Origin of the sequence: Sphingomonas echinoides (assembly GCF_029623395.1) — a bacterium.
GTDB lineage: Bacteria > Pseudomonadota > Alphaproteobacteria > Sphingomonadales > Sphingomonadaceae > Sphingomonas > Sphingomonas echinoides_A.
Genome location: NZ_JAPYKK010000027.1, coordinates 1 through 54,481, shown reverse-complemented (window position 1 = coordinate 54,481; position 54,481 = coordinate 1). Strand labels below are relative to the sequence as shown.

The 54,481-nt window shown below is 66.9% G+C and carries 60 protein-coding genes, 1 tRNA gene and 1 riboswitch (1 of these 62 cut by a window edge); of the genes, 22 read left to right on the top strand and 39 right to left on the bottom strand.

Annotated elements, in window-relative coordinates; genetic code table 11:
• Positions 1–428, top strand: the 3' portion of a protein-coding gene (locus QBJ92_RS14915; RefSeq protein ID WP_277970492.1) for a hypothetical protein. It extends 61 nt beyond the left edge of the window; only the last 428 of its 489 coding nucleotides appear in the window; its start codon lies beyond the left edge, outside the window; it ends in the stop codon at positions 426–428.
• A gap of 19 nt (positions 429–447) precedes the next feature.
• Here the strand turns inward: QBJ92_RS14915 and QBJ92_RS14910 are convergent, their stop codons facing one another.
• Both QBJ92_RS14910 and QBJ92_RS14905 read right to left on the bottom strand, forming a co-directional pair.
• On the bottom strand, positions 448–2,151 hold the full coding sequence (locus tag QBJ92_RS14910) for a cation acetate symporter (protein WP_277970491.1): 1,704 nt from the start codon (positions 2,149–2,151) through the stop codon (positions 448–450).
• Positions 2,148–2,474 (bottom strand): DUF485 domain-containing protein, encoded by a 327-nt coding sequence (locus tag QBJ92_RS14905; RefSeq protein WP_277970490.1) that lies wholly within the window; start codon positions 2,472–2,474, stop codon positions 2,148–2,150. The genes QBJ92_RS14910 and QBJ92_RS14905 overlap by 4 nt, the downstream gene beginning before the upstream one ends.
• Positions 2,475–2,645: 171 nt before the next feature.
• Between QBJ92_RS14905 and QBJ92_RS14900 the strand changes: the two genes are divergently transcribed.
• The gene (locus QBJ92_RS14900; protein WP_277970489.1) at positions 2,646–3,944 is read left to right on the top strand and encodes a metal-dependent hydrolase family protein; all 1,299 of its coding nucleotides are present in this window, start codon (positions 2,646–2,648) and stop codon (positions 3,942–3,944) included.
• Between the two features lie 32 nt (positions 3,945–3,976).
• On the opposite strand, the gene QBJ92_RS14895 is transcribed toward QBJ92_RS14900, so the two are convergent.
• The 11 genes from QBJ92_RS14895 to QBJ92_RS14845 are packed head-to-tail and all read right to left on the bottom strand — an operon-like array spanning position 3,977 to position 14,823.
• Positions 3,977–4,534, bottom strand: a complete 558-nt coding sequence (locus QBJ92_RS14895) for a histidine phosphatase family protein (protein WP_277970488.1) — start codon at positions 4,532–4,534, stop codon at positions 3,977–3,979.
• A complete protein-coding gene (gene cobS, locus QBJ92_RS14890) occupies positions 4,531–5,295 on the bottom strand; it encodes an adenosylcobinamide-GDP ribazoletransferase (protein WP_277970487.1) in 765 nt (254 codons plus the stop codon). Before cobS ends, QBJ92_RS14895 begins: the two co-directional genes overlap by 4 nt.
• 1 nt (position 5,296) lies before the next feature.
• A complete protein-coding gene (gene cobT, locus QBJ92_RS14885) occupies positions 5,297–6,316 on the bottom strand; it encodes a nicotinate-nucleotide--dimethylbenzimidazole phosphoribosyltransferase (protein ID WP_277970486.1) in 1,020 nt (339 codons plus the stop codon).
• On the bottom strand, positions 6,313–7,773 hold the full coding sequence (locus tag QBJ92_RS14880) for a cobyric acid synthase (RefSeq protein ID WP_277970485.1): 1,461 nt from the start codon (positions 7,771–7,773) through the stop codon (positions 6,313–6,315). Before QBJ92_RS14880 ends, cobT begins: the two co-directional genes overlap by 4 nt.
• On the bottom strand, positions 7,761–8,672 hold the full coding sequence (gene cbiB / locus QBJ92_RS14875; protein WP_277970484.1) for an adenosylcobinamide-phosphate synthase CbiB: 912 nt from the start codon (positions 8,670–8,672) through the stop codon (positions 7,761–7,763). Before cbiB ends, QBJ92_RS14880 begins: the two co-directional genes overlap by 13 nt.
• On the bottom strand, positions 8,669–9,439 hold the full coding sequence (locus QBJ92_RS14870; RefSeq protein WP_277970483.1) for an ABC transporter ATP-binding protein: 771 nt from the start codon (positions 9,437–9,439) through the stop codon (positions 8,669–8,671). The genes cbiB and QBJ92_RS14870 overlap by 4 nt, the downstream gene beginning before the upstream one ends.
• A complete protein-coding gene (locus QBJ92_RS14865; protein WP_277970482.1) occupies positions 9,436–10,398 on the bottom strand; it encodes a FecCD family ABC transporter permease in 963 nt (320 codons plus the stop codon). The genes QBJ92_RS14870 and QBJ92_RS14865 overlap by 4 nt, the downstream gene beginning before the upstream one ends.
• The gene (locus QBJ92_RS14860; protein ID WP_277970481.1) at positions 10,395–11,204 is read right to left on the bottom strand and encodes an ABC transporter substrate-binding protein; all 810 of its coding nucleotides are present in this window, start codon (positions 11,202–11,204) and stop codon (positions 10,395–10,397) included. The genes QBJ92_RS14865 and QBJ92_RS14860 overlap by 4 nt, the downstream gene beginning before the upstream one ends.
• Entirely contained in the window at positions 11,201–11,815 is a 615-nt protein-coding gene (gene cobO, locus QBJ92_RS14855) for a cob(I)yrinic acid a,c-diamide adenosyltransferase (RefSeq protein ID WP_131530122.1), read from the bottom strand. Before cobO ends, QBJ92_RS14860 begins: the two co-directional genes overlap by 4 nt.
• Positions 11,812–12,885: an aminotransferase class I/II-fold pyridoxal phosphate-dependent enzyme gene (locus QBJ92_RS14850; protein WP_277970480.1), complete on the bottom strand. Its 1,074-nt coding sequence runs from the start codon at positions 12,883–12,885 to the stop codon at positions 11,812–11,814. Before QBJ92_RS14850 ends, cobO begins: the two co-directional genes overlap by 4 nt.
• Before the next feature lie 3 nt (positions 12,886–12,888).
• Entirely contained in the window at positions 12,889–14,823 is a 1,935-nt protein-coding gene (locus QBJ92_RS14845; protein WP_277970479.1) for a TonB-dependent receptor plug domain-containing protein, read from the bottom strand.
• Between the two features lie 134 nt (positions 14,824–14,957).
• A riboswitch (cobalamin riboswitch) is annotated at positions 14,958–15,162 on the bottom strand.
• Between the two features lie 27 nt (positions 15,163–15,189).
• On the opposite strand from QBJ92_RS14845, the gene cobU reads away from it, so the two are divergent.
• A complete protein-coding gene (cobU, locus tag QBJ92_RS14840) occupies positions 15,190–15,705 on the top strand; it encodes a bifunctional adenosylcobinamide kinase/adenosylcobinamide-phosphate guanylyltransferase (RefSeq protein ID WP_277970478.1) in 516 nt (171 codons plus the stop codon).
• 67 nt (positions 15,706–15,772) lie between these two features.
• The gene (locus QBJ92_RS14835) at positions 15,773–16,600 is read left to right on the top strand and encodes an amidohydrolase family protein (RefSeq protein WP_277970477.1); all 828 of its coding nucleotides are present in this window, start codon (positions 15,773–15,775) and stop codon (positions 16,598–16,600) included.
• Positions 16,601–16,719: 119 nt separating this feature from the next.
• Here the strand turns inward: QBJ92_RS14835 and rlmN are convergent, their stop codons facing one another.
• Complete coding sequence (gene rlmN, locus QBJ92_RS14830; protein ID WP_277970476.1) at positions 16,720–17,928, bottom strand: 23S rRNA (adenine(2503)-C(2))-methyltransferase RlmN; 1,209 nt, start codon at positions 17,926–17,928, stop codon at positions 16,720–16,722.
• A gap of 263 nt (positions 17,929–18,191) precedes the next feature.
• Between rlmN and QBJ92_RS14825 the strand changes: the two genes are divergently transcribed.
• On the top strand, positions 18,192–18,557 hold the full coding sequence (locus QBJ92_RS14825; RefSeq protein ID WP_277970475.1) for a cupin domain-containing protein: 366 nt from the start codon (positions 18,192–18,194) through the stop codon (positions 18,555–18,557).
• A gap of 65 nt (positions 18,558–18,622) precedes the next feature.
• Here the strand turns inward: QBJ92_RS14825 and QBJ92_RS14820 are convergent, their stop codons facing one another.
• Positions 18,623–19,120 (bottom strand): hypothetical protein, encoded by a 498-nt coding sequence (locus tag QBJ92_RS14820; protein WP_277970474.1) that lies wholly within the window; start codon positions 19,118–19,120, stop codon positions 18,623–18,625.
• Complete coding sequence (locus QBJ92_RS14815) at positions 19,117–19,791, bottom strand: histidine phosphatase family protein (RefSeq protein ID WP_277970473.1); 675 nt, start codon at positions 19,789–19,791, stop codon at positions 19,117–19,119. The genes QBJ92_RS14820 and QBJ92_RS14815 overlap by 4 nt, the downstream gene beginning before the upstream one ends.
• Before the next feature lie 148 nt (positions 19,792–19,939).
• Between QBJ92_RS14815 and QBJ92_RS14810 the strand changes: the two genes are divergently transcribed.
• From QBJ92_RS14810 to QBJ92_RS14800, 3 genes are all read left to right on the top strand, one after another.
• Complete coding sequence (locus QBJ92_RS14810) at positions 19,940–20,620, top strand: outer membrane protein (protein ID WP_277970472.1); 681 nt, start codon at positions 19,940–19,942, stop codon at positions 20,618–20,620.
• A gap of 172 nt (positions 20,621–20,792) precedes the next feature.
• Complete coding sequence (gene dnaN / locus QBJ92_RS14805; protein WP_277970471.1) at positions 20,793–21,905, top strand: DNA polymerase III subunit beta; 1,113 nt, start codon at positions 20,793–20,795, stop codon at positions 21,903–21,905.
• Between the two features lie 28 nt (positions 21,906–21,933).
• A complete protein-coding gene (locus tag QBJ92_RS14800; protein WP_277970470.1) occupies positions 21,934–22,668 on the top strand; it encodes a sulfite exporter TauE/SafE family protein in 735 nt (244 codons plus the stop codon).
• Here the strand turns inward: QBJ92_RS14800 and QBJ92_RS14795 are convergent.
• Genes QBJ92_RS14795 through QBJ92_RS14785 form a run of 3 tightly spaced genes read right to left on the bottom strand, consistent with a single transcriptional unit; the run spans position 22,659 to position 24,770 of the window.
• Entirely contained in the window at positions 22,659–22,991 is a 333-nt protein-coding gene (locus QBJ92_RS14795; protein WP_277970469.1) for a cytochrome C nitrite reductase, read from the bottom strand. The two genes, QBJ92_RS14800 and QBJ92_RS14795, sit on opposite strands and share 10 nt — an antisense overlap.
• Positions 22,988–24,187 (bottom strand): molybdopterin-dependent oxidoreductase, encoded by a 1,200-nt coding sequence (locus QBJ92_RS14790; RefSeq protein ID WP_277970468.1) that lies wholly within the window; start codon positions 24,185–24,187, stop codon positions 22,988–22,990. Before QBJ92_RS14790 ends, QBJ92_RS14795 begins: the two co-directional genes overlap by 4 nt.
• Complete coding sequence (locus QBJ92_RS14785) at positions 24,180–24,770, bottom strand: NADPH-dependent FMN reductase (protein ID WP_277970467.1); 591 nt, start codon at positions 24,768–24,770, stop codon at positions 24,180–24,182. Before QBJ92_RS14785 ends, QBJ92_RS14790 begins: the two co-directional genes overlap by 8 nt.
• A 226-nt stretch (positions 24,771–24,996) precedes the next feature.
• On the opposite strand from QBJ92_RS14785, the gene QBJ92_RS14780 reads away from it, so the two are divergent.
• On the top strand, positions 24,997–27,114 hold the full coding sequence (locus tag QBJ92_RS14780) for a transglycosylase domain-containing protein (protein WP_277970466.1): 2,118 nt from the start codon (positions 24,997–24,999) through the stop codon (positions 27,112–27,114).
• Between the two features lie 228 nt (positions 27,115–27,342).
• Positions 27,343–28,239 (top strand): GTPase Era, encoded by an 897-nt coding sequence (gene era / locus QBJ92_RS14775; protein ID WP_010161764.1) that lies wholly within the window; start codon positions 27,343–27,345, stop codon positions 28,237–28,239.
• A gap of 28 nt (positions 28,240–28,267) precedes the next feature.
• Here the strand turns inward: era and QBJ92_RS14770 are convergent, their stop codons facing one another.
• Positions 28,268–28,966, bottom strand: coding sequence for an NAD-dependent deacylase (locus tag QBJ92_RS14770; protein WP_277970465.1), 699 nt, complete (start codon positions 28,964–28,966; stop codon positions 28,268–28,270).
• Between the two features lie 318 nt (positions 28,967–29,284).
• Between QBJ92_RS14770 and dapB the strand changes: the two genes are divergently transcribed.
• The 4 genes from dapB (at position 29,285) to QBJ92_RS14750 (ending at position 31,183) form a co-directional block, all read left to right on the top strand.
• The gene (gene dapB / locus QBJ92_RS14765; protein WP_277970464.1) at positions 29,285–30,013 is read left to right on the top strand and encodes a 4-hydroxy-tetrahydrodipicolinate reductase; all 729 of its coding nucleotides are present in this window, start codon (positions 29,285–29,287) and stop codon (positions 30,011–30,013) included.
• Positions 30,010–30,681 (top strand): endonuclease III, encoded by a 672-nt coding sequence (gene nth / locus QBJ92_RS14760; RefSeq protein WP_277970463.1) that lies wholly within the window; start codon positions 30,010–30,012, stop codon positions 30,679–30,681. The genes dapB and nth overlap by 4 nt, the downstream gene beginning before the upstream one ends.
• Before the next feature lie 3 nt (positions 30,682–30,684).
• Entirely contained in the window at positions 30,685–31,053 is a 369-nt protein-coding gene (locus QBJ92_RS14755) for a hypothetical protein (protein ID WP_277970462.1), read from the top strand.
• Positions 31,054–31,106: 53 nt separating this feature from the next.
• A tRNA-Arg gene (locus tag QBJ92_RS14750) sits at positions 31,107–31,183 on the top strand.
• 10 nt (positions 31,184–31,193) lie between these two features.
• Here the strand turns inward: QBJ92_RS14750 and QBJ92_RS14745 are convergent.
• The 10 genes from QBJ92_RS14745 to QBJ92_RS14700 form a co-directional block, all read right to left on the bottom strand.
• Positions 31,194–32,294 carry a tyrosine-type recombinase/integrase gene (locus tag QBJ92_RS14745; protein ID WP_277970461.1) on the bottom strand — a complete coding sequence of 367 codons (1,101 nt, stop codon included), beginning with the start codon at positions 32,292–32,294 and terminating at the stop codon, positions 31,194–31,196.
• The gene (locus QBJ92_RS14740; protein WP_277970460.1) at positions 32,291–32,461 is read right to left on the bottom strand and encodes a hypothetical protein; all 171 of its coding nucleotides are present in this window, start codon (positions 32,459–32,461) and stop codon (positions 32,291–32,293) included. Before QBJ92_RS14740 ends, QBJ92_RS14745 begins: the two co-directional genes overlap by 4 nt.
• Positions 32,461–32,811, bottom strand: coding sequence for a head-tail connector protein (locus tag QBJ92_RS14735; RefSeq protein ID WP_277970459.1), 351 nt, complete (start codon positions 32,809–32,811; stop codon positions 32,461–32,463). Before QBJ92_RS14735 ends, QBJ92_RS14740 begins: the two co-directional genes overlap by 1 nt.
• Before the next feature lie 17 nt (positions 32,812–32,828).
• Positions 32,829–33,986, bottom strand: coding sequence for a phage portal protein (locus QBJ92_RS14730; RefSeq protein WP_277970458.1), 1,158 nt, complete (start codon positions 33,984–33,986; stop codon positions 32,829–32,831).
• Positions 33,977–34,519 (bottom strand): HK97 family phage prohead protease, encoded by a 543-nt coding sequence (locus QBJ92_RS14725; protein ID WP_277970457.1) that lies wholly within the window; start codon positions 34,517–34,519, stop codon positions 33,977–33,979. Before QBJ92_RS14725 ends, QBJ92_RS14730 begins: the two co-directional genes overlap by 10 nt.
• Positions 34,519–35,724, bottom strand: a complete 1,206-nt coding sequence (locus QBJ92_RS14720) for a phage major capsid protein (protein ID WP_277970456.1) — start codon at positions 35,722–35,724, stop codon at positions 34,519–34,521. The genes QBJ92_RS14725 and QBJ92_RS14720 overlap by 1 nt, the downstream gene beginning before the upstream one ends.
• A 154-nt stretch (positions 35,725–35,878) precedes the next feature.
• On the bottom strand, positions 35,879–36,448 hold the full coding sequence (locus QBJ92_RS14715; RefSeq protein ID WP_277970455.1) for a hypothetical protein: 570 nt from the start codon (positions 36,446–36,448) through the stop codon (positions 35,879–35,881).
• 56 nt (positions 36,449–36,504) lie between these two features.
• Positions 36,505–36,693 carry a hypothetical protein gene (locus QBJ92_RS14710; protein ID WP_277970454.1) on the bottom strand — a complete coding sequence of 63 codons (189 nt, stop codon included), beginning with the start codon at positions 36,691–36,693 and terminating at the stop codon, positions 36,505–36,507.
• A complete protein-coding gene (locus QBJ92_RS14705) occupies positions 36,690–36,977 on the bottom strand; it encodes a hypothetical protein (RefSeq protein ID WP_277970453.1) in 288 nt (95 codons plus the stop codon). Before QBJ92_RS14705 ends, QBJ92_RS14710 begins: the two co-directional genes overlap by 4 nt.
• The gene (locus QBJ92_RS14700; RefSeq protein WP_277970452.1) at positions 36,970–37,236 is read right to left on the bottom strand and encodes a hypothetical protein; all 267 of its coding nucleotides are present in this window, start codon (positions 37,234–37,236) and stop codon (positions 36,970–36,972) included. Before QBJ92_RS14700 ends, QBJ92_RS14705 begins: the two co-directional genes overlap by 8 nt.
• A 271-nt stretch (positions 37,237–37,507) precedes the next feature.
• On the opposite strand from QBJ92_RS14700, the gene QBJ92_RS14695 reads away from it, so the two are divergent.
• On the top strand, positions 37,508–38,053 hold the full coding sequence (locus tag QBJ92_RS14695; protein ID WP_277970451.1) for a hypothetical protein: 546 nt from the start codon (positions 37,508–37,510) through the stop codon (positions 38,051–38,053).
• Here QBJ92_RS14695 and QBJ92_RS14690 read toward each other — a convergent pair.
• Together QBJ92_RS14690 and QBJ92_RS20665 are read right to left on the bottom strand one after the other, a co-directional pair.
• Positions 38,050–39,543 (bottom strand): terminase large subunit, encoded by a 1,494-nt coding sequence (locus QBJ92_RS14690; RefSeq protein ID WP_277970450.1) that lies wholly within the window; start codon positions 39,541–39,543, stop codon positions 38,050–38,052. The genes QBJ92_RS14695 and QBJ92_RS14690 overlap by 4 nt on opposite strands.
• Before the next feature lie 89 nt (positions 39,544–39,632).
• The gene (locus QBJ92_RS20665) at positions 39,633–39,959 is read right to left on the bottom strand and encodes an HNH endonuclease (RefSeq protein WP_431358415.1); all 327 of its coding nucleotides are present in this window, start codon (positions 39,957–39,959) and stop codon (positions 39,633–39,635) included.
• 173 nt (positions 39,960–40,132) lie between these two features.
• On the opposite strand from QBJ92_RS20665, the gene QBJ92_RS14685 reads away from it, so the two are divergent.
• Positions 40,133–40,345, top strand: coding sequence for a hypothetical protein (locus tag QBJ92_RS14685; protein WP_277970449.1), 213 nt, complete (start codon positions 40,133–40,135; stop codon positions 40,343–40,345).
• On the opposite strand, the gene QBJ92_RS14680 is transcribed toward QBJ92_RS14685, so the two are convergent.
• From QBJ92_RS14680 to QBJ92_RS14670, 3 genes are read right to left on the bottom strand one after another with little or no spacing between them, the layout of a single operon-like run.
• Positions 40,339–40,485: a hypothetical protein gene (locus tag QBJ92_RS14680; RefSeq protein WP_277970448.1), complete on the bottom strand. Its 147-nt coding sequence runs from the start codon at positions 40,483–40,485 to the stop codon at positions 40,339–40,341. The genes QBJ92_RS14685 and QBJ92_RS14680 overlap by 7 nt on opposite strands.
• On the bottom strand, positions 40,482–41,831 hold the full coding sequence (locus tag QBJ92_RS14675; RefSeq protein WP_277970447.1) for an AAA family ATPase: 1,350 nt from the start codon (positions 41,829–41,831) through the stop codon (positions 40,482–40,484). Before QBJ92_RS14675 ends, QBJ92_RS14680 begins: the two co-directional genes overlap by 4 nt.
• Complete coding sequence (locus QBJ92_RS14670; protein ID WP_277970446.1) at positions 41,821–42,132, bottom strand: hypothetical protein; 312 nt, start codon at positions 42,130–42,132, stop codon at positions 41,821–41,823. The genes QBJ92_RS14675 and QBJ92_RS14670 overlap by 11 nt, the downstream gene beginning before the upstream one ends.
• Before the next feature lie 415 nt (positions 42,133–42,547).
• On the opposite strand from QBJ92_RS14670, the gene recF reads away from it, so the two are divergent.
• Both recF and gyrB read left to right on the top strand, forming a co-directional pair.
• Positions 42,548–43,606, top strand: coding sequence for a DNA replication/repair protein RecF (gene recF, locus QBJ92_RS14665; protein ID WP_277970445.1), 1,059 nt, complete (start codon positions 42,548–42,550; stop codon positions 43,604–43,606).
• Between the two features lie 277 nt (positions 43,607–43,883).
• On the top strand, positions 43,884–46,403 hold the full coding sequence (gyrB, locus tag QBJ92_RS14660; protein WP_277970444.1) for a DNA topoisomerase (ATP-hydrolyzing) subunit B: 2,520 nt from the start codon (positions 43,884–43,886) through the stop codon (positions 46,401–46,403).
• Between the two features lie 54 nt (positions 46,404–46,457).
• Here gyrB and QBJ92_RS14655 read toward each other — a convergent pair whose 3' ends face one another.
• Genes QBJ92_RS14655 through QBJ92_RS14645 form a run of 3 tightly spaced genes read right to left on the bottom strand, consistent with a single transcriptional unit; the run spans position 46,458 to position 49,893 of the window.
• On the bottom strand, positions 46,458–47,492 hold the full coding sequence (locus tag QBJ92_RS14655; RefSeq protein ID WP_277970443.1) for a glycoside hydrolase family 43 protein: 1,035 nt from the start codon (positions 47,490–47,492) through the stop codon (positions 46,458–46,460).
• Positions 47,474–48,955, bottom strand: a complete 1,482-nt coding sequence (locus tag QBJ92_RS14650) for a glycoside hydrolase (protein ID WP_277970442.1) — start codon at positions 48,953–48,955, stop codon at positions 47,474–47,476. The genes QBJ92_RS14655 and QBJ92_RS14650 overlap by 19 nt, the downstream gene beginning before the upstream one ends.
• Positions 48,952–49,893 carry a Gfo/Idh/MocA family protein gene (locus QBJ92_RS14645; RefSeq protein ID WP_277970441.1) on the bottom strand — a complete coding sequence of 314 codons (942 nt, stop codon included), beginning with the start codon at positions 49,891–49,893 and terminating at the stop codon, positions 48,952–48,954. The genes QBJ92_RS14650 and QBJ92_RS14645 overlap by 4 nt, the downstream gene beginning before the upstream one ends.
• 412 nt (positions 49,894–50,305) lie before the next feature.
• Between QBJ92_RS14645 and QBJ92_RS14640 the strand changes: the two genes are divergently transcribed.
• The 3 genes from QBJ92_RS14640 to QBJ92_RS14630 are packed head-to-tail and all read left to right on the top strand — an operon-like array spanning position 50,306 to position 53,541.
• Positions 50,306–51,481, top strand: coding sequence for a glycoside hydrolase family 43 protein (locus tag QBJ92_RS14640; RefSeq protein ID WP_277970440.1), 1,176 nt, complete (start codon positions 50,306–50,308; stop codon positions 51,479–51,481).
• A complete protein-coding gene (locus QBJ92_RS14635) occupies positions 51,478–52,497 on the top strand; it encodes an arabinan endo-1,5-alpha-L-arabinosidase (protein ID WP_431358413.1) in 1,020 nt (339 codons plus the stop codon). The genes QBJ92_RS14640 and QBJ92_RS14635 overlap by 4 nt, the downstream gene beginning before the upstream one ends.
• Positions 52,498–52,509: 12 nt before the next feature.
• Positions 52,510–53,541 carry a glycoside hydrolase family 43 protein gene (locus QBJ92_RS14630; protein WP_347342798.1) on the top strand — a complete coding sequence of 344 codons (1,032 nt, stop codon included), beginning with the start codon at positions 52,510–52,512 and terminating at the stop codon, positions 53,539–53,541.
• Here the strand turns inward: QBJ92_RS14630 and QBJ92_RS14625 are convergent.
• Positions 53,530–54,057, bottom strand: a complete 528-nt coding sequence (locus QBJ92_RS14625; protein WP_277970439.1) for a hypothetical protein — start codon at positions 54,055–54,057, stop codon at positions 53,530–53,532. The two genes, QBJ92_RS14630 and QBJ92_RS14625, sit on opposite strands and share 12 nt — an antisense overlap.
• Before the next feature lie 230 nt (positions 54,058–54,287).
• Here QBJ92_RS14625 and QBJ92_RS14620 point away from each other — a divergent pair.
• The coding region (locus tag QBJ92_RS14620; RefSeq protein WP_277970438.1) for a hypothetical protein at positions 54,288–54,481 on the top strand (194 nt) is incomplete at its 3' end.

Here is a 54,481-nt window from a genome sequence, read left to right as displayed (position 1 = left end):
CGCCGCCGGCCAAGCTGACGTTCGGCGGCCTGCCGGTGCGCGGGAGCCTTGCGGACGCGCGCGCGGCGGGGTTTACCGACTGCGTCCGACCGGACTGGGACACAATGCGCTGCCGCCGGCACACGGTGATGTTCGCGGGTGCCGGACCGTATGAAGCCGCGGTCGACCTTGTCGGTCACGATGGCAGCGGGGGCTTCGACCAGGTGATCCTGTGGCACACGCAGGATCAATATGCGGTCTACAAGATCACCGACGTGCTCGACCGGACGGGCTGGACCAATTGCAGCACCGGCGATGGCGAGCGCGGCGACCAGATCGTCTATTCGCGCGCCGGGGCGCCCGTGCGGATCTCGATGGACCTGAGCTATTGGGGCAAGCGCCGTCTCAGGCTGCTCCCGATCGGGAACACGCGCGAACGGCGCTGCTGAGCCCGGTCTCTCAGGGGCGCTAGTGATCGGCTGCGGCGTGGACGCCGATCCCCGTCTCCGAGCGCAACCGTTGCTCGGGATAGGCCGCGCGGTCGATCGCCGAGCGCGGTGAGCGGTCGAGCGTCGAGATCAGCCAGATCGCAAGGAATGCGGCGGGGACCGAGAACAACGCGGGCGAGCTGTACGGGAAGATCGCAGCCTCGAAGTGGAACACTGCGACCCAGATCACCGGCGACAGCACGGTCAGCACGAACGCGCTGAGCAGCCCGATCGCGCCGCCCCACGCCGCGCCCTTGGTGGTGCAGCCCTTCCACAGCAGCGACATCACCAGCACCGGGAAATTGCCCGAAGCCGCCAACGCGAAGGCGAGGCTGACCATGAACGCGACATTCTGCTTCTGAAACACGATGCCGAGGATGATCGCGGCGATCCCGAGCAGGATCGTCGTGATCCGCGACACGCGCAGTTCCTTGACCGGATCGGCGTTCCCCTTGCGGATGACGCTTGCGTAGACGTCATGCGAAATCGCCGACGCCGCCGACAGCGTCAGCCCCGCGACCACCGCGAGGATCGTCGCGAAGGCGACCGCCGAGATGAAGCCGAGGAACAGGTTTCCGCCGATCGCGTGCGCCAGATGCATCACCGCCATGTTGTTGCCGCCGCGCAAGGCACCCGCCGCATCGACATACTCGGGGTTGAACGAGATCATCACGATCGCGCCGAAGCCGAGGATGAAGGTCAGCGCGTAGAAATAGCCGATCCACACCGTCGCCCACAGGATCGACTTGCGCGCCTCGCGCGCGTCGGGGACGGTGAAGAAGCGCATCAGGATATGCGGCAGGCCGGCCGTCCCGAGCATCAGCGCGAAGCCGAACGACAAGGCCGAGATCGGATCCTTGATGAACCCGCCCGGCCCCATGATCGCGCGGCCCTTGGCGGCGGCGTCGGCAGGGGAAAGCCCGCTTTCGAGCGCGAGCTTCGTCTTGACCGCGACGGCTCGCGCGAACAGCGCCTCGAGCGAGAAGCCGACGCTGGACATCACCCCGAGCACCAGGAAGGTCGCGCCGCAGAGCAGCATCACCGCCTTGATGATCTGCACCCAGGAGGTCGCGCGCATGCCGCCGAACAGGACATAGACCATCATCAACCCGCCGACGACGATGATCGCGATGAGATAGGGCAGGCCGAACAGCAACTGGATCAACTGCCCCGCGCCGACCATCTGCGCGATCAGGTAGAAGGACACGACGAGCAACGTGCTGACCGCCGAGAAGCTGCGCACCGGCCCCTGCATGAAGCGGTACGACGCGACGTCGGCGAAGGTGAAGCGCCCGAGGTTGCGGAGCTTTTCCGCGACGAGGAACAGCACGATCGGCCAGCCGACGAGGAAGCCGATCGCGTAGATCAGCCCGTCATAGCCATCGTTGAAGATCTGCGAGGTGATGCCGAGGAACGACGCCGCCGAACAATAATCGCCCGCCATCGCGAGGCCGTTCTGGAAGCCGGTGATCCCGCCGCCGGTGTAGAAATCCGACACGGTCCGCGTCCGCCGCGCCGCCGCGCCGGTGATCCACAAGGTGATCGCGACGAACCCGCCGAACATCAGGATCGCGGTCCAGTTGGTCGGTTGGCGCGCGACCGCACCCGCGATCGCGGCATTCGCGCCGGTCGCCCAGCCGAGCAGCGCGAGCAATCCGGCGCAGCGGAACAGGCTGGGCGTCATGCGCCTGCGTCCGCGAGCAGTTCGGCAAGGCGGGCGTCGTAGCTCCCGTTCGCGCGCCACACGTAGACCGCGCAGATCGCGACCGTGCCGACCAGCATCGCCGCGCCGAGCACCACCGCCAGGCTGATCGTCCCGCCGCCGACCGGCTGCGCCATCGACGGCTTGTCGAACGCGATCAGCGAAATGAAGCTGCTGTAGACGATCACGGTGATCGCGGTGAGGATCCACGAGAACCGCTGCCGGTCGCGCACCAACGCGACGTAGCGGGGGTCCGCGGCGATCCGCGCTTCGAGCGCGCTGGCGGTTTGGTTCGGGGCTGGCATGGCGGTATCATCGGGGAGGATGCCGCGGATGGCAACGTCCTGCGCAACGCTTTGATCGGCAGGCCTCTTGATCGTCGCGGCGGGTCATGGTCTGTGATGCCCCAGGCGGGGTTCTCCACCCGAAAGCATCCGCCGATCCATAACCGTCTTCCGTCTGCACAAGGATGCCCGATGCGTTCAAAATCCTGCCTGTTCGTCTTGCTCGCTTCGGTAGCCACGGTCGCGGCGGTCCCTGCGTCGGCCAAGACGGTCGTCGTCACCGCGGCCCACATGCTCGACGTGCTCGGCGGCAAGCGCGTCGACGATGCGCAGATCACGGTGGTCGACGGGCGGATCACTGCCGTGGGCAAGCGCGGCGATGCGATTCCGGCGGGCGCGGAGCGGATCGATCTCGGCAACCGCACCGTGCTCCCCGGGCTGATCGACATGCATGTCCACCTGACCAGCGATCCTACGCTCAGCGGCTATCGCGGGCTCGAATTCACCGACAGTTACTGGACCGTGCTCGGCGTCGCCAATGCGCGTAAGACGCTGGACGCCGGCTTCACCACGGTGCGCAACGTCGGCTCCAGCGATTATGCCGACGTCGGGTTGAAGCAGGGGATCGAGCGCGGTGAGATCCCCGGCCCGCGGATCGTACCTGCGACCTATGCGCTCGGCGTGACCGGCGGGCATTGCGATGCGACCGAATTCCCGCCGTCGATCACCACCGCCGCCCCGCAGATCGCCAACTCGCCCGAGGGCTTCCGCGCGGCGGTCCGCACGATCCGCAAATATGGCGCGCAGGTGGTCAAGGTCTGCATGACCGGGGGCGTGCTTTCCAAGGGCGATTCGGTCGGCGCGCAGCAACTGAGCTATGAGGAGATCAAGGCGATCGTCGACGAGGCAAAAATGCTGGGGATGCGCGTCGCGGTCCACGCGCATGGGACCGAGGGCATCAACGTGGCCCTGCGCGCCGGGGTCGACACGATCGAACATGCCAGCCTTGCCGACGCCACCTCGTTCAAGCTCGCCAAGGAGCATGGCGCGTGGTTCGACATGGATATCTATGACGACGACTATATCCTCGCCGAAGGGGCGAAGAACGGGGTGTTCCAGGAGAGCCTCGACAAGGAACGCGCGGTCGGGCTCAAGCAGCGCCAGACCTTCCGCGCGGCGCATGCCGCGGGGGTGAAGATGCTGTTCGGGACCGATGCGGGGGTCTATCCCAACGGCAACAACGCGCTGCAATTCGCCAAGATGGTCGAATGGGGCATGAGCCCGATGGAAGCGATCCAGTCCGCCACCAGCAGCGCCGCGCAAGCGCTCGACCGCACCGCCGACGTCGGCGCGATCGCGGTGGGGCGCTACGGCGATCTGGTCGCGGTGGATGGCGATCCGCTGGCGGATATCCGGACGCTGGAGCGGGTGGCGTTCGTGATGAAGGGCGGCGTCGTCGTGCGCGGGGGGAGTGTGTCAACGAAGGGCTGATCTTCTCAAGCCCCTCCCCTTCAGGGGAGGGGCTAAGCTGCGTCTCGCGACACCGCGACGACCTCCCCGCACGCCGGAATAAACCGCACCATCGCCTCCAGCGGCTCCCCCGCCTGCCACGCCCGCAGCGCCGCGATCGGGCCGCCGTGCGCGATCACCAGCGTCGTACCCGACGTCGGCAACCGCCCCCATGCCGCTTGCGCGCGCTCGGACAAGTCTTGCCCGGTCTCCCCGCCACCGGGGCGAAACCCCGTCGGATCGGTGACCATCCGGTCCATAAGATCCCCGGTTTCGCGCCAGATCGCGTGCCAAGTCCGCCCCTCCCACGTACCGAAGTCGCGTTCGAGCCATCCGGCATCTGCGCAAACCGTAACCGCCCGCGCGCGCGCGATCATCTCAGCCAGCCGCTGCGTGCGCAGCGCGCCCGAATGGATGATCGCGTCGATCGGATGCCCCGCCAGTTCCCCGGCTAGCGTGCCCGCCATCGCGGTGCCCGCGCGGCTCCACCCCATGTTGGATCGGCCATAGCAGCGCTTGCGCCACGCGAGCGCGACGGGCGGGTGCCGCAGCAGCAGCACCGATGCACTCACGCCGCCATCGCAAGCAGGACGACGAGCTGCCCCATATAGGCCGCGAACCCGAGGCAATCCCCGGTGCTCCCGCCGATCCGCCGCCGCAGGAACCGCGCCAGCCACCACAGGAATATCGCGCCGACGACCAGGCTCGCCGTGACCGGAACGAGGTGCGACACCGCCAGCGGCACGATCCCCGGCACCGCCATCATCAACGCGAGCAACACGCGGTGCGGGGGCACCAGCCCGGCGCGCACCGCCATGCCGTCGCTGCGCACCGGCGCGACGACTCCTGCGAGCAGCACCGCCCACAGCCGCCCCATTGTCGCCGCAGCCACGATCGCCGCAACCGCGACCGGCGCGGGCAATGCCACCATCGCCGCCAGCCGCAACCCCACCGACAGCCCGAGCCCGAGCGTGCCGTACGTGCCGATCCGACTGTCCTTCATGATCCTGAGCGCAGTCTCACCCTGCGCGGTGCCGCCGAACGCATCGCAGAAATCGGCGACCGCATCCTCATGGAACGCGCCGGTCAGCAGTCCCTCGACCATCAGTGCGAGGATCGCCGCGACCAGCGGCGGCCACACCGCCCCCGCGCCCACGAACACCCCCGCCGTCACCAGACCGATCAGCGTCCCCACGATCGGCAACCACGCCATCGCGCGCGCGAGCCCATCCGCCGCCTGCTCCGCCGAAATCCGCGCCAGCACCGGCACCGGCAGCCGCGTCAGGAACTGCAGCGCGAGCAACGGCGGGGCCCAAAGAGGTGCGCGCGTCATGTCAGTCCGCCCGGTCCGCGCCGATCGCGTCGAGCCGCGCGACGTCGGTGAGCAGCGCGGCGGCGGCATCGAGCAACGGCAGCGCGACCAGCGCGCCGCTCGCTTCCCCCAGCCGCATTTCCCATTCGAGGATCGGCGCCAGCCCGAGTGCTGCAAGCGCGGCGGCGTGCCCCGGTTCGGCCGAGCGATGCCCCGCGATCATGCTGCGGACCGTGCTCGGCGCAAGTCGCTCGGCGATCAGCGCGGCAGCGGTCGCGACATAGCCGTCGAGCAGAAGCGTGCACCCGCTTGCCGCGCCCTGCGCGAAGAACCCCGCCATCGCCGCGATCTCATACCCGCAGACCGACGCGATCGCAGCGGTCGCCTCTTCGGCAAGCAGCGGGGCCGCCCGCGCGACCGCCGCCGCGACGACCCGCACCTTGGTCGCGCGCGTCGCGTCATCCGCCCCCGCGCCACGCCCGACCACCGCATCGCCGTCGAGCCCGGTCAGCAGCGCCGTCAGACACGCGGCGGGGGTGGTGTTGCCGATCCCCATCTCGCCAGCGATCAGCAGCGCGGCCCCTTCCGCAACCGCGTGGCCCGCTTCGTCCGCACCGACCTGCCACGCAGCATCGAACTGCGCGCGCGTCAGGGCGGGGCCGTGCGCGAGGCTCGCGCTGCCGTCGCCGATCCGGGCATCGCGGAAGAAGGCGGGCGGATCGACCGGGCGCGGCCCCGCGACGCCGACATCGACCAATCGCAGCGGGCAATCGTTCGCAGCGGCCAGCGCGCTGCTCGTCGCCGCGCCCGCGAGGATCGTGCCGACCATCATCCCCGTCACCGCCGAAGGCCAGGCCGACACGCCGTCCGCGACGCAGCCGTGGTCGCCCGCGAACAGCACGACGCGGCGGGGCCGGGTGCGGGGATCGATCCGCCCCTGCGTCAGCGCGAGCGCAACCGCGATCTCCTCGAGCCGCCCGAGGCTGCGGCGCGGTTTGGCGAGCGCGTCGAGATGCGCCCAGACGGTGTGTTCGTCGATCATCCGGCGTCCTTTGCGATGGTAAGCAGCGCGTCCACGTCGACCACGCGTTCGAGCTCCAAGGCGATCGCGTCGAGCGCGGCGTCGATCGTCTCGCGCCGGTCGAGCCCGTCCGACACTGCGCCGAGGCTCGCGACGAGCCACGCGCGGGCTTCCGGCTGATCGAACAGGCCGTGGACGTAGCAGCCGCCGATCTGCCCGTCGCGCGCAGTCGTCCCGTCATGTGCCCCGTCGTCGAAGCGCAGCAGCGGCGGTGCCGACGGATCCACGGTCGTGACGCCTGCGTGAATTTCGTACCCGGTGAAGCGCGCATCCGCGTCCGCGAACCGCCCGCTGATCGGGCGGGTGCGCTTGTCGGCATGGATCACCGTGTCGATCGGCAGCAGGCCCAATCCCGCCACCGAACCGGCTTCGCCCTCGATCCCGTCGGGGTCGGCGATCGTGTTCCCCAACATCTGATACCCCCCGCAAATCCCGAGCACCCGACCGCCGCGGCGGACATGCGCGGCGAGATCCATGTCCCACCCCTGCGCGCGTAGGAAGGCGAGGTCGGGAATCGTCGCCTTGGTCCCGGGCAGAATGACCAGCGCTGCGTCGCCGGGCAGCGGTTGCCCCGGGGGGATCATCGCGAGCCGGACGCCGGGTTCGTGCGCGAGCGCGTCGAAATCGTCGAAATTGGCGATCCGCGACAGCATCGGCACCGCGATCAGCGGACCCGCGCCGTCGCCGGTATCGCGCCCGAGCGCGACCGCATCCTCCGCCGGAAGCCGCGCCGCGTCCGCCAGCCACGGCACGACGCCGAGGCTGCGCCAGCCAGTGCGCTCCACGATCGCGGCGAGGCCGTCGTCGAACAGCGTCACGTCGCCGCGGAACTTGTTGATCAGGAACCCGCGGATCATCGCGGCATCAGCGGGGTCGATCACCGCCTGCGTGCCGACCAGCGCCGCGATCACGCCGCCGCGGTCGATATCGCCGACCAGCACGACCGGCACGTTTGCCGCGCGCGCGAACCCCATGTTGGCGATGTCGCCGTGGCGCAGGTTGATCTCGGCGGGAGAGCCCGCGCCCTCGACCACGACGATATCGGCGTCTGCGTTGAGCCGGTGATAGGCGGCAAGCACCTCTGGCAATAGCTCGGGTTTGCGCCGCCAGTAATCGCCTGCGCGCATCGTCCCCTGCGCCTTGCCGCGCACGACCAGTTGCGAGGTCCGATCGCTTTGCGGCTTGAGCAGGACCGGGTTCATGTCGACGCTCGCCGGAATCCGTGCGGCAATCGCCTGCAACGCCTGTGCGCGGCCGATCTCGCCGCCATCGGCGGTGACGGCGGCGTTGTTCGACATGTTCTGCGGCTTGAACGGCGCGACCCGCAGCCCGCGATTGGCGAATACGCGGCACAGCCCCGCGACCAGCACCGACTTGCCGACGTCGGACCCGGTCCCCTGCAACATCACGCCAGCCATGCGATTCCCCCGACGATCACCCATAGCAGCACGCACGCGACCCGGTAGATCCGCAACGCGCGCGCCAGATCGCGCGCACCGGGCCGGGGGCCTTGGCCGAGGATCGCACGCATCGCGGGTTGGCGATCATAGCTGACCGGGCCGCCCAGCGTGCACGATAGCGCGCCCGCCATCGCGGCTTCGGGCCAGCCGCCATTGGGCGAGGCATGGTGCCGCGCGTCGCGCAGCATCGTCCGCCAGCCGCCGCGCCCCGCGAGACAGAGCAGCACGCCCGACAAACGTGCCGGGAGCCAGTTGACGCCATCGTCCGCGCGCGCCGCCGCCCAGCCGAACCAGATGTAGCGCGGCGTACGGTGGCCGATCATCGAATCGGCGGTGTTGATCGCCTTCGCCGCGAACAGGCCCGGCAAGCCCAGGAGCAGGAACCAGAAGGCGGGCGCGACGACGCCGTCGCAGAAACTCTCGGCGAGGCTTTCGATCGCGGCGGTGGCGACGCCCGCTTCGTCGAGCGTATCGGTGTCGCGGCCCACGATCATCGCGACCGCATTCCGCGCCCCCGGCAGATCCCCCGCGGCTAGCGGTCGCAGCACGGCACGGACGTGATCGTCGAGACTGCGCTGCGCGAGGCCTGTCGTGCCGACGAGCACGACGATCGCCAGCCCCCAGCCATGACCAGCGACCCGCTCGATCGCGCCGCCGAGGATCGGCGACGCTCCGATCAATACGCCAAGCAACGCGACTCCGCCGACCCGCTGCCGCACCGCGTCGCCGCGGTTCCAGCGCCGCTCGACCGTGTCGATCAGCGCCCCCGCCGCCATCACCGGATGCCACCAGCCTCTCGGATAGCCGAGCGCGGCTTCCGCGATCAGCATCGGGAGCAGCAGCGCGGCATGGTTCACCGCGCGATCGGCAGGATGAAGCGGTGGCCCGCGGGCGTCAGCCCGATCTCGACGTCGACGCCATACGCCTCGGCGATCAGCGGCGCGGTCAGCACGTCCTCGGCAGGCCCCGCGGCGACGACCCTGCCGCCCCGCAGCAGCACCGCATCGTCGGCGACACGCGCGGCGAGATGCAGGTCGTGCAGCACCAGCACGACCCCGCTCCCCGCATCGGCAATGCTGCGCAGCCGGGCGAGCACGTCGAGCTGGTGCCCGGGATCGAGGCTCGCGAGCGGTTCGTCGGCGAGCAGCCATTCCGGCTCCCCCGCCAGCACGCGGGCGAGCAACGCACGACCGCGTTCGCCGCCCGAGAGATGCTCGACGCCCTGGTCGGCGAGCCCGGTCATGTCGGTCGCCGCCAGCGCGCGTGCGACCGCGTCGCGGTCCGTGGCGGTCTCGCCCCAGCGCCCGCGATGCGGCAGGCGTCCAAGCCCCACCAGCGTCGCGACGTCGATGTTCCAGTGCACGTCGGCGGCCTGCGGCAACAGCCCGATCGCGCGCGCGCGGACATGCCGGTCGATCCGCTGGACGTCCTGCCCGTCGAGCGTCGCCGCGCCGTCCTCGGGCTTGCGCAACGCGGCAAGGCAATCGAGCAGCGTGCTCTTGCCCGCGCCGTTCGGCCCGAGCAGCGCGGTCACCCGCCCGCGGCGGAACACGTGGCTGACGGAATCGAGGATGCGCTTGCCGTCCAGCGACAGGCCGATCCCCTCGGCGGCGAGCACGCTCATGCAAGCCTCCTGCGCATGCGGATCAGCAGATACAGGAAGAACGGCCCGCCCAGCATCGACATCGCGATTCCCAGCCGCAATTCGCTCACCGTCGGCGCGAGCCGGACGAGGCTGTCCGCGACCGTCAGCAGCACCGCCCCGCCGAGCGCGGAGGGGAGCAGGATCGCGGACGGCCGGTTCCCCGCGAACGGGCGCACCATATGCGGGACGATCAGCCCGACGAACCCGATGATCCCCGCCGACGCCACCGCCGCGCCGACGCACAACGCAGTCCCCGCGATTACGACAAGCTGCAGTCGCCCCGGATCGACCCCGACCGAACGCGCCGCCTGCTCGCCGAGCGTCAGCGCATCGAGCGACCGCGCGGTGGTCGCGAGCAGGGCCGCGCCTACCACGATCAGCGGCAGCGCGACCTTGATGTCGTCCCAGCTGCGATCGGTCAGCGCGCCCATCAGCCACGTCACGATCTGCGACGAGACGAACGGCGTCGGCGCAAGGCTGATCGCGAGCGCGGTGAGCGATCCGGTGATGCTCGTCAGGATCATGCCTGCGAGCGTGAACAGGATCAGGCTTCCCGATCGCCCCGCGATCAAGGCGAGCAGCGCCATCGTCACCCCGGCCCCCGCGAGCGCGAAGGCGGGCAGCAACCACAATTGCACCGCATAACCGAAATAGAGCGACACGACCGCGCCGAACGCCGCGCCCGACGACACCCCGAACAGTCCGGGATCGGCGAGCGGATTGCGCAGATAGCCCTGCATTACGGCCCCCGACAGGCCGAGCGCACCACCGACGAGCAGCGCCAGCAACGTTCGGGGGAGCCGCAATTCGACGATGATGATCGAACGCGGATCGGCGGCAGTCCACGCATCGAGCGGGACCCAGATCTTGCCCGAGGCGACCGACAGGGCCGCCGCCAGCAGCAGCGCGAGCACCAGCCAGAGCGTGAGCCGGGTCATGCCGCGAACCCGCTGCGCACTTGCCGCAAGCGCGCCATCGCATCGATGATCGTCGGCCCACCACAGTTCATCAGCCGGATCGGGTAGGGCGCGACCGCGATATGCTGCGCCAGCCGCCGCACCGCTGGATGCGACGTCACCCGATCCTCGCCCGTTTCGGCGGCGGCGGTCGACAGCAGCACGCGCGGCGGTTTGGCGATGAGATATTCGAGCGGCAGCACGTCCCATTTCTTGAGGCCATAGGCAGCACTCATGTTGCGGAACCCGCCGCGCCGGAGCAGTTCGTCGGGAAGCGTGCCGCTGCCGGGGACGAGGCCGCCCGACTGCCAGATCAACGCCGATACCGGCGTGGCGCGCGATGGCGTTGCCGCCGCCGCGATCCGCGCGGCCAGCGCCGCGCTGCGCTCGGGATGCCGCACGGCGGCGGCGATGTCGCGCACCTGCGTGATGCTCTCCGCGACGCTCTCGGGCACCTTATACTGCACCAGCGTAATGTGCAGCCGCTTGAGCGCCGCGACGGTCGCGGGTTCGGTATGCGGGCCGGTCAGCACCATGTCGGGGCGCAGCGCGACGACCTCTTCCGCGGTCCCCGAGGTTGCATGGAAGCGATTGGCGATGCCGAGCGGGATCGACGTCGCGCGCGGGTCCTGCGAATAATGGCTGATCCCCGCGATTTGCGCCGGGTCCGCGACGCGCACCAGTACCGCGTCGATACACGGGTTGATCGACACGATCCGCGGCGGGCGCACCGGCGCGGCGGAGGTCAGCAGCGCCGCCGCAAGAGACAGAGCGAGCAATCGGATCAAAACTCGACGCCCTTCTGCGCCTTGAACCCGGCATTGTACGGGTGCTTCACTTCGGTGAAATCGGTGACGAGGTCCGCGATCTCGAGCAATTCGGGCTTCGCGCCGCGCCCGGTGATGCAGATGTGCTTGGTCAGCGGGCGATCCTTCAGAAACGCGACGATCTCGGCGATCGGCAGCGTGTCGTCGCGCAGCACGATGTTGAGTTCGTCGAGGATCACGAATTCGATTGCGGGATCGAGGATCATCGCCTTGGACCGCTCCCAAGCGGCGCGCGCTGCGGCGATGTCGAGTTCGCGGTCCTGCGTGTCCCAGGTGAAGCCTTCGCCCATCACCTCGAACGTCGCGAGATCGGGATAGGCCTCGAAGAAGTTGCGCTCGCCCGTCTCCCACTTGCCCTTCACATATTGCAGGATCGCGACCTTCATCCCCCAGCCGATGCTGCGGATCGCCATCCCGAACGCGGAGGAGGACTTGCCCTTGCCGTTGCCGGTGTGGACGATCAGCAGCCCGCGTTCGAGCGTGCGGCGTGCCTGCATCCGCTCGCGCGCGGCGGCGATGCGTTTGCTGCGCGCGTTGTGGCGGGCGAAATCTTCGGGGGTTTCGGTCGTCATCGGGGGAACTCCTCGAGCGCGGTGGCGAGACGGACGAGACCTGCCGCACCGCGCGGCAGGCCGATGCGCAGCCGGTCGGGCTGGTCGGCGAAGGGACGAGTCAGGATGGCATGATGCGCGAGCGTTTCGAACAGCTTTGTCGCACCGTCGCATGCAATCAGCCGGAACAGCGGCGCGTGGCCGACGACGTCGAGGTTTGCATCGCGCAAGACTTCGTCGAGCAAGCCGCCCGTTTCGGTGATGCGCGCCTGTTGCGCGCGGTGCCAGTGCTGGTCGCGATACGCCGCGGTGCCGATCGCGACCGCCGCGGACGACACCGGCCAGTCGCCGAGTAACGCGCGCAGTCGCGGGGCAAGATCGGTTCCGGCGATGACGAACCCCAGACGCAGACCGGGGAGCCCGTAGAATTTTCCGAACGAACGCAACACGACGAGGCGGTCGTCGGCGTCCGGGCAGAGTCCGGGCGCGGGGTCGGCATAGGCTTCGTCGACCACCACAGTCATCCGTTGCGCCAGCGTGCGCAAAAGCGTGGGATCGGTCACACGCCCGTCCGGGTTGGCCGGGCTGGCGAGGACGAGCAGGTCGGCGTCTCTGACGCCGCGGTGGTCCTGCGCAGGCAGGAGCCCAGAGTTACGCGCGTTCGGTGCGGTACCCTCGGCACCCGCCTGCGCGGGGGAACCGCTCGTTTGTAGGGCCGTGACAGCTTCCGGTGCCACGGCAACCGCGTCAGGCCATGCCGCGAGATGCCCGGCATAGCCCGGCCGCACCACGCACGGTCGCCGCGCAGCGATCACCGGCGCGAGCAGCCGCATCGCAAGGTCGCTGCCCGGAACCGCGACGACCCGCGCCGGATCCGCCACGCCGAACGCCTCCGCCGCGGCGGCCTCGAGCCCTGAGATCGCGTCCGGTTCGGGGAGCTGCTCCCACCCGAGCGGCAAGCCTGCGACCGGCCATGCCCAGGGCGCGATCCCGGTCGACAGGTCGATCCAGTCGTCTCCGCCGAACATCGCACGCGCGGCGTCCACGCGCCCGCCGTGCGCGTGGAACAGGGCAAGATCGCGCGAGCGCAACGCTCAATACGTCAGGCGGACGCCGCCGAAGGCAGCGCGGCCCGGTTGGCCATATTGGTAGATCGTCTGGTATTTCGTATCGAACACGTTCTCGATCCGCCCGAACACTTCGACCTTCTTCGTGACCGGGAAGGACGCGCGCACGTCGCCGAGCACATAACCGTCGAGCCGCCGCGCGTTCGACGCATTGTCGAAACTATCCCCGACCGAGGTCAGCGTCGCCCCCGTCGTCAGGCCGAACGCCCAGCGATAATCGGCGTTGACCGTGATGCTGCTGTCGGGCCGCCGCGCGAGCTTGCGCCCGAAATTGCGGCTGCCGGCGGAGCGGTCGGTCGCGTCGAGATAGGTGTAGCTCGCGCTCACCGTCAGCGCCTCGACCGGACGCAGCAAAAGCGTCAGCTCCACCCCTTGCGCACGAGTCCGTGCGATATTGTCATAGGTGCCGAACGGGCGATCGGCGCAAATCCCCGTGAGCGGCGCGTCGCACGACACGAAGGTGATGAGATCGGTCGAATTGCGATGGAAGTAGGTCGCGCTCGCCTCGACCGCGCCGTTCAGCGCCTTTTGCGTGACCCCGGCGTCCCAGCCGTGCGAGCGTTCCGGGTTCAGCGCCGTGTTCCCGTATTCGCTTTGCAACTGGTAGAGCGTCGGCGCCTTGAAGCCTTCCGAATAGCTCGCGCGCAGCGTGGTCGCGCCGCCATTGGGCGAATAGACGCCGCTGCCCGAAAAGGTCGTCGCGCCGCCGAACACATTGTGGTCGTCATGCCGCACGCCGCCGGTCGCGGTCAGCCCGGTGATCGGGGTGACGGCGAGCTGGCCATAGACGCTGAACAGCCGCGCCCGGCCCCGCGTGACCGGCCCGCCGAAGCTCGATGACGAAAAGCGCGACACTTCCCGCTCCGCGCCAAAGGTCGCGAACACCGCCGAGGTGACGTTCGCGGTGCCCTGATATTCCAGCCGGTCGTTGCGGCCGATCCCGCGGAACGTCTCGGTCGGGTCGCCATCGGGGTCGATGTTGCGGCGGTCGGTGTCGGTATGCGCATAACCGAAGCGATTGTGCAGACGCCCGTCGAACAGCGCGGCGTTGAGCCCGGCATAGCCGACCCATTGTTCGACATCGCCATATTCGCGCGTGTCGCCGAAGGTGAAGTTGGGGGGCGGGAACCCGTCGATGTCGGTCCGGCTGTTGGTATAGAAGCCGCGCAGGTCGACCGAGACGTCGCGGGCCAGCGCGATCCCCAGGCTGCCGTTCGCGGCATAATTGCGGTACCCGTCGCGCTCGGTGCCGGGGGCATAGGCCGAGATCCCGTCGGTGCCGTAATAGCCGCCGCCGAGGCTCGCGGACACCGGCCCGACCTTGCCCGAGACGTTGGCGAAGCCCTGTGCGGTGCCATAGCCGCCGCCCTCGGCACGCGCGTTGATCGCGATCTGCTCGGTCGGCTGGCGGGTGATGAGGTTGACGACGCCGCCGATCGCCTGGCTGCCCCACAGCACCGATTGCGCGCCGCGCAGCACTTCGATCCGCTGGATGTTGCCGATCAGCAGATTGCCGAAATTGAACCCGCCGCCGGGAGCGGAGGGATCGTTGAGCTTGATCCCGTCGATCAGCGCGACGGTCTGGTCGCTGTCCGCGCCGCGGATGCTGACCGAGGTGGTGGTGCCGATCCCGCCGTTGCGCACCACGGTGACGCCGGGCGTCTGGCGCAGCAGGTCGGACACGACGACTGCCTGGCGCTCGGTAATCGTCGCGGTGTCGAGCACCGTGACCGACTGGCCGACGGTATCCGCCGGGCGCGCCGCGCGGTTGGCGGTGACGACGATATCCTGCGATGCAGCGGCGGCTTGCTCCAGCGTGGCGGTGGATTGCGCGCTCTCGGCGAACGCGGGCGCGGCGGCGGCGATGCACGGCAGCAGGATCAGATAGGCACAGGTCTTCACGGTTATTCCCCTTCGCAACAGCTACGGGGGCACGCACGGCGCTATGTCGGAATTCCGCTTTCCGCCCCGCGCACGACCCCAACCACGTCGTCTCACGAGGAAAACCTCGATCGCGCGGCACACCCCGGCCGGACGAAGGACAACCGCGACAGGCAGGTCTCCTGGCTCCCGGGTCGTCGTCTGGCTCGGCCTTCCCGGATCCGGGGATCCAGTGGCACACGAATGGAGCAAGACTCGCCGGTCACAGTTGCGGGGACAGCCCCGGATGACGCACGTGCCCGCGCGCTTCCGGGTTCCCTTTTCATCCCATCTCTGGGAACCTGTCGCATCGGCGCGTCTAGAGCGCGCTTTGGGCGAGGGCAAGATGTGACACGGACGACACTATTCCTGGGCGGCGCCCGCTCGGGCAAGAGCCGCCTCGCGCAGCAGACGGCGGAGGCCTGCGCCGGGCCGCTCGCCTATCTCGCCACTGCCGAGGGCCGCGACGGCGAGATGGCGGACCGGATCGCGCGGCATCGCGCCGACCGGGGGGAGCGCTGGCGGACGGTGGAGTGCCCGCTCGCGCTGCCCGCGGCGATCGCTTCGGTCGAAAGCGGCGCGGTGCTGGTCGATTGCCTGACCCTGTGGCTGTCCAACCTGATGCTTGGCGAGCATGACATCGCGGGCGCGACGGACGATCTGCTGGCTGCCATCGCGGGGAGTCCGTTGCCGATCGTGATCGTGACCAACGAGGTCGGGATGGGGATCGTCCCCGATCATCCGCTTGGTCGCACCTTCCGCGATGCGGCGGGGCGGCTCAACCAGGCGGTCGCGGGGCAGGTCGACGCGAGCTATTTCGTGGCCGCCGGGCTGGTGCTGCCGTTGCAGCGGTATCGGACCTGACGCCGCGGGGCTGGTCTCCGCGGTCCGCAAATGGCATTCCGGTCAAGGGATTGCACGAGGAACGACGATGACGCGATGGATCGACGCGCACCAACACTTCTGGTCGCTGACGACGCCCGGACATGAATGGCCGACGGCGGCCGAAGCGCCGATCCACCGCGATTTCGGGCCGGCAGACCTGATCGCCGCGTGCGACGGGCTTCCGCTGGCGGGAAGCGTCCTGGTCCAGTCGCAACCGACCGATGCCGATACCGACTGGATGCTCGCGCTGGCGGAGCGCACGCCGCTGGTGCGCGCGGTGGTCGGCTGGGTCGACCTTACCGACCCCGCCGCGCCTGATCGCATCGCCACGCTTGCCGGCAACCCGTGGTTGCGCGGGCTGCGCCCGATGCTCCAGTCGATCGATGATACCGACTGGCTGCTGCGCGCGGACCTCGCTCCCGCGATCGCGGCGATGCAGGCGGCGGGGCTGCGGCTGGATGCGCTGGTCCAGCCGCGCCATCTGCCGATGCTCGCGCGGTTCGTGGAGCGCTGGCCCGATCTGCCGATCGTGATCGATCATGCCGCCAAGCCGTTCGCCGCCGCGGGGACGCTCGATCCGTGGCGCGACGACATTGCCGCGCTCGCTGGGCTTGGGGTGCATTGCAAACTGTCCGGGTTGCGGACCGAACAGGCCCCCGGCCAGCCCGCGAGCGACCTCGCGCCTTATGTTGCGCACCTCGTTAATGCGTTCGGGCCGCGGCTGATGTGGGGGAGCGACTGGCCGGTCGTCTTGTTGTCGGGGGATGATTGGCGTCGCTGGCACGACGATGCGCTGCGGATGGCGCGCGCGGCCGGGGCGGACATCGACCGGCTGTTCCACGGTGCGGCGGTGGATTTTTACACGCTGGGGTGAGCCGTCGCCCGACCCCATCCGTTCGCCCTGAGCGCAGTCGAAGGGCCGCTCCCAAGCAAGCCTAGGCTCGGGGGAGACGGGGGCTTCGACTTCGCTCAGCCCGAACGGGGGGGCGAACCCTAGCCCAACGCCGCCTGCTTCTCCGCCGCCAGCGCATCCAGCTCCGCGCGCGTTTTCTTCTCGCTCGCGGTCTTCAACTGCCCGCACGCCGCGTCGATGTCGCGGCCGCGCGGGGTGCGGACCGGGGCGCTGATCCCGGCGTCGAACACGATGTTCGAGAACGCCTTGATCCGCTCCGGCGTCGAGCACTCATAGGGCGCGCCCGGCCACGGGTTGAACGGGATCAGATTGACCTTCGCCGGCAGGTCATAGAATTTCAGCAACCGCACCAGCTCGCGCGCATCCGCGTCGCTGTCGTTCTTGTCCTTGAGCATGACATATTCGAACGTGATCCGCCGCGCGTTGTTCGCGCCCGGATAATCCGCGCACGCCTGCAGCACTTGCTCGAGCTTATACTTGCGGTTGATCGGCACGATCTCGTCGCGGATCTCGTTGGTCACCGCGTGCAAGGACACCGCGAGGTTGACCGAAATCTCCTCGCCCGCGCGTGCCATCAGCGGCACCACGCCCGAGGTCGACAGCGTGATCCGCCGCCGCGACAGGCCGATCCCGTCGCCGTCCATCACGATCTTCAGCCCGTCGCGGACATTGTCGAAATTATAGAGTGGCTCGCCCATCCCCATCATCACGATGTTGGTGAGCATGCGCCCCTCGGGCTGGCTCGGCCATTCGCCCAAAGCATCGCGCGCGAGCATCACCTGCCCGACGATCTCGCCCGGGGTCAGGTTGCGCACCAGCCGCATCGTGCCGGTGTGGCAAAAGCGGCAGTTGAGCGTGCAGCCGACCTGGCTCGACACGCACAGGGTGCCGCGATCCGCATCGGGAATGAACACCATCTCGTAATCGTTGCCGTCGTCGGTCCGCAGCAGCCACTTGCGCGTCCCGTCGGTCGACACCTGCGCCTCGACCACTTGCGGGCGGCTGATCGTGAAGCGCTGTTCGAGCCACGGCTGCATCGTCTTCGAGATGTCGGTCATCAGCGAAAAGTCGGTGACGCCGCGATTGTAGATCCAGTGCCACAATTGCTTGGCGCGCAGCTTCGCCTGCTTGGGGTCGAGCTGCGAGGTCTCGAGCGCCATCTTGAGATCGGGCTTGGACAGCCCGAGCAGATCGATCCGCCCATCGCTGCGCGGCACCAGCGCGCGCGGCACGGGTACGGGGTCGATATGCCCCGGAATGGGCATGGCGTAGGCTGGTGCTGTCTGCATGGGGCTGCACATAGGGGAAAATCGCGGGATTTTCTACTCCCTGTGCGGATGGGGTGTTTCCGGGAGGGGCATGCCCGGGGCCGCATCGCGTGCGAACCTTGTTAGATAGCGGCGTGCTGGGGCGGGAAATCTTGCCGGACGTCGTCAGCCATCGACTAAGCTGTCACATGGCATGGGGATGATTGCGGTCGCGGGTCCAGCTTGTATGATCCTTCGGTCCTGGGCTCGACCCGGCGCCGCTTCCGCCTTGCCCGGAGATTCAAATGTTATCGCCAACCGCGCTCGCCACCGCGTTCGACCGAGTGACGGATTACTGGTCCCCCAAGGTCATTGGCCAGGTCAACGACCAGCTGCTCAAGGCGGCGAAGCTGAAGGGCGAACTCGTCTGGCATGCGCATGACGGACAGGATGAGCTCTTCTACATCGTCAAGGGATCGCTCCGGATCGAGTTCGAGACCGAAGTCGTCGCGCTCGAACAGGGGGATTTCCTGACCGTCCCGAGCGGGGTGCGCCACAACCCCGTCGCGGAGGACGAATGCTGGGTGTTGCTGATCGAGCCCGCTTCGACCTTGCATACCGGCGCGGAAAGGACGTCTCGTACGCGCAGTCTGGAGGAGCAGCTCCGCTAACGGTTCCGGGGCGGCTGGCGATGGCGTCGCTCCGCGCACCAGTCGCCGTTGACCGAACGGCCCCGCTATCCCTTGAGGCACGCCAGCGCCGCCGCATCGATCGCAGTCGCCGCGCCCTTCAGCGCATAGACGTCCGCGAACGGCCCCCCGGCGCGGCTGAGCGTTTCCACGCTCATGCTGCGGCTCGATCGAATCGCGGAGACGATCGCCGCGTCGGCGCGTGCATCGGGTGCCCAGGCGTCGGCGGCGGTCGCGGTCAGGTCGAAGCGGCGCTCGCCGACCGACAATGTCACGCGCGCCTGCGGGTTGCGGTCGCGGCTGAGCCGGACGTGGAGCTGATGGCGTGCGCCCCCGCCGCCCGCGCGCGGCCAGCTGGCGATGCTCGCGAACGGGCGCCAGCGCGATGCGCCGCCCGCGCTGACCGGCTCGGCGATCGCGAAACAGCGGCGGGGGGCGGAATCGCTGAACGCGCCCCAGCGATCGAACACGCCGATCGTCTCGCGCGCACCCGCGACCGCGGGCAGCGCCGCCAGCGCGAGCACCGCCCATCGTGTCCGGTTCACGCTGGCGCGTGCCCGGCGCCGCGATGGAGCACCGTCTCGACGCCGTGCTCGATTTGCACGAGCGAGCCCTGCGGCAAACCAGGCAACGCGGGCGCGCCGTAGCCGGGCAGGTCCGCGCCGCCGGTCATCACCCCGCGCAGCACCCGGCTGGAGATGCCGTGCAGGATCACCAGCCGGTCGCCGGCATCGCCATCGGTATCCGCCAGCCAGCCCGAGACGCGCTCCGCGATCGCGGGATAGTCTTCGCCGTTCGGCGCGGGGTGGAGCAACCCGGTGGCGCGATCGACCACCGTCAGCCCTTCCGCCGCGAGATCCGTATAATAGCGCCCGCCCCAGTCGCCGGTGTCGATTTCGACCAGGCGCGAGTCGGTTCTGGCGGCGTGCCAGTCGAGGTCGAGGTGCTCGGCGATCACCGCGAGCGTCTGTAACGCGCGTCCGGTCGGCGAGGCCCATAGCGTCAGCGCGGGTTTTGGCCCCAATTTTTCGCGTAAGGCGCGCCCCATCTCGTCCGCTTGCGCGAAACCGGCGCGGGTGAGGGGGGTGTGGAGATGCTCGCCCTGCAACCGTCCCGCCGCATTGAAGACCGTTTCACCGTGTCGCGCGATGTAATCGCGGCCACTCCGTGGCGACTTCGCGGCGGTTTGCGACCGCATCTGGGCGTTGGAATCCATGCCCGCGTCTTCAACCCCGTGTGGCCCAAAAGCAACGGATTTCCGTGTTTATCTGAGGTTCATGCAAGCCCGTTTGCGAGCGCCTATCTGAGCCTTCCCCGCCGCCAAGGATGAGACATCGGCGGGCGAACACCATGGAGTACCCCCAATGCGCAAGATCGTCCTCACCGCCGCCACCGCCGTTCTCGGCCTCGGCATGGCAGCCCCCGCACTGGCCCAGGACGGCCCGCCCACGAATTCCCCCGACCGCGCGTTCAACGGCCCGCGCGCCGGCGTTCTGCTCGGCTATGACAAGCTGCAGCCCGGCAGCACCGACGGATCGAGCATCCGCGGCGACCGCGGCGCCGACGGCCTGACGTACGGCGGCGACATCGGCTATGATTTCGATAACGGCAGCCGGATCGTCTACGGTATCGAAGGCGAAGTCACCGGATCGACCAGCAAGGTCACCAACAATCCGGTCGACGCCGCCGCGCTCGGCTATGGCCGCGTCAAGGCGGGTCGCGACCTGTATGTCGGCGCGCGCGTCGGCTACAAGCTGACCCCGGCGACGTTGCTGTACGCCAAGGGCGGCTACACCAACGCGCGGCTCGACCTGACCGCGAACAACGGGACGGTCACCACCGGCGAGCATTTCACGCTGGACGGTTACCGCGTCGGCGCAGGGCTCGAGCAGGCGATCACGCCGCGCACCTATGCCAAGATCGAGTATCGCTATTCGAACTACGGCAATGCGCGTCTTGAGTTCGCGAACGGTGCGAACACCAACAACTTCGGCGTCGACACGGATCGTCACCAGGTCCTGGCCGGAGTCGGCTTCCGCTTCTGATCCGGTCGCTTGCGACGGGAAACGAGACGGCCCACGCCTGATTTAGCTGTGGGTAAGAGGGGTCGGGGCGCTTGCTCCGGCCCCTTTTATGTTTAAGGAAAGGCACACGGCGAATTGCCCCCGGTTGACACCGGAACGGGCTGAAATTGGGGCGGCGGCCCGGGGGAACGGCATGAAGGCGACGATCGAACGCGCAACCTTGTTGAAGGGGCTCAGCCACGTCCAGTCGGTGGTCGAGCGGCGCAACACCATTCCAATCCTGTCCAACGTCCTGATCGAGGCGACCGCCGAAGGTGGCCTCAAGCTGATGGCGACCGATCTGGACTTGCAGATCAACGAGACGATCGCGGCCGCGGTCGACCAGCCCGGCTCGACCACCGTGTCGGCGCACACGCTGTTCGACATCGCGCGCAAGCTGCCCGAGGGCAGCCAGGTCTCGCTGAGCGCGGCCGATGGCAAGATGACGATCATGGCGGGCCGCGCCAAGTTCCAGCTCGGCACGCTGCCGCGCGACGATTTCCCGGTAATCGCGGAGGGTGAACTCCCGGTCAGCTTCGAGCTGCCCGCCGAGACGCTCAAGCAGATCATCGACAAGACGCGCTTCGCGATCTCGACCGAGGAAACGCGCTATTATCTGAACGGCATCTTCTGGCACGTGTCGGAGGATCCGCTCCCCGTGCTCAAGGCCGCCGCGACCGACGGCCACCGCCTCGCCCGCGTGACGATGCCGCGCCCGGATGGCGCCGAATCGATGCCGGACATCATCATTCCGCGCAAATGCATCGCCGAACTGCGCAAATTGCTCGATGAAATCGACGGTTCGGTCGGCGTGTCGATGTCGCCGACCAAGATCCGCTTCGATCTGGGGCAGGCGTTGCTGACCTCCAAGCTGATCGACGGCACCTTCCCGGACTACAGCCGCGTCATCCCGACGGGTAACGACAAGATCCTCAAGATCGACCCGCGCAGCTTCGAGGAAGGCGTCGACCGCGTCTCGACGATCGCGACCGAGAAGACCCGCGCGGTCAAGATGGCGCTCGACCGCGACAAGATCATCCTGTCGGTGAGCTCGCCCGAAAACGGCACCGCGGCGGAGGAAGTCCCGGGCGACTACACCGCGCTCGGCTTCGAGATCGGGTTCAACAGCCGCTATCTGCTCGACATTCTCGGGCAGCTTGATGGCGACACGATCGAGGTTCACCTCGCCGATGCCGCCGCGCCGACGCTGATCCGCGAGAATGACAAGTCGGCCGCGCTGTACGTGCTGATGCCGATGCGAGTCTGATCGGCTGGCAAATCTGACGACGATAGCCTTGTCCGGGGGCGCAGGGGTCCTCGGTGGGGCGATGAATGCGCTGGCCGGCGGGGGCACGTTCGCGACGCTGCCGGCGCTGATCGCGCTGGGGCTTCCTGCGAACACCGCCAATGCGACGTCGAACGTCGCGTTGCTGCCGGGGGCGGCGACCAGCAGCTGGGCGTTCCGCCGCGAGCTTGGGCCGGTCGGCGGAGTCAACGTCTGGCTGCTCGGCGGAATCACCTTCGTCGGCGGGCTGGCCGGAAGTGCGTTGCTAGTGGTGACGCCGACGCGCGTGTTCGACCTGCTCATCCCGTGGCTGTTGCTGATGGCGCTCGTAGTGATCGCTTACGGCAAACGCGCCGCGGACGCGCTCCACGCCCGCGTCACGATCGGGCAGCGGACGCTGATCGTCTCGCAGTCGTTGCTGGGCGTGTATGGCGGCTATTTCGGTGGGGGCGTCGGATTGATGACGACCGCGATCTATGGGTTGCTCGCGGGCGTTTCTCCGCGTGCGCTGTTCGCACCCCGCACGCTGATGCTGGCGATCGCCAATGCCGCCGCCGCGATCGTGTTCATCACGACCGGGCTGGTCAATTGGGCGGCGGCAGTGCCGATGCTGATCGGCGCGGTGTTCGGCGGATGGATCGGCGCGGTGATCGGCAAGCGGCTGTCCCCCGGGCTGGTGCGGGGCTGGACGCTGTTCGTTACCGCCGCCACGACGATCGTGTTCTTCGTCCGCGCCTATTTCTGATTGGGGAGCGTGAGCAGCGCGGCGAGGATCTTGGGGTCGTCGGTCGGATCGATCGCCGCCTTATACGCGGTGCGCATCTTGCCGATCTCGGCGGTCCAGGTCTTGGCGTCGAGCTTGGGCTGAGTCAGCAGCATCTCAGGCGAATGGCAGGCGGTGCAATTCGTGGTGAGGATTTCCGCGCTGGCCGGCAGCGTCACGGTCTCGTCGGGGAGCGTGATCGATTGCGATGCTAGCGCGATCCCGGCGCCGGCGGGATGGCCCGCAGACGGCGCGCGCTGACACGCGCCGAGCAGCAGCAGCGCGACGAGCCAAATACGCGTCATGCCACCACCAAGTGTGCGGTTTCGATGCTGCTTCGCATATAGCCTCCGGGATTCCAGATCGGCGTGGGCTTCTGGCCGGCGCCGCGGGTGTTGGTGGTGCGCACCGCAATGTCGTGGGCACCTCGCGGCAGCCCGGTGAGCGGCATCGACCAGCGGCGGAAGCTGTACGCGCCGTGATCCGGCCCGAGCTGTGCCGCCTTCCAGCTTTGCCCGCGATCGACCGAGACCTCGACCGTGGCGACTCCTGCGTCGCCGCCCATCGCGATCCCGCGAACTTCCTGCGGGGTCGTGCGCGTGAAGAAGGCGCGCGGCGGCATCCGGCCGATCGGGACGGTTGCGAAATCCTTCGCGCCGGGCTGAACGCCCGCGTCGGCGGTCGCGGGGATGCGATACGCCTTTTCCATCCAGAAACCGGTGTCGGGCGTGGTGAGCAGCTCGATCGAATCGAGCGCCTTGATCCAATAGGTCGAGAACCAGCCAGGGACGATCAGCCGCAGCGGGAAACCGTTGAGCAGCGGGAGCGCCGTGCCGTTCATTCCGTAGGCGACGATCACGTCGTCGGTCCGCGCATGGTCGAGCGCGAGCGCCTTGGCGAACTTGGGTGCGTCGCCCGGCGCCTCATCGAGCCCGGAGACCTTCACCTGCACCACGCCCGGCGCGACACCGGCGCGGTCGAGCAGGTCGCGCAGCCGCACGCCGGTCCAGCGCGCATTGCCCATCGCGCCATTGCCCCATTGCGCGCCCGGGACGCGCGGCGCGAACAGACCGCGCGAGTTGCCCGAACACTGGTTGACCGCCGCCACCTCGACCTTGGGCATCGCCTGGATATCGGCGAGTGAGAGCGCCGTCGCGCGCTGGACCGCGCCACCGATCTTGAGCCGGAACGCAGCGGCATCGACCGACAGCGGGATGTCGGCATAATGCCAGCGCACATAGAAGCGGTCGTTCGGGGTGAACGGATCGTCGCCGAGCGCGCCATCGAACGCCGCCATCGGGGTTTCGAGCAGCGGCGCGCGACTACGCTGGAGGATCATGCCCTTCTTGCCGGGGAAGGCATCGGTCAGCGCGCGTTCGCCGGTGCCGTTCGAGAGGCCGAGGTCGACCATTCCCTGCGCCCAGAGCGGTGTGCTGGCGAGCGCGCCGACGCCGAGGCCCCCAAGCGCGAGTGCCGCGCGACGATCGATCGGCTCACCCATGCTGGATCGCCACGGGGACGAACCGCGCCACCTGCTTGCCGACGAGCGAAAGCTGCTCGATCACCGCGGCGTCGCTGGCGCCGCCGTCGTCGTCGAACTTGGTCAGTTGCGTGTTGACCGCGGCGGCGAACGGCGTCGGCCAGCCGCGCAGCGCGTGGACGATCGAGCGCAGCGCCGCGATCGTGCTGCCCGTCGCCTGCCATCCGTAGGCGGTCGCGATCAGCCCGACCGGCATGTCCGCAAGATACGGCCGATGCGGATCGCGCGCGGTTTCCTCGAGCAGGTCGAGCGCGTTCTTGACCACGCCCGAGATGCTGCCGTGATAGCCGGGCGAGGCGATGATGATTGCGGAGGCCTGACGGACGGTCTCGACGAATTCGGTTTCGTCCGGGGTGCGCGTGGTCGCCTTTGGGTCGTAGAGCGGGAGCCGCGCCATGTCCGCGCCGCCGAACATCCGCGTGCGGAATCCCTCGCGGCCCGCCGCGTCCAGCGCGATCCGCAGGGCGCGTTCGGTCGAGGAAACACCGCCGATCGTCCCGCCGATACCGACGACTAGGGGCTGATCGAGAAGGGTTTCGGCCATCGGTTCGGGCTTTCGACAGGGCCGCGGGGCGACCGGAGGCGTCTTCAATAGCCCGACGCACGCTTTGCCTCAATGCTTCGCGGGGTTGGACTGCAGAAGCCGTGCAACATGGCTCGCGCGGCACGGCGCGCCCTGCTAAGCGCCCGGAGATGCTTTTCCCATGCTTGCGCGGTCTGTTCTATACAGGTAACACACTGGTTCGTCCGAATTTCGGGATCTGGTGAGCATGCGCCGTTACCCTTTTGACGCATCCGATCGCATGGACCCGCGGACCCCGCTGGAACTGAAGGACGGTGTGCCGCCGCCCGAGCGGTATTTGCGTGAAGCCCCGTATGAACCGGAGGACGACGGCGACGACCGCGGGTCGCGCTGGCGACGGGTCAATTGGATGCGCTGGATCATGCGCGGGCTTGCCGCGCTGATCGTGCTGTTCGTGCTCGCGGTCGCCTGGCTCGCGGTGACCGCGCCCTTGTCTAAGTCGCTCCAGCCGCCCACGCCGCCCAGCGTCACGCTGCTCGCGGACGACGGCACGCCGATTGCGCGGCGCGGTGCGATCGTCGGTGCGCCGGTGGATGCCGCCAAGCTACCGAAGAACGTCACCAACGCCTTCCTCGCGATCGAGGATCGGCGCTTCCGCTCGCATTGGGGGATCGACCCGCAGGGAATCGCGCGCGCGTTCGTCCATAATCTCCGCTCCAGCGGGCGTGACCAGGGCGGCAGCACGATCACGCAACAGCTCGCGAAGAACGCGTTCCTCGATTCGGATCGCACCGCTGCCCGCAAGATTCGTGAAGTGCTGATCGCCTTCTGGCTCGAGGCGTGGCTGACCAAGGACCAGATCCTGTCGCGCTATCTGTCGACGGTCTATTTCGGCGACAACACGTACGGCCTCAGCGCGGCCGCGAAGCATTATTTCGGGCGGACTCCGCAAAATCTGTCGATCGCGCAAGGGGCGATGCTCGCCGGGTTGGTCAAGGCGCCGTCGCGGCTTGCGCCGACGGTCAATTTGTCGGGCGCGCGGGCCCGCGGTGCGCTGGTGCTGCGCGCGATGGTCGAGGGCGGGTTCCTCGACAAGGACATCGCAGCCGGCGTTCGCCCCGCGCGCCTCGCGACCGACCGCGTCGCGCCGCTCCCCAACGGGACGTATTTCGCGGATTGGGTGCTCCCGGCGGCACGCGATCAGGCGGGTGATCTGGCGCGCGAGAGCAAGGTCCGCACCACGCTCGACCGCCGCTTGCAAAGTGCCGCCGAACGCGCGGTCCGGCGTGCAGGGTTGCGGCAGGCGCAAGTCGCGCTGGTGGCGATGCGGCCGGACGGTCGCGTGGTCGCGATGGTCGGGGGAAAATCCTACGCCGACAGCCCGTTCAACCGCGCGACCCAGGCGATGCGGCAGCCGGGATCGGCGTTCAAGCTGTTCGTCTATCTCGCGGCGATGCGCCACGGCATGACGCCGGATTCGATCGTCGAGGACAAGCCGATCACGATCGCCAACTGGAGCCCGCGCAACTCGGACGGGCGGTATCTCGGCCCGATCACGCTGCGGCAGGCATTCGCGCGCTCGTCCAACGTGGCGGCGGCGCGGATCACGCAGGAAGTCGGCGTCGCGAACGTCATCAAGGCGGCGCGCGACCTCGGCGTCACCACGCCGATCCCGAACGAGGCGACGATCGCGCTCGGCACCGCGAGCATGTCGTTGCTCGAGCTGACCCAGGCCTATGCGGCGGTGGCGGCGGAGCAATATCCGGTCCGCGCGCGCGGGCTCGAGGATCCGCCCGAGCGCGGGATGCTCGCAAGCCTGACCGATCGCCCGCACGCCTTGTCGGGGACGATCCGCGACGAGATGCTCGACCTGCTGTCGGCATCCGCCGAGACGGGGACGGGCCGCGCGGCGGCGCTGTCGGTCAAGACCTATGGCAAGACCGGGACGACGCAGGACAATCGCGACGCGCTGTTCGTTGGGTTCGCCAACGGGTTGGTGGTCGGCGTGTGGGTCGGCAATGACGACAACACCCCCAATGCGGGTCTGTCCGGCGGCGGCGTGCCCGCGCGGGTGTGGCGCGATTTCATGCAGCAGGCGCTGGGGGTGGGCGCAGCGGTGGTGCCCGAGGCGGTGCCCGAAGTGATCGATCCCGACGCCAATGGCTATGACCAGACGATCGAGAATTTCCTCGATCCGGGCAACATTCCACCGGTCGAGGGCGAAATCCCTGGCGTCGGGCGAGTCCGGCTGCGCGACGGGCGGCTCGATTTCGAACCCAGCGGGAACGACGAGCGCGACCGCCGCCGCCGCGACGAGGACGAGGATCGCGCGCCGCAGCGCGACGGCTATGAGGACGAACAATAGGCGCTACTGGCGGAACGGTGCCGTTTTCGGTAGAGGCCATGCTCGCTTTACCCATAAGCGCTTCTTCGGCGACGGTCGGGGCCCAGTCGTGATGGCGGATGTGCCGGAGCTCGGTCCGCGGCACTCCCCGGCCCGTGCTCGGGTCCCGGTCTTCGCCGAAGAAGCGCAGCATCTGCCATCAACGATTCCGGTGTCGGTCACGAACACTCGGCGTTCCAAGGATACCCCATGACCGACCAGAAATGCGGACTCGTTGCCGTCCTCGGCGCTCCCAATGCGGGCAAGTCGACGCTTGTCAACGCGCTCGTTGGGCAAAAGGTCGCGATCGTCAGCCCCAAGGCGCAGACCACGCGCGTGCGGCTGATGGGCGTCGCGATCGAGGGCGACACGCAGTTGCTGCTGGTCGATACGCCCGGCATCTTCGAGCCCAAGCGCCGGTTCGACCGCGCGATGGTGCAGGCGGCGTGGGGCGGCGCGGAAGGCGCGGACGTGCTCGCCCTGGTGGTCGATGCCAAGGGCGGGTTACCGACCAAGGTCACCGACATCGCTACCGCGATCAAGGACCGGCCCGAGCCCAAGTACCTGATCCTCAACAAGGTCGACCTGGCGGACAAGGCGAAGCTGCTGCTCCATGCCGAGCGGCTCAACGGCCTGGTGGCGTTCGACGAGACGTTCTTCGTCAGCGCCTCGACCGGGGACGGGCTGCCTGAGCTCAAGGCGCATCTCGCGGCGCGGATGCCCGCCGAGCCGTGGCACTTTCCCGAGGACCAGGTCTCCGACGCGACCGAGCGCAGCCTCGCGTCCGAAGTCACGCGCGAGCAGATCTTTCTCCAGCTCCACGCCGAACTCCCCTACGCCTCGGCGGTCGAGACCGAGCAATATCTCGAGCGCGAGGACGGTTCGGTCGAGATCCACCAGCAGATCCTGGTAGAACGCCCGACGCAGCGCGCGATTGTGCTCGGCAAGGGCGGCACGCGGATCAAGGAGATCGGCGCGCGCGCGCGGACCGAGCTCAGCAGCATCATGGGCCGGCCGGTGCATCTGTACCTGCACGTCAAGGTCCGCCCGGGCTGGGACGACGAGCGCGACGTGTACCGCGACATGGGGCTCGACTGGGTCGAGTAACCGCGCGCACGCCGGGGATGGCGTGCGCTCAACCGAGCAGCGCGTCGACCCACGCCGGCACGAGCACCCCGGCCGGGCCAAGCTGCGTCTCGTGGAAATAGGCGCTGCCCGCCGACCGCTCGAGATTGAGTTCGACCGTCCTCGCGCCCGCATAGCGCGCACCCTGGACGAACCCTGCGGCGGGATAGACCGCGCCCGACGTTCCGATCGAGACGAACAGGTCGGCTTGCGCCAACGCGCGCTCGATCCGCTCCATTTCATACGGCATCTCGCCGAAGAACACGATGTCGGGCCGGAGCGCGGGCGCGCCGCACGCGGCGCAAGGCGTGCCCGGCGGGAGCGCCTCGGTCCAGGCCACGCGGGCGTCGCACGCCGCGCAGAGGGCCGACCGCAGTTCGCCGTGCATGTGGAGCAACCGTTTCGCCCCGGCGCGTTCGTGGAGATCATCGACGTTCTGCGTCACGATCAGCAACGCGCCGGGCCACGCCGCATCCAGCCGCGCGAGTGCCGTATGCGCTGCGTTCGGCGCAACGTCGGCCAATGCGGCGCGGCGTGCGTCGTAAAATCGATGGACCAGCACCGGATCCGCCGCGAGCGCCTCGGGTGTGCAGACGTCCTCGACGCGGTGTCCTTCCCACAGGCCGCCGGGCCCGCGAAACGTCGCGATTCCGCTTTCGGCGGAGATTCCCGCGCCGGTCAGGACGACGATGTTTCGGATGGAGGTCATGGGGTGAGGATCCGCAAGGGTGTTGTTCGAAAGGGCGTTCGGGGGACGGTTTTCCGGGTTGCGACGATGGACCACCCGCACGCTCTACCGTCTCGCAAATCAGCGGGATGGTCTAGCCGGCATTGGCGCATTCTCGCACCGCAACGGCGCGCTCGTTAAACGCATCGAGCAAGCGTGCGGTGATGCCATCTTCCAGCCATTGTCAGATTTTGGATCGGACTTCGCCGCTTCGAACCACGATGTTTTGCGATCCCTGCATGGCATCTCGCGGGGCGAGGCTCTAGAGGCCGCGGGGGATGCATTTACGGAGCACAGGCGATGACCGCGATCGGCATTATCGGGAGCGCAGGGCGCATGGGGCAAACGCTCGCGGCGGCAGTGCCGGATCTCGGTGCGACGCTCGCGGGCGGGATCGATGCGGGGGGCGATCCGGCGACGCTGGCGCATGACGCGGACGTGCTGATCGATTTCTCCGCGCCCTCCGCGCTGGAGCGCAATCTCGCCGCCGCGCGGTTGACCGGCACCCCGATCCTGATCGGCACGACCGGGCTCAGCCCGACGCATCATGCGCTGGTCGACGCGGCCGCGAGCGAGATCGCGGTGCTGCAGACCGGCAACGTCTCGCTCGGGGTGACGCTGCTCGCCAAGCTGGTGCGCGAGGCGGCGGCGCGGCTTGGCCCGGACTGGGACATCGAGATCGTCGAAATGCATCACCGCCACAAGGTCGATGCGCCGTCGGGAACCGCCTTGCTGCTGGGCGAGGCCGCGGCGGCGGGGCGCGGCGCGCCGCTTGCCGACCTGCGCGTATCGGACCGGGCCGGACTGGTCGGCGCGCGGTCCGAAGGGACGATTGGGTTCGCCTCGCTCCGCGGCGGGTCGGTCGCGGGGGATCACCTCGTCGTGTTCGCGGGCGAGGGAGAGCGCATCGAACTCGGCCACCGCGCGGAAAACCGGGCGATCTTCGCGCGCGGGGCAGTGACCGCGGCGCTGTGGCTCGCGGGGAAGCCGGCGGGCCGCTACCAGATGGAAGAGGTGGTCGGCGTGTGAAGAAAGCCGACGTCGTCGACTTCTACGCGCGGCTGGCGGCGGACAATCCGCACCCCGAGACCGAGCTGGAGGCCGGCAATCCGTTCCAGCTCGTCGTGGCGGTCGCCCTCTCGGCGCAGGCGACCGACGTGGGCGTCAACAAGGCGACGCGGCTGTTGTTCGCGGAGGTGACGACGCCCGAGCAGATGGTGGCGCTCGGCGAGGACGGGCTGAAGGCGCACATCAAGTCGATCGGGCTGTTCAACACCAAGGCGAAGAACGTCATCGCCTTGTCGCAGCAGCTGATCGACGCGCACGGGAGCGTCGTCCCCAACGATCGCGCCGCGCTCGAACAGCTTCCCGGCGTCGGACGCAAGACCGCCAACGTCGTGCTCAACGTCGCGTTCGGCGCGGAGACCTTCGCGGTCGATACGCATATCTTCCGTGTCGGCAATCGCACCGGCCTTGCGCGCGGCAAGACCCCGCTCGCGGTCGAGCTCAAGCTCGACAAGGCGACTCCGCAGCCGTTCCGGTTGCATGCGCATCACTGGCTGATCCTCCACGGCCGCTACGTTTGCAAGGCGCGGACGCCGGAATGCTGGAGATGCGTCGTTGCGGATCTCTGTGCGTTCAAGCCCAAGACGCCCGCGCCCAAAACGGTTACGGAACGGCGTCCCGCCAAGGAGTGATCCATGCGTCGTGTGCTTTCCGCCATCGTCTTGCTGTTTGCGGCGAGCGTCGCCGGCGCCCGCGAGCGGATCCCGGTGGCAACCCCCGCGGGTCCAGCGGTCCCGTGCATTCCGCTGGTACAGATTCGCGAAACCCGCGTGCGCGACGACCGCACGATCGATTTCGTCCTGAACGGCCGCAAGATCTATCGCAACACCTTGCCCTACGCTTGTCCCAGCCTCGGTTTCGAACAGCGCTTCAGCTACGCGACGAGTCTCGGCCAATTGTGTTCCACCGACATCATCAGCGTACTCTATCAGGCGCCCTATCTCACCCAGGGCGCAAGCTGCGGGCTGGGGCAATTCCAGCCGGTGACATTGAGCGCCCGGTGAATCGTCGATCGGGGCTGGCGTCGCGTCGCGCGCTTTGCTAGGCGATGCCTCAGGCACCCGTAGCTCAGCTGGATAGAGCGCTGCCCTCCGAAGGCAGAGGCCACTGGTTCGAATCCAGTCGGGTGCACCACTTCACTCATTTAAGCCTCCTTTTCTAAGGGGTTATCGTTCGCCGTGGCTAACCGTTCGCGAAGGTTAGCCATCAGCATCTCGCCAGCGGCGTCCGAAAGCATCTCTTGCGATGCCGCTTTCGTGTACCGCGCAACCTCGCCATCGGTGGTGTGACCGGTCCAGCTTTTGATTTGCTGGTTGGAGCATCCGGCCTCGGCAAACCGCCGCGCCGCCGCTTTGCGCAGACCGTGCGCGGAGCAGTCGGGCAGGCCCGCCTCGTCACACCACTGGCGCACCTTGTTGCCAAAGCCCTTGCGGCTGTAGGGCGCACCGCGCTCGCTTAACAGGAACACCATGCCGCCCAAGGGAGTGGCCAGGATGGATTCTGCCAGCGGGGGGAGGATGGGAAGCGAGACAGTCGCGCCGGTCTTTTCCTGCGTCACGTGCAAGCGTTTGTTGCGGACGTTCCCCGGCCCCATCACGCGGGCGTCGCCGCCGCGCTGGCCGGTGTAGAGCATCAGGTCGAGCGCGAGCCGTGCATTGCTGCCGACCGGGTGCCGCGCCTCATAGGCCGCGATCTCGTCCTCGGTCCACGTGTGGAAGCCGTTGCCTTCGACCTTGAAGGGGCGGGTGGACGTGACGGGGTTGGTCGTCGTCATACCCAGCCGAACCGCAAAGTTCATTAGCGCAGACAGACGCTTCCGCAGCATGTTTGCGGACGTGCGGTGCGGAAGCACTTCGGCCAGCATCGCCTCGACGTGGCGCGGCTGGAGGTCGCGGACGGGTACGCTGCCGTAACGCTGCCCTTTGCGCGTCCGCTCGCGCCAACGCTCCAGCACGCCACGATAGACGACGCGGGTCCGGTCGCTTGGGTTGAGGAAGTCAGGGGAGCGATAGTAGCGGGAGAGCAGATCGTCGAAGGTGCCCGGCACGACGCGATCCGCCCCTACCTCAATCGCAGGCGCAGCCAGACCAGCCTCACACGCGCGCAGCTCCTCCCGGAATCCTTCGGTGCCGGGCTGGCTCTTGAACGTGTAATGAGCAAAGCCCTTGCGGCGATAGCGGTAGTACGCCTTGCCGTGGCGGCTCTTGTACTCGCTCACATAATCGGGAAGCCAACGCTTCTTCATCCGAACATCCCGTCCAAGACATTGCCGGTGCTGGCGTCTTTTCCGAACTCCACGTAGATCGTACCATCAGGCGCGACACGATAGCCGCTCGGCTTCAGGCCAGCCGCAACCGCGCCGCGCAGGGCGCGGGTAACGTCAGCTTGCTTGAAGGCGGCGGGGCGGCTCATCAGATCCCCAGCACTCGGAACGACTGCACCAGGCGCATATTTCCCGCCGGGGCGTCGCTGCCATCTTCGCGACCATCGAATGCGCGCGCGACGTGCGACAACACGGCCAGCTTGAGAGCAGCCGGCGCGGGCGTGGTCGGATCATAGCCCTCCGCAATCGTCAGGACGTGTTCGGTCGCTGCCGCAATCAGAAGCTGGATCGTGCCGTCCTCATGGGTTTCCTCGTCCTCGGTGAAGCGCAGCCACAGCTTTGCCTCTGCCAGCGTTACGATCGGCCCCACCGTCGGCAGGGCACCATAGGCCGCGATCACGTCGGCGGCGCTTACGTCCGCCCCCAGGCCAAGCGCCAAACGCATTTCCTCGACCGTCACGCGGGCACCTCTGTGGTCTTAGCGCGCGGGTTCCAGCCCTCAATTGCGCGGATTTCGTCAGGGTCCAGAACGCCGGTATCCACCGCGATCTTGTGTGCCGCCCAACGGGTCGCCGGGTCGCCGCGCAGGAAGCCCGACAGATCAAGCTCCAGCTCGTAAGGCCCATTGGTCGGGAACACGGCGCGTGCGAACTCGGCTTCGATCTTGCGCGCCCACGGTGCGAGGCAGAACGTTGCGAACCACAGACCCGCCTGCGCGGCGTTCGTGAAGGTGTTGTTCTCGTATGCCTGAATGATCGGCGGCGGCACCTGAAAGATGCGGCAAATCTCAATCACGCCGAACTTGCGCGTTTCGAGCAGCTCGGCATCCTCCGGGCTGATTTGCGCCGTCGCAAAGGTCATGCCGCCGTCAAGCAGAAGCGTGCGCCCCGCGTTGGCCGTGCCCTCATTGCGAGCCGCCAGTTGCGCCCGCATGGCGTTGCGCTGGTCGACCGTGAGCGTGCCGGGGATCGTGATCGTCCCGGATGGCGACATGCCGTTGCGGGTGAAGCTGCGCGCGAACTCATTCGAGGCGCGCACCCCCTCCACGGTGTCAGCGGCGCGCGACAGGCGCGAGCGGCCCACCAGGCCGTCGTCGGTGCGGTCGCGAAGGTGCAGCACCTCATCGGCCAACAGGCGGCGCATTTTGCCGCGTCCGTCGCCAACGTCATACGCAAGCCGTCCGCTGGCGAGATACTGGACCGTGACCATGCCCCACGGAATCCAGTTGAACCCCGCGAGCTGGCCATTGCCGCCGCGCACGATCTCCGCCAGCCCGTTGCCAGTCAGCAGCGCGGACGCGATCAGGTGGTCGATAAAGTCCGGCCATGACATCGTTGCCGATACACCGTTGCGGGTCAGGCGGCGCACGGGATGCGTCATGGCCTCGGTGCGGTTGCCGTCCTTGTCGATCAGATAGACCAGCGCGGGGATGCTCGAGAGCGCCGAACTGATAGCCGTCGTGCAAGCGAGGATCGATGCGAGGTTCTCCGCCGCACGTGCCGACATGGCGCCGGGGTAGCCGATGCCGGGCGCGATCGCGTTCCAGCTTGCGTCCGTGGCGTCGTTGCGACGCTCCAGGCCAGCGAATGCGGCAATGCGTTGGATCATGCCCATGCGCCAAGCTCCGCCATGATGAGACGACGACGGCGGGCATCCTGCGCGCCATTGGCGACATAGGCGGCACGAAGCGCGATCTCGGTTTCGGGATAGGCGGGCCATGCCGACACAACGCTGATTTCGCGCAGGCCAACCGCGTTCAAGGTGCGGCGCTCGCCGTTCCAGCTTTCCCCGCCCTTGGGCACGGTGAAGCCGAACGACATGCCCCCCAGATCGCCACGCTCGGCCAGCGCCAGCGCGTCGCGGCCCGCCTGCGTGTCCGGCAGGTCGAGCGAGAACGACAGGCCCCGCGTGTCTTCGGACAGGCGCAGGGTGCCGGAGCGCGTGCGCCCCAACACCTTGCCCGTGTCATGGTCGAGCAGCGCCAGCACGTCGCCAGCGAGCGCAGACCGGAAAGCGCCGGGCGCGATCGTCTCCACGAAGGTTCCGATCCGCGCCTCGGCGTTGAAGGTGGCGGCATAGCCCTCAAGGCGTCGGCCACTGGCCCGAACCTCGGTAGCGTGCCGCCGCTCAAGGGTGCCGCCGTGCATCAGGCCACCGTCACGCCGGTTGCCTTGACGAAGCTGGCGGGACGGCGAACGCCGAAGTCCACCGTCGCCATAGCGCGGATCAGGATATTGCCCTTGCTGTAGGCCGTCTCGGCATACGGGTTCACCAGAATGTCGAGCTGCGACCAGATGCCGATGAGGAAGTCCGACCAGTCGCCATAGACCAGGCCGTGCTTGTTCGCGGTCGGGTTGAGCGTGTTGGGCACCTGATTCGAGAACTGGACCGGTTCGCCGTGGAAGATCTCGGCAAGCGGGATCGGGTGGCCGGTCGTGTCCTTGGTCTTCGCCGCCGCCGCCTTGACGCCATTGGTCGACACGAAGCCGCGCGACGTGCCGACGTTGGCGATATCCGCCGCCGCCATCATGTTCGCCGTGGTGATGAACAGGTCGGTGTCATACGCCACGGAGCCGATACCAGCGGTGTTGAGGATGCCGGTCGGCTGCGCGTTGGTGCCCGAACCATTGATCGCGGCACGGTCGATCTCCAGCGCGATATTGCGCGAAAGCATCTGGCGCACCAGCGCGTCAGCGGCGGGGCTGGACTGCATCAGCAACTGCCGCGACAACTCGGTGATCGCGCCGACATGGTGCGGCGAGAGCGTCAGGCTGTCCGCGGTGAAATTGCCATACGGCAGCGCGACGTTTTCCGCGACCCAGCCAACAGCAGGCGAGCCGGTTTCACGCGGGATCACGACGTTGCCGGTCAGGCCGGTCAGGACGGTCGCGCCCATCGCCTGCATGACGGTCGAGTTGGTCAGCGCCGACGTGAACAGATCGGGGCGGAAGCTGGTCGGCACGATTGCCGCGCTTGTGCCCGTCACCTGCGCGTCGCGGCGCTCGAAAAGCTCGGTCGCGATGTAGACGCCCTTCGCTTTGCTGCCAGCGCGTTCCTCCAGAAACGCCTGTTCGCGCTCGACCTTGGCCCGATCGCAGGGTGCGCCCATCGCATAGCAAATGGTTTCGGTGATCGACTGCGCGCGGATTTCGGGTGCGGCATCGCCGTGCAACGTCGTACCGGGATCGGAGCGGTCAGCGGCGTCAAGAGCGCGAGCGCGCTCCAGTTTGCCATTGAGCGTGCGCAGTTCATTCTCGGCAACGGTGAACGCTTCGGCGTTGTCGGAGGCGTCTGCCTCCTTCATGCGTGAGTACGCTGCCGCCCGCTGTTCGATTAGATCGCTCGTCTTCATTGTTCGTCCTCAGTTTGGCCGGGAGCCGAAGCCCCCGGCACGGTGAAAGCCGTCTGTCTCGCGACGATGGTTAGGTGCCGATCGGGGGTACGCGCGTAGCCACCCCTCCCGATCGGCGATGCCCAGGCGCGGGCGATTAGGGGTGGTGTCTGGTTCACTCGGGCGACTTCACGCCGGCGAGCTTGTATTCCATGCCGTCGTCGCCTTCGTATTCGCGACGGAACAAGTTGCGGAGGATCTCAACGCCGGTCTTGTGGATGCTGAACGAACGTTTTGCCCATCCGCCCATGCTTGGCGACGTGAAAAAGGGCACATAGCCAACGACGACTTTCCCGTTGCAAACCACTTCGCCGTCAAGATTTGCCGTGTATCCTGCGGGCACGACGGACAACGTAAGGGTAGCTGCGGCCCATTCTGGGTAGTCCAAACATGCTCCGAAAACTTGTGCAAGCGTTTCGTCGCCGCCGTCGAAACCATCGCCCGATTGTACGGGCAGCGTCATGAAGTTGCGCGCAACAGCGGGTGCATCGGCAACGTTTTCCGCAAACGCAACGGCCGCGATCAAGCCCAGCAGTTGGCCCCCATCGATCTTCTTCACGTCGCGCCCGACCGACTTAGGGAATATCCCTGCCGAGACGAGCGCGCGCGCGAATTGGTTCACGCGGTTCCGGGGCGTGCCGGTGACGTAGCTCACGTCGTTGATTGATTGCGCGACAGTCTGCACTACGTCCTCCGACCTTGTAACGTAGGTTTAGCAAACCGAAAACCAAACCGCAACCGTTAAATGACGGGGCTTAAAATCCCGTCCATCCTGGCGCACAATTCGTTCAGCGTTTCACCAAGCCCGGCGAGAGCGTCGGACATATCGGCCGAATTGCTAGTGTCACATGCGAGGATCGTGGCCATTGAACCGGCTTGATCGAAGCGACGAAGAAGCGTCCCGAGCGCTTCGCGTTCGTCAGCGGTCACAGCTCGTTCTCCGTCTCGCGACCGTCGTGCTCGTGGTCGTCGTCCGCGAGCGGGCAGCCGGGTCCGTAGCCGCCGTGGTACATGAACTCGTCTTCGCCCATGCTGCCGTCCAGCTCGTCGCCGTTCGCTTCCAGATCGGGGTCGCCGCCAAGGTCATCCATGAAAGCGATCAGACCCTCGATCGTGTCGCCAATCTCGCGAGCGGCCCGCCTACGTCCCAGGGCGCCTGGAAGGTCGAAAAGTGGCATCGCCGTGCCAGCGTTGATTATGCGCAGATCAAGCATTCCGCGCCTCCCGATGGATCGGCATCAGGTCCGAATGAATCGATTGCAGACGGTTATCGATCAATTCGTACTGGTTGAGCGCAGCGTGCAGCAGGTTTTCGCCATGCGGGCCACCGGCAGATACCAGATCGACTGCGACCCAGATCAGGGATTTGAGGGTGTCGAGCTCGCCAGTGAGTTGATCGATACGAGACAGGTCGAAGTCGGCAAAATTGGGTGCGCGCGTCGGCGCGCCCGTGATAGGGGCGTCTGTAGCCATGATCGTTCTCCGAGAACGGTTGCGGTTAGAGCCGGGCGGAAGGTGGTGCTTTCGTTCGGCTCGAATATCTGCTAGCGTTTATTAATTATGATCGCAATACCTGCTAGCAGAAAAAGAGGCCGGCCACGGGTCGGTAGCGTAAACATCGGCGTGCGTTTGCCGCCAGAATGCCTGGCGGCACTTGACCACTGGATTGACGAACAACAACCAAAGCCGTCGAGACCTGAAGGTATACGCATGATAATTTTGCAGTATTTGGAATCTAATAACAGTGAGTAGCTGGTTAAATTCGTTCATCACTCTCGTCAGTACATTTCTAGGTGGATACTTAGTTCTTAAGGGCCAGCAGGCGACACGGGTATTTCAGGCCGAGCGCGACGATCGCCAATTACTAAGAGATAGCGCTCAATCAGTATTTGAAGAAATATCGTCGATCCGTGATCGACAATTTCCATCTGTACTCAGTGTTGTTCAGCACTTTAACGAAGAAAACAGAGACATTCGGGGTGAGATTTTGCCGTTTCCAAAAATAGCAAAACTTAAGTCTCTACTAGCGGTTTACTTTCCGTCAATACTTCAAACACTTGTTGACTTTGAGGAACAGAGCAATAATGGCGTTGATGAAAAAAAGTTGGATTTTAAAGAAATAGGTAAGACGGAAAAGTACGTGGTGACCAGACTGGTAATACGGTCATCAGAATTGACCGATGCACTCAATCAAATTGAAATACAATTACTTCAGCACATAGCTGATATGCCTATTCTTGTTCGAAAACGCAAAGGGCTGCTACATCGAGTTTTTCTGTTCTTAGACTAAACCCAAGCCAACCCCGCCCCCTTGTAAACCGCCGGCCCCTCGTCGGTAGCCGCCAGCCCGCAAGCCATGATCGCACTCACGATGCCGTCGATGCGGTCCAGTGACTTATTTTTTGCGGGCTTCCGGTTGCCGCTAGGGTCAGTCTCGATCACGACGTTGCCCGCCTGCCATTTCAGAATTGGCGAAGCGTTGTGCATCATCCGCCGCTCCAGAACCGCGCGCTCGAACGTGTCCACTGCCGCCGCATAGGTGCGGAAGCCCGGCACGAACTCGACCAGGGGAAGCTCGATCCCCTCATCCGACAGCAGCTTATTCAGATCCTCGAACCGCCAGCGGTCGAACGCGATGCCTTGCACGTCGTACCGAGAGCGAATGTCCGCAAGCTGCAGCGCAATTGCTGTGCGATCGGTAGCGCGGCCCACGGTCGTCTGGATCCAGCCATCCGCCGCCCACCGGTCATAGGGCACCCGGTCCCGCTCCACGCGCTCCCCGATCGTGTCGAAGGGTACGAAATGCCAGACCAGGAGCTTGCCAGCGTCCGGGAACCACAGCGCCAGCGCGGTCAAATCGCGCGTGCTGGACAGGTCCAATCCGCCATAGCAGCGTTGCCCCTCCAGCTCGGTTACGTCGAACGGCTCGGCATTCGCTTCCCAGTCGACAGGGTTGAGGAATCGGCCCTCCGCCGCAATCCGCTGGTTGAGGTTGAGCAGCCGGAACGCCGGTTCGAACGACGGCGAGCGCATCGCCATTGCCGCCGCGTCCGCGAACTCCGCTTCGTTGAGGAACGCCCCCAACGCTGGATTTGCCGCCGCCCAGGCTTCGGGATCGTCCAGCGCGCAGTCCTTGGGCGCGGCATGGCACTGAATATAGACCGAGGGGGCCGGTTCGGCGTCGAGCATCTCGCTCCAGAAATGGTGGTCGTCCGCCGCCTGCGTGGAAATGGTGACGCCAAGCGCGTGCCGCCGCTTCGCCATGCCGGTGCGCAGGTTGTCCCACAGCTCGCGCGAGCGCCATTGCGCCACCTCGTCCGCGATCCAGAACGACGGTGCCAGGCCGTGCGCCTTGCGGGCGTCGGAGGTGAGCGCTCGCCAGATCGAGTTGCTTTCGTGGTCGGTGATTTCCTTGAACTGGTCGCGGATATTCACCCGCGCGGCCATCCACGGGACCGCGTAAATGTAGGCGCAGGTCATGCGGTACAGGACGCTTGCCTGTTCGCGATCGAGCGCCGCCGCGTAGCATTCGCCGTAAGGCTCCAGCATCGGCCCCAGCAGGTGCCCGAGCGACAGACCCGCCAACAGGCCCGACTTGCCGTTGCCGCGCGCCACGCTCAACCCAGCCAGGCGCACGGTGCGCTCGCCCTCGGTTTCAGCGTACACCCCGCGCACGAATTGCTCCTGAAACGCGATCACTTCCATCGTCTCGCCAGCGAGCAGGCCGGACACGATCGGGAGCGTACCGAGGAACGCCAGCATCCGGTCAGCGGCGGGCATTCCTGCCTTTTCCCAAGGATGACTAGCCGATGCGACGGCACGCGCTCCTACGGCTTTGAGACGGCCGGATCCGGGTCCACGCGCGCCCATTATAGGTTTCCTTTTGCAACTAACTGATTGTTTGTCCCCAGAGCGGTCCTATTCTCCCCAGCTCCGAGCGATTTTCCTCCCCACGGGTGCGAAGGGTCGAGCGGGTTGCCGTTGGCATCGCAGCCCTTGCGCGGCTGGATCGCCCGCTTCGTGCGTACCGCGCCCGCCTCGCTGCCCCGCGCAGTCTTCGCACTGTGGCACCCGGCGCACATGCTGTTCAGCCCGTCCAGGCCGGGGAATGCAGGGCCACCAGCACTGATAGGCACGCGATGATCGACCGTGTTCGCCGCCTCGATCCTGCCCGCTGTGGTGCAGGGTTCGCACATGGGGGAAACGTCTAGCTTTGCCCGGCGCAGCACGCGCCAAGCTACCGTATTGTAGGGCCATGCGGCCATTAACACTTCCTTTACCATAAGAGTTTATGAAGAATGAACCAAGGCTTCCAAGCCTGATATCAGTCGATCATTTCGAAGGTTGATTGCTACCGTTGAGGTGCGTCATGAACTTCTTCCACCGATTGAACTTCCCTGCTGCACAGTCCGCAGCCTATTCTATGGTCAGTCAGTACGGGGTGGATGCCGCGTTCGTTGCTCAGCGCGAAGTCGATGCCAAGATTAGGGGAGGAGACCTTGATGGCGCCCTCAAGATTGATCAGGTTCGCCGCGAGCTTTTGGATCTCATCGTAGAGATAGAACCTCCCGCGCATTACTGATTCTCCAGATGCTTGGCGAGACGGCGCAAGTCGCGCTCGATCTCGCTGCGGTTTTCGAAGTAGCGTTCGGGATTGCTCCAGTCGGGGCGGAGCTGGCCAAGGCGGCGGGCAATGTCCGCGATGCGGGGCGTCGGACTCACTCTTCCGACTCCCAGATCACATCATCATCAGAGGGCGCGGCGGCCCCATTGGCCGCGCCCGTTATATCTTTAGATATAGAGTATGTGCGGGGGGTGGTTCGGGCCTGTGGTTCGGGGTGGCTCGGGACCAGTGCGCGGGGAACGTTCGGGGTGGTGGTTCGGGGTAGCTCGGGGGCCTCCCGAATGACCGTAACATCACGCCCTTTTCCGGTGTTTCGATAGGTGTGCGATTCGATTGCGCCGATCGCGAACAGGCGTTCCATCGCCGACTTGAACTGTGCGCTTTTAAGCCCCTTGGCCTGTGCCATGCCCTCGAACTGCTTGGGCGCGTAAGACGGCCCCACAGATGGCCCCACGGCCCGTCCGTCACCCTGTTTGGCACGCTCGCGAAGGCAATCGAGGAAGATGCCGTTCTCGCGTGCAGCCTTCGACGCAACGGCCAACTGCTCGCGCTGATCGTCCGGCAGATCAGCATCGCGCACCAGTGCGAAGTCATGCCAACGGAACGCCAGATCCTCCCCAGCCCGCGCATAGTTGGCCTTCCCCAGCGACATACGCCGGGCGTCCGCGTCGCCCTCTTCGGACCGTTCAAGCAGCACCTGAGAACGGACCGCGTTAAGCCATGCCGTCGACCCTGAGTAGCTATCGCCGCTCTTGTTCCGGTGCGCGACCAACAGGATCGTCACGCCCAGGTCGCCACAAAGCTGGTAGAGCAGATTGATAAACGCCGTCACCTGACCGCGATCGTTCTCGTTGCCCGCGAACAGATGCGCCACGTTATCCAGCGTCACCAGCTTCGCGCCGGTCTTCTGGATCGTCGCGCGCAGCAGGGCATAGGCGGCGGTAGAGCGCAGCCGTCCGTCTTGCTCGAACGTGGCGAGCTCGTTGTTCATGCGACCGCGCAGACTGACGATGTGGAGCCGCCCAGCGAGGTCACTGAGGGTGGTGCCGATCGTCTGCGCGATCTTGGCGAGCCGCCAATGGTTCTCCCGGTTGTCATCCTCCGCCGTAATGTAGAGCGCCGGGCCGGGCGTCACGCTCATGCCCAGGAACTGCCGCCCCGCCGCCGCGCATGCGCTAAGCTGGAGCGCCAGCGTGGACTTGTTCGTGCCGCCGTCGCCCGTGATGATCACGACGTCATCACGCGGGATGAAAGGGGCCATGACGAACGCCTTGGCCACTGGCGTGGTGGTCGCCCATTGCTCCAGGTCGGCAAGCTCAAACGTCTCAGGCGCCGGCGGCGGTGCGGTTGGGGAAATGTCCCCCGCCGCGTCCCAGTTGCTGTTCCATTCGTGCGCGGGGGCGACGTCGAGATGCGCCCAAGGATCTTCGATCTCACGATCCATCATGGTTGCCCCCAGGGCCGCGAACCTCAAGCGCCGTCGCCGCCATCATCAGGCGCACCAAGCTCTTGTGGACCGTCTCGAGCTGGTCGAGCGGCATCGCGGCGAATGCATACACCGATGCGATCGACCCGATCGTTGCGAGGATCTGCGCAGCGTCCCAAGTGGCCGTGCGCTGGGCCGCCATCGACTTGTCGCGCAGGTAGAGGATGCGGCACCGCAGATCCCGAGTGGCTTCGTCAATGCCCGGCATGAAGTGCGAGACGGTCGCGGCGTAGCGGACGATATTCGCTGGCGCGTTCATGCCTGCACCCCCCACCGAGGGAACAGCGTGCCCACTATCCGAACGCGGTTCGTCGTGGTATATTCCGCGTTGCCTTGGGAAAGGTATGCATTGCTTGCGCTCGATCCGGTTGCCGCCAGATCGGGCGCTTTGCAATTCAGGCCCGGAGAGGGGGCGAAAGAGTTAGCCTTCAGAACCCGGACACGGCGGATCTCCGTGGGTACGTTATAGCGGGTTAGCCCGCGTAAGACGTTGTTTCGACTGGAATGTGTTACCCCAGTCGGGTGCACCATTTCTTAGATCATCGACGCTTGATAGCGGTTTTGCGCATGCTCTGTCGCAAGACAGGCGCGCTTGGCGCGCGTGCGTCCGACCTAGGCCGCGCTGGGCAAACACGAAAATTGCGAAACGCGGTGGACAGGGTAGAGCGGACGGAATGCTGACGCGCCTCGTCCTCACCAATTTCCGCAACCATACTGCAAGGGCAATCCCGCTCGGGCCGGGGTTCGTCGTGCTGACGGGCGAGAATGGCGCGGGCAAGACCAACATCCTGGAAGCGGTTTCGCTGTTGGCGCCGGGGCGAGGGTTGCGCCGCGCCCCGCTCGGCGAAATGGCGCGGCAGGACGGTCCCGGCGGCTTCGGGATCGCGGCCGACCTTGGTGGCGACGTTGCGATCGCGACGGGTACGCAGGCGAGTGCGCCCGAGCGACGGATCGTGCGGGTACAGGGCAGCGCGGTTGCCGCCACGCATCTCGCCGAGTGGCTGACGGTCCTCTGGCTCACGCCTGCGATGGACCGGCTGTTCGTCGAACCGGCCGGGGAACGGCGACGTTTTCTCGATCGGCTGACGCTGGCGCTCAGCCCCGGGCATGCGGTCCATGCCAATCGCTACGAAGCCGCGATGCGCGCGCGCAACCGGTTGCTGGGGGAGGATGGGCGACCCGATCGCGAGTGGCTGAGCGCGCTGGAGGCGCAGATGGCCGAGCATGGCAGCGCGATCGACCTGGCGCGGCGCGATACCGTGGCGGCGCTTGGGGCGCGGTTGGTGGAGCAACCCGACGGACCGTTCGCCCGCGCCGGGCTGGCGCTGACGGGCTGGACCGGGGGCGGCGAGACGCTGGCGGTCGATCTCGCGCAGAGCCGCGGACGCGATGCCGCCGCCGGGCGTGCGCTGGTCGGCCCGCATCGCAGCGATCTGTCCGTGATGCATCTGGGGAAGGCGCAGGCCGCCGCGTTGTGCTCGACCGGGGAGCAGAAGGCCTTGCTGCTGGGGCTGATCCTGGGGCACGCCGAATTGGTCGCCGAGCGCACCGGAATGGCGCCGATCCTCCTGCTCGACGAGGTTGCGGCGCATCTGGACCCCGTGCGCCGCGCGGCGTTGTTCGAGCGGCTCGACGGGATCGGGCAAGTGTGGATGACCGGAACCGAGGACGCGCTGTTCGCCGACCTTGGTGGCGCAGCGATGCGTCTCACGCTGGGCCAGACGCTTGGCTGAACCGGTGCTGTCGGTGGAACGCATCGTCCCCGACGCGCGCGCGCTTTTCTGTGGTCGGGCATGGCGAGGCCGATCCGGTTGCGCCCGACACCACGCCGCCGGGGATGCGACAGAGCCGCCGCGTCGAAGTGACGTTGCTGGGGCAACGCGCGGATCGCTTCATGCGCTACGCCTTGGGTCACCCCGGCGCGGGCCGGGGTGACCGCGTCCCGTTCGTAGCTGGACGGGCGTACCCATTTCGCTTCCGTTTTCGTGCCTGAATCCCTATAGGCTTGGCATGGCTGAAGACCCCAATACCAACGACTACGGCGCTGACTCGATCAAGGTGCTGAAAGGCCTCGACGCAGTCCGCAAGCGCCCCGGCATGTACATCGGCGATACCGACGACGGCTCCGGCCTCCACCACATGGTGTTCGAGGTGTCCGACAATGCGATCGATGAGGCGCTCGCCGGGCATTGCGACCGGATCGACATCACGCTCAACGCCGATGGATCGGTTTCGGTCGAGGATAACGGGCGCGGGATTCCGACCGGCATCCACACCGAGGAAGGCGTCAGCGCCGCCGAAGTGATCATGACCCAGCTTCACGCGGGCGGGAAGTTCGAGAACACCTCGAACGACAACGCCTACAAGGTGTCGGGCGGTCTGCACGGCGTCGGCGTTTCGGTGGTCAACGCGCTGAGCGAATGGCTCGACCTGACGATCTTCCGCGACGAGCAGGAGCATTACATGCGCTTCGCGTTCGGCGATGCGGTCGCACCGCTCAAGATCGTCGGCCCTGCGCCGGGCAAGAAGGGGACGCGCGTCACCTTCTTCCCGTCGCCCGCCACGTTTAAGATCACCGAATTCGATTTCGAGAAGCTCGAGCATCGCTATCGCGAGCTTGCGTTCCTCAACTCGGGCGTGCGGTTGTTCCTCAACGACGCGCGGCATGAGGACGTGAAGACGGTCGAGCTCTATTACGAGGGCGGGATCGCCGCGTTCGTGAAATATCTCGATCGCAACAAGGCCGCGCTGATGCCCGAGCCGGTCGCGATCAGCGGCACGCGCGACGACGTCACGATCGACGTCGCGCTCGAGTGGAACGATTCGTATTACGAGAACGTCCTCGCCTTCACCAACAACATCCCGCAGCGCGACGGCGGCACGCACATGGCCGCCTTCCGCGCGGCGATGACGCGGACGCTCAACAATTATGCCGAGAAATCGGGCATGTTGAAGAAGGAGAAGGTCAGCCTCACCGGCGACGACATGCGCGAGGGGCTCACCGCGATCGTCTCGGTCAAGCTGCCCGACCCCAAGTTCAGCAGCCAGACCAAGGACAAGCTCGTTTCGTCCGAAGTGCGCCAGCCGCTCGAATCGCTGATGGCGGACAAGCTTGCCGAATGGCTCGAGGAAAACCCGGCGCACGGCAAGGCGATCGTCCTCAAGATCATCGACGCCGCCGCCGCGCGCGAAGCTGCCAAGAAGGCGCGCGAGTTGACCCGGCGCAAGGGCGTGATGGACATCGCGTCGCTCCCGGGCAAGCTGGCGGATTGCCAGGAGCGTGATCCGGCGAAGTCCGAGCTGTTCCTGGTCGAGGGTGACTCGGCGGGCGGGTCGGCCAAGCAGGGGCGTGACCGCCACTTTCAGGCGATTCTCCCCTTGCGCGGCAAGATCCTCAACGTCGAGCGCGCGCGGTTCGACCGGATGCTGTCGTCGAAGGAAATCGGCACGCTGATCCAGGCGATGGGCACCGGAATCGGGCGCGACGACTTCAACGTCGAAAAGCTGCGCTACCACAAGATCGTCATCATGACCGACGCAGACGTCGATGGCGCGCATATCCGCACGTTGTTGCTGACGTTTTTCTACCGCCAGATGCCGGAAATCATCACCAAGGGGCATCTCTACATCGCGCAGCCGCCGCTGTACAAAGCGACGCGTGGGCGGTCCGAAGTGTATCTGAAGGACGATGCCGCGCTCGACGAATATCTGGTCGAGAATGGCGTCGCGAGCGTCGTGCTCGAGGGCGCGCAGGGGTCGCGTTCGGGCGCGGACCTGCGCACGCTGGTCGATCATGCGCGGCGGATGCGGACGCTGATGCGCTTCGTGCCGCGGCGCTATGACCCGACGATCGTCGAGGCGCTCGCGATGGGTGGCGCGCTCGATCCGGCGCTCGATCTGGACGCACGGCGTGAGCGCGTGGTGCAGGTCGTGCGCGGCCTCGACGCGGCGGATCAGGACGCGCGCTGGTCGGCGACGCTCGCCGAGGACGGCGGGTTCCATGTCAAGCGCGTGTGGCGCGGCGTGACCGATCACCACGTCATCGAGGCAGCGTTCCTCGGCTCAGCGGAGGCCCGCAAGCTCCATACGCTCGCGGTGGAACAGGCCGAGGCGTTCGTCGATACCGCGCGACTCGTTTCGAACAAGGCAGCCGCGGCGGCACAGGCGGAAGCCGATGCGGCTGCGGACGAAGCCGAGGCGACCGCGCCCGAGGGTGGCCGTGCCGGCGCGCCTGCAACGGTGAGCAAGGGTTCGACGATGGTTGCGCGCCCGTCGCAACTGCTCGATGCGATCCTGACCGCCGGGCGCAAGGGGCTGGCGATCCAGCGGTACAAGGGGCTGGGCGAGATGAATGCGGAGCAATTGTGGGAAACTACGCTCGATCCGCAGAACCGCTCGATGCTCCGCGTCGAGGTCGACCAGGCGGATGTCGCGGACGAGATCTTTACGCGCCTGATGGGCGACGTGGTCGAGCCGCGCCGCGAGTTCATCCAGGAGAATGCGCTGAGCGTCGCCAACCTCGACGTTTAAGCGAATGGGGAACGGGCGGGATGCGTCGAGCAAGACGCATCCCGCGCTTCGTGACTAATCGGTCGGGTGGCGTTCGCCGTCGAGCTCGGTTGCTTCCCGCACGACCGCGATATTGTCGCCAGTGTCGCGCATCTCATATAGCTTGCCGCGCGCGTTCTGGAACGGGCGGTGCAGCACCATCATCAGCGTCCCGTCGAACCGGCGGAAGACCATGCCGTGCCCGCTATCGGCGCGTACCAGCGGTGGCAATTGTTCCCATGGTCCCTCGATCGAACCGCTGCGCGAGCGCGCGATGCTCTGGACATAGCCGTTGGCGTCGTAGCTCGACCACAGCATCAGCAGCGTGCCGGTGCGCGTGCGGATCAGCTCGGGGCCGTCGGTCACGTAATTCGTCTCGGCCTTGCGCGGGACCCAGGGCGCATCGGACGCCTTGAACAGCAGCCGCGGCGGTCCGGCGGCGCGCAGGGTGTCGTCGAGCGGAATCGCCTCGATCGTGCCGTCACCGACCTGCACCCATTCGTGCGCGTAGACGAGCCACGGCTTGCCCGCGGGATCGCCATAGAGCGTCCCGTCGAGCGACATCCGGCTCTTGTCGACCAGCGGTTCGCCGTTGCGCACGAGCGTGAACGGACCGGTCAGCGCATTGCTCACCGCGAGCAGCGTGCTCCGTCGGACCGGGCGGCGCTGGTCGGTCGCGGGGATCGGCGCGGAATCGTTGTAGAAGGTCGCGAAGAGATACCAGCGTCCGTGCCAGCGATGCACCTCGGGTGCCCAGGCGCCGTCGTTCGCCCACAGGCCCTTGGGCAGCGTGAACACGACGCGCGGCTTGGTCCAGGCCTTCAGGTCACGGCTGGTGTACGCCATGATCCCGACGTCTGCGCTGCCGGTCATGCGGCGATCGTTCTTGGTGTAGAGATAATAGGTGCCGCTTTTCCGGTCGGCGACAATCCAGGGATCGTGGAGCGGCATGTTGGGCATGCGCAGCGTGGCAGGTTTGGCGGTAGGGGCAGGGGCGGGGGCGCGCGGCCCGGCGACCGCAGGCGCAATCGCAAGCAGCGCAGCGAGCGCCGTCAGCGTCCGGTGGCGCATGGCGTCTTCTGGGTGCTTCGTGTGAGCAGCAGCGTCGCAATTGCGCGGGCCGGAACGGTGGTCCCGATGACGCAGCTGGCCGTGTGGCTCCGGTCGGTCAGCACCATCTGCGTATGCCATCCGCGGGGGAGGGTCAGCGCGCGCGGGTTGATCCCGCCGTTGACATGGACGAGCACGAGCGTCCGTCCATCGGGGGACAGCGCGCCTGCGGTGTCGAGATCGTCGACGGGCACGAGCCGGTAGCCGGGTCGGATGTAGCGGCTGAACTGCGCCATCGCCCAATATTTGCGCGTCACGTGAATGTCGTGCGGCCCGGCGGCGGGCACGCGCAGATCGGCCTTCACAAGCCCCCAGTTCGAACCCGGCCCGGACAATGCGGTATTCTCGGTGGCCTGCCAGAAGACCCAGGCGGCGGGTTCGAGCCGCTTCAGGTCGAGGACGACATGCTCGGCAAAGGCGAGCGCGGAGGGCATGCCTTCAAAATCCTGCGGGTCTTTGTCGAGCGGGGTATCGTTCTCGCTCATCCACAGCTTGATTCCCGAAGCGCGCGCGACGTCGCGCACCCCGGTCTGGTTGACCGTGCCGTAGCTGTGGACGTTGAGCTGCCCGACCCGCGCGCGGGTTGCCACGGGGTAGGCGGCCCAGTCCTGCAGGAACAGGTGCGAATTCGTCTCGTCGGGTGCTGCAATGACGGTCGCGAGGCCACGCGCCTTCAGCGCCGCATCCGTCGCGTCGATCATCATCGCCTGGCGCGCGGGCGACCAATGGGCGCCTTCCTGCGTGTTCTTGGCGAACCAATAATCCGTGTTCGGCTCGTTGACGGGGGAGAGCGTGCGGAAGGTGATTCCGTGGCGATGCTGCAGCTCGTCCACGACGCGCGCCATGTAATCGGCGAAGGGGCGTTCGTATCCGGGGCGGAGATTGTCGTCCGTGCCCTTTTCCGCACCCGAGACACGCCCCGATACGGTCATGAACCAGGGGGGCGAATTCGAGAAAGCCTCGAAGATCGGCTCGCGCACGCGGACACGGATCGCATCCAGCCACCACCGCTGGTTCGCGTCCTGCGACCAGTCCCACATCGCCGCGTCATCCGCGCGCCACCAGTCGCGACCGGTGGCACCTGACGGTTGCCGCCAGAAGCCGGGAATCGCGGCGCCCGGTCGCAGATAGGCCGGTGTGTCCGCCGCGTTGCCGCCGCCGATATTATAGCGCGCGATCGTCCAGCCAAGCCCGTCCGTACCGTAGAACAGGTCGGCAAGGCGTGCGCGATCGGCTTCGGGCCAGCCGCCGGTAACGTGCGCGAACCAGGCGAGCGCGGTGCCCCAGCCTTCGAACACCGTGGACGGACGCTCGACCGCCGGACGGATCGTGACCGATACCGTCCGCTCCTGCGCTACCGCCGAAGTGGCGAGGCATAAGGCAGCAATGCAGGCGGCGAAACGGCTGGAGCGTGGCCGCCTCATTCCACGAAGGGTTCGACGACCGTCGTCCGCCCGCGCAGGAAGATGTCGGCGACCAGCCGGAGCGGGCTGACATCGACATCGGAGACACCCGCATGGACGATCTCGGCGAAGCGGCGGTAGAGGCCGGGGTACTCGCCGTGCAGATCGACCGCAGCGGTCGGGGCCGCGCCGCCGTCGATCGAAAGCTCACCCCCGCCCTTGGCGAGCGTCAGCGTGCCCGCGTCGGTCTCGACGACGATGTCCCAGCTTTGCGGGCCCTCCTGGCGGAAATCCAGGTCCATCGCGATCGCCGTGCCCGCGGTGTCGCGGAACCCGACGCGCGCCGCGATCGGCGCGGCACGGTTGGCGGGAACATCGAGATCGGCCTGTTCGACGAACATCGGGTTGGGCAGGATGCGCGTCGCGATCGACAGCGCGTTGATGCCCGGATCGAACACACCGAACCCGCCCGGTTCCCAGATCCAGTCCTGTCCGGGATGCCAGACGCGGACGTCCTCGCGCCACGTGATCGTCGCACTGCGAATCGTGCGGTCGGCGAGCCAGGCGCGTGCTGGCTCGACCCCATCGGCGAAGCGCGAATGCCAGCTCGCGAACAGGCTGATGCCGCGTGCATCGGCCGCTTTGCGCAGCGCTTCCACTTCAGACAGCGTCGCGCCGGGGGGCTTTTCGAGGAAGACGTGCCAGCCCTGGTCGATCGCGAATTGCGCGATGCGGCGGCGGACTTGCGGCGGGGTGCACAAGGCGACCGCGTCGATTTCCATGCCGCTGGCGGCCAACGCTTCGATGTCGTGGAAATGCGGTTTACCGTCGATGCTTTCGCCGCTGCGGCTGACGGTGGCGACGAGATCGAAGTCCGGTACTGTGGCGATCGCGGGGAGGTGCTGGTCCTTGGCGATCTTGCCCATGCCGACGACGGCGATGCGGATCCGCGCGCTCATAACGAGCCCTCCGCGATCATGCGGCGCTGAATCCCTTTGGGTGCTTTCATGCGAAATCCTTGACGCTGAAATGAAACTGCGCGGAACCGTGCGCCGCGTCGGCATCCCACCCCGCGAGGGTGTATCCGGCTGACTGCACCGCGGCTCCTCTCCTTATATTTGTTTGACATTAAGCCCGACTAATTGTCCGTCAAGCCGGTTTCCCGCTTCCTCCAGCACCGCACTTGCCGCGCCGTATCGGTGACGAGACGGTCGCGTTGCATCGATACCGGCCCGTCTTTGCTAGCGGATCGTGGCGACAGGCCTTTCGATCGCTTTGGTGACCGCGATCGCTTCCCCCTGTTGCGCAATTCGAACGGCCTGATATTGTCTGACAAGACGCGGAAGAATACTGCGGTTTTGGAGGGTGGGCGTGGCATTGGGCCGAGTGGCGATCTTGACGAGCATCCTCGGTGCCGCATTCGCGAGCGCGGTTTCCGCCAGAACGCCTCCGCCGCCGGTTCAAGCCGGAAAGATCGACTTGGTCTGTTCGGGCCAGCAGAGCCCGGCGGTTGTGCGCGGCGAACGGCAATTGGCGATCGTCTCCCGGCTGGCCGCGGCGCACGTCACGCCCGCGAGCAAGCAGTCGGCCTATTTGATGGTCTATTTCAAGGACGATACGCATTCGCTCTACTTCGCGACGTCGCGGGATGGGCATGCGTTCACCGACGTGAACGCGGGGCGGCCGATCCTGTCGGGACGGTCGATCGCGGACCAGAAGGGGATTCGCGATCCGCACATCATGCGTGGGCCCGACGGTGCGTTCTACATGGCGATGACCGATCTGCACGTTTTCGGGCAGCGCGACTGCGTGCGGACGACGCAGTGGGAACGCCCCGAGCAGGACTATGGATGGGGCAACAATCGCAACATGTTGCTGATGAAGAGCGTCGACCTGCTCCACTGGACGCTGGCCAAGGTTGACGTGTCGCGGCTGTTCCCGGCGTACAGCCAGGCGGGCAACGCCTGGGCGCCCGAGACGATCTACAACCCCAAGACCCGCCGGATGATGGTCTATTTCACCACGCGAATCCGCAACGGGCCCAACTTCATGGTTTCGTCGGAGGCGAACCCCGCTTTCACCACGCTGACCACCGCGCCGTGCAAGATCCTCGACTATCCCCGGCCGCAGGTGAACACGATCGACGCGGACATCACGCTGATCGGCGGCAAATACCGGATGTTCTACGTCGCGCATGAAAAGCCCGGCAGCATTCGCCAAGCGGTGTCGAACCAGATCGATCGCGGCTACGTCTACGATGCGCGCAAGATCGACCCGGAGACGGTGGCGGCCGAAGCGCCCAATCTGTGGCGCAGGCACGGCACGAACACATGGGTGCTGATGTACGACGTGTTCGGCGTGACGCCCAACAACATGGGGTTTGCCGAAACGACCGATTTCGTCACCTTCCGCAACATCGGCCGTTTCAACGATCCCGGTTCGCCGATGAAGGCGACCAACTTCGTCCAGCCCAAGCATGGCGCCGTAATGGCGGTCACGCCCGAGGAAGCGGCGCGGCTCGAACGCTATTTCGGGGGCGCACGGTGACTCGGCTCGGTCGAGCGGCGGCCTCGACGCTGGGTCTCATCCTCGCGGCCGTTCTGTGCACGGGCGCGGCCCCGCCGTCGCTCAACCAACGGCTGTCGGGCGACATCGTGCCGGCGCACGACCCCGTGCTGATCCGTGAGGGCGACGCCTATTACGCCTATTCGACCGGCCAGCGCGATCGGCTGCCGATCCTTGCGCGGACGTCGCGCGATCTCGTCACCTGGCGGGCGTTGCCGGGTCCGATTCCAGCGATCCCGGCCTGGGCGTTGGCGGCGGTGCCGGGGGCGAAGGATATCTGGGCGCCCGATATCTCCTACGCGAACGGGCGGTACCGGCTGTATTATTCGGTTTCGACCTTCGGCAAGCAGAGGTCGGTGATCGGGCTGCTGACCAGCCCGACGCTCGATCCGGCCAAGCCCGGCTATGGCTGGCGCGACGAGGGGCTGGTGATCGCGTCGAAGCCCGGCGACGATTACAATGCGATCGATCCCAATTTCGTACGCGACCGGGAGGGCGGGGCGTGGCTCGCGCTGGGGAGCTATTGGACCGGTCTCAAGCTCGCGCGGCTCGATCCCGCGACGGGCAAGCTTGCCGACCCGGCCGCGCCGCTGACCCCGATCGCGCGCCGCGCGCTCGGCCCGAATACGGCGATCGAGGCGGCGTTCATCATCGATCATGGCGGCTGGTACTGGTTGATCGCCTCGTTCGATCGATGCTGCCAGGGCGCCAAGAGCGACTACCACCTCGTCATCGGACGATCACGCGCGATCACCGGGCCTTATGTCGACCGTGCCGGAACCCCGATGCGCGATGGCGGCGGGACGGTGCTGTTGCAGGCCGATGCCGCCGGAAAGGACCGCTTCCGCGGCCCCGGCCATGCCGGGTTCCTGCACGACCGCGATGGACGCGATTACCTGATCTACCACGCCTATGACCGCGACCGGCGCGGTGTCCCGACGTTGCGTCTCGCGCGCATGCGCTGGGCGCGGGACGGGTGGCCGGTGCTCGACAACTGAAGGACGATGCCCATGACCATTTTGACACGCCGCAGTTTCGTCGCCGGTGCCGCCACCGTAGGGCTCGCACAGCCGCTGCTGGCGCGGCAGTCGCGCGGCGAGACCATCATCAACCCGCTGGTCCGCCAGCGCGCCGATGCGCAGATCGCGCTGCAGGCCGACGGGTTCTACACCTTCACCGCGTCGGTTCCCGAATATGACCGCGTGATCCTGCGGCGGGCGAAAACCATCGCCGGGCTGGCCACCGCGCCGGAGACGGTGCTGTGGCGTCGCCCCGCGTCCGGCAAGATGGCGGGTCACATCTGGGCGCCCGAGATCCACCAGATCGACGGGCGCTGGTATGTCTATGTCGCGGCGGGGAATGGCGGGGACGTGTTTCACATCCGGGCCTACGTCCTGCAATGCGACGGCAAGGATCCGGTGACCGGCAAATGGTCGGTGTTGGGGCAGCTCGAGACGTCGTGGGATACGTTCACGCTCGATTCGACGACCTTCGTCCACCGCGGGACGCGCTATCTCTGCTGGGCGCAGCAGGAGCCGGGGATCGAGACCAACTCCAACCTGTATCTTGCACCGCTCGCGACGCCGACGACGCTGGGGGCCAAACCGACCCGGCTGACTGTCCCGACGCTCCCGTGGGAGATCCAGGGGTTCAAGGTCGCCGAGGGCCCCGCACCGCTGATCCGCAACGGCCGCGTGTTCCTGACCTATTCGGCCAGCGCGACCGACTCGCGCTATTGTCTGGGGATGCTGACCGCGCGCGACGACGTCGATCTGATGGACCCGGCGGCGTGGACGAAATCGCCCGAACCGGTGTTCAAGACTGCGCCCGAGCGCCGCATCTACGGCCCCGGCCACAACAGCTTCACCGTGGACGGGCGCGGGCGCGACGTGCTGGTCTATCACGCGCGCGATTACGACAAGATCACCGGCGATCCGCTGTACGACCCCAACCGGCATACGCGCGTCCAGACCTTTCGCTACCGTGCGGACGGCACCCCCGATTTCGGACTGCCGGCCGCCAATGGGGCGCTATCGATCTGATCGTGCCGCCGGGGCGACACCGGGGCGGATGGACTGCGCCTCCAGCACGGCAGGGTCGCTCGCCAAGGCGTGGAGATAGGCGTGGCGCTCGGGCGTACCGACGCGCAGGCGGTCCAACCTACGGCTTTGCGTGCGGGTGAGGGTGAATTGGCGATAGCCCAACCGCGTCAGGCATCGTTCGGTCGCGTTGAGCATCACGCCCTGAACCTCGGACAGCCGCTTTTCGGGGCGTAACCGCCGGACCATCAGCGCCTGTTCTGTCGCGAGTTCGGTGTCGGAAAGCTGCATCGTAAGGTTGCGCTCCGCGAACCGTTCGGCGGCGGCAAACGCCTTGGTTGCAGGTTCCCCGGCAATGTCGGCATTCGCTCCGAGCCGACCGCATTCGACCGCGTCGGTGCGATACTGCGCCAGCGAAACGCCGGAGCGTCCCCAACTGGTGGGTGGCGCGGACGCCGAAGCCGATGTGGCTCCTCCGAGCAGCATCAGGACCGCAAGGCTAGTCGGTGTGGAAGGCATGGACGTGATCCCTTCGAAAACGGCGGAGAGCCCGAACGAAACTGCAACGCTGACGCAGGCAGGTCCAATTTGCCTCACAATTGCAGCAGCGCAAAATACTGATTTGCCGGAGAGCCGCTGCAGACCCTCAACAGGAATGGCTTGACCGATTCTAGTAAGTCGGACAAATGGACGGCGAGGGTGAGTCCTACGGTAATAGCCGGACCGCCAGCAACAGGAGAGGGGAAATCATGAATCGCTTCGCATTGTTCGTTTCGGCAGCACCGTTTGCCTTGATCGCCGGGTCGGCTTGGGGGCAAGCCGCGACGGTCGCGCCGCAGCTGCAGGCACCGGCGCCCGAAACGCAGCCGGCCGACCCAGTCGCCGCCGCGCAGGACCGCGCGACGCAGGCGGCAGAGGGCAAAAGCCCCGGCACCGAAGCCAC

What these genes read in the sequence shown, in the direction of transcription:
- QBJ92_RS14815 (WP_277970473.1), bottom strand. Translation starts at nt 19,791, where the DNA reads ATGGATTCCAACGCCCAGATGCGGTCGCAAACCGCCGCGAAGTCGCCA.
- QBJ92_RS14810 (WP_277970472.1), top strand. Translation starts at nt 19,940, where the DNA reads ATGCGCAAGATCGTCCTCACCGCCGCCACCGCCGTTCTCGGCCTCGGC.
- QBJ92_RS14910 (WP_277970491.1), bottom strand. Translation starts at nt 2,151, where the DNA reads ATGACGCCCAGCCTGTTCCGCTGCGCCGGATTGCTCGCGCTGCTCGGC.
- QBJ92_RS14835 (WP_277970477.1), top strand. Translation starts at nt 15,773, where the DNA reads ATGACGCGATGGATCGACGCGCACCAACACTTCTGGTCGCTGACGACG.
- QBJ92_RS14905 (WP_277970490.1), bottom strand. Translation starts at nt 2,474, where the DNA reads ATGCCAGCCCCGAACCAAACCGCCAGCGCGCTCGAAGCGCGGATCGCC.
- QBJ92_RS14740 (WP_277970460.1), bottom strand. Translation starts at nt 32,461, where the DNA reads ATGAGCCGCCCCGCCGCCTTCAAGCAAGCTGACGTTACCCGCGCCCTG.
- QBJ92_RS20665 (WP_431358415.1), bottom strand. Translation starts at nt 39,959, where the DNA reads ATGTGCGAACCCTGCACCACAGCGGGCAGGATCGAGGCGGCGAACACG.
- QBJ92_RS14790 (WP_277970468.1), bottom strand. Translation starts at nt 24,187, where the DNA reads ATGGGTGAGCCGATCGATCGTCGCGCGGCACTCGCGCTTGGGGGCCTC.
- QBJ92_RS14675 (WP_277970447.1), bottom strand. Translation starts at nt 41,831, where the DNA reads ATGGATCGTGAGATCGAAGATCCTTGGGCGCATCTCGACGTCGCCCCC.
- dnaN (WP_277970471.1), top strand. Translation starts at nt 20,793, where the DNA reads ATGAAGGCGACGATCGAACGCGCAACCTTGTTGAAGGGGCTCAGCCAC.
- QBJ92_RS14770 (WP_277970465.1), bottom strand. Translation starts at nt 28,966, where the DNA reads ATGACCTCCATCCGAAACATCGTCGTCCTGACCGGCGCGGGAATCTCC.
- cobT (WP_277970486.1), bottom strand. Translation starts at nt 6,316, where the DNA reads ATGATCGACGAACACACCGTCTGGGCGCATCTCGACGCGCTCGCCAAA.
- QBJ92_RS14785 (WP_277970467.1), bottom strand. Translation starts at nt 24,770, where the DNA reads ATGGCCGAAACCCTTCTCGATCAGCCCCTAGTCGTCGGTATCGGCGGG.
- QBJ92_RS14755 (WP_277970462.1), top strand. Translation starts at nt 30,685, where the DNA reads ATGCGTCGTGTGCTTTCCGCCATCGTCTTGCTGTTTGCGGCGAGCGTC.
- QBJ92_RS14625 (WP_277970439.1), bottom strand. Translation starts at nt 54,057, where the DNA reads ATGCCTTCCACACCGACTAGCCTTGCGGTCCTGATGCTGCTCGGAGGA.
- QBJ92_RS14670 (WP_277970446.1), bottom strand. Translation starts at nt 42,132, where the DNA reads ATGAACGCGCCAGCGAATATCGTCCGCTACGCCGCGACCGTCTCGCAC.
- QBJ92_RS14690 (WP_277970450.1), bottom strand. Translation starts at nt 39,543, where the DNA reads ATGCCCGCCGCTGACCGGATGCTGGCGTTCCTCGGTACGCTCCCGATC.
- QBJ92_RS14870 (WP_277970483.1), bottom strand. Translation starts at nt 9,439, where the DNA reads ATGAGCGTGCTCGCCGCCGAGGGGATCGGCCTGTCGCTGGACGGCAAG.
- QBJ92_RS14780 (WP_277970466.1), top strand. Translation starts at nt 24,997, where the DNA reads ATGCGCCGTTACCCTTTTGACGCATCCGATCGCATGGACCCGCGGACC.
- recF (WP_277970445.1), top strand. Translation starts at nt 42,548, where the DNA reads ATGCTGACGCGCCTCGTCCTCACCAATTTCCGCAACCATACTGCAAGG.
- cobO (WP_131530122.1), bottom strand. Translation starts at nt 11,815, where the DNA reads ATGACGACCGAAACCCCCGAAGATTTCGCCCGCCACAACGCGCGCAGC.
- gyrB (WP_277970444.1), top strand. Translation starts at nt 43,884, where the DNA reads ATGGCTGAAGACCCCAATACCAACGACTACGGCGCTGACTCGATCAAG.
- QBJ92_RS14700 (WP_277970452.1), bottom strand. Translation starts at nt 37,236, where the DNA reads ATGGCTACAGACGCCCCTATCACGGGCGCGCCGACGCGCGCACCCAAT.
- QBJ92_RS14685 (WP_277970449.1), top strand. Translation starts at nt 40,133, where the DNA reads ATGAACTTCTTCCACCGATTGAACTTCCCTGCTGCACAGTCCGCAGCC.
- era (WP_010161764.1), top strand. Translation starts at nt 27,343, where the DNA reads ATGACCGACCAGAAATGCGGACTCGTTGCCGTCCTCGGCGCTCCCAAT.
- QBJ92_RS14865 (WP_277970482.1), bottom strand. Translation starts at nt 10,398, where the DNA reads ATGACCCGGCTCACGCTCTGGCTGGTGCTCGCGCTGCTGCTGGCGGCG.
- QBJ92_RS14900 (WP_277970489.1), top strand. Translation starts at nt 2,646, where the DNA reads ATGCGTTCAAAATCCTGCCTGTTCGTCTTGCTCGCTTCGGTAGCCACG.
- QBJ92_RS14730 (WP_277970458.1), bottom strand. Translation starts at nt 33,986, where the DNA reads ATGGGCATGATCCAACGCATTGCCGCATTCGCTGGCCTGGAGCGTCGC.
- QBJ92_RS14725 (WP_277970457.1), bottom strand. Translation starts at nt 34,519, where the DNA reads ATGCACGGCGGCACCCTTGAGCGGCGGCACGCTACCGAGGTTCGGGCC.
- QBJ92_RS14795 (WP_277970469.1), bottom strand. Translation starts at nt 22,991, where the DNA reads ATGACGCGTATTTGGCTCGTCGCGCTGCTGCTGCTCGGCGCGTGTCAG.
- QBJ92_RS14880 (WP_277970485.1), bottom strand. Translation starts at nt 7,773, where the DNA reads ATGGCTGGCGTGATGTTGCAGGGGACCGGGTCCGACGTCGGCAAGTCG.
- QBJ92_RS14705 (WP_277970453.1), bottom strand. Translation starts at nt 36,977, where the DNA reads ATGCTTGATCTGCGCATAATCAACGCTGGCACGGCGATGCCACTTTTC.
- QBJ92_RS14745 (WP_277970461.1), bottom strand. Translation starts at nt 32,294, where the DNA reads ATGAAGAAGCGTTGGCTTCCCGATTATGTGAGCGAGTACAAGAGCCGC.
- rlmN (WP_277970476.1), bottom strand. Translation starts at nt 17,928, where the DNA reads ATGCAGACAGCACCAGCCTACGCCATGCCCATTCCGGGGCATATCGAC.
- QBJ92_RS14650 (WP_277970442.1), bottom strand. Translation starts at nt 48,955, where the DNA reads ATGAGGCGGCCACGCTCCAGCCGTTTCGCCGCCTGCATTGCTGCCTTA.
- QBJ92_RS14630 (WP_347342798.1), top strand. Translation starts at nt 52,510, where the DNA reads ATGACCATTTTGACACGCCGCAGTTTCGTCGCCGGTGCCGCCACCGTA.
- QBJ92_RS14720 (WP_277970456.1), bottom strand. Translation starts at nt 35,724, where the DNA reads ATGAAGACGAGCGATCTAATCGAACAGCGGGCGGCAGCGTACTCACGC.
- QBJ92_RS14645 (WP_277970441.1), bottom strand. Translation starts at nt 49,893, where the DNA reads ATGAGCGCGCGGATCCGCATCGCCGTCGTCGGCATGGGCAAGATCGCC.
- dapB (WP_277970464.1), top strand. Translation starts at nt 29,285, where the DNA reads ATGACCGCGATCGGCATTATCGGGAGCGCAGGGCGCATGGGGCAAACG.
- cobS (WP_277970487.1), bottom strand. Translation starts at nt 5,295, where the DNA reads ATGACGCGCGCACCTCTTTGGGCCCCGCCGTTGCTCGCGCTGCAGTTC.
- QBJ92_RS14655 (WP_277970443.1), bottom strand. Translation starts at nt 47,492, where the DNA reads ATGCGCCACCGGACGCTGACGGCGCTCGCTGCGCTGCTTGCGATTGCG.
- QBJ92_RS14825 (WP_277970475.1), top strand. Translation starts at nt 18,192, where the DNA reads ATGTTATCGCCAACCGCGCTCGCCACCGCGTTCGACCGAGTGACGGAT.